50 protein-coding genes (1 of these 50 running past the window's edge) are annotated in these 57,671 nt (G+C 45.2%); 20 read left to right on the top strand and 30 right to left on the bottom strand.

Features of this window, described 5'->3' with window-relative positions:
- Together JGK14_RS01615 and JGK14_RS01610 are read right to left on the bottom strand one after the other, a co-directional pair.
- Positions 1-627, bottom strand: partial view of an EAL domain-containing protein gene (locus JGK14_RS01615; protein ID WP_293230268.1) — the 5' portion only. Its footprint begins 2,028 nt before the window's first position; the window shows 627 of its 2,655 coding nt (coding positions 1-627); the start codon lies at positions 625-627; the stop codon falls past the left edge of the window.
- Positions 628-1,074: 447 nt separating this feature from the next.
- Positions 1,075-1,452 (bottom strand): DUF2267 domain-containing protein, encoded by a 378-nt coding sequence (locus tag JGK14_RS01610; RefSeq protein ID WP_293176286.1) that lies wholly within the window; start codon positions 1,450-1,452, stop codon positions 1,075-1,077.
- A 596-nt stretch (positions 1,453-2,048) separates the two neighbouring features.
- Between JGK14_RS01610 and JGK14_RS01605 the strand changes: the two genes are divergently transcribed.
- Positions 2,049-2,504, top strand: a complete 456-nt coding sequence (locus tag JGK14_RS01605) for a response regulator (RefSeq protein WP_293216208.1) — start codon at positions 2,049-2,051, stop codon at positions 2,502-2,504.
- On the opposite strand, the gene JGK14_RS01600 is transcribed toward JGK14_RS01605, so the two are convergent.
- From JGK14_RS01600 to JGK14_RS01585, 4 genes are all read right to left on the bottom strand, one after another.
- Positions 2,473-2,889, bottom strand: a complete 417-nt coding sequence (locus JGK14_RS01600; protein ID WP_293176290.1) for a DUF2294 domain-containing protein — start codon at positions 2,887-2,889, stop codon at positions 2,473-2,475. The genes JGK14_RS01605 and JGK14_RS01600 overlap by 32 nt on opposite strands.
- 214 nt (positions 2,890-3,103) lie before the next feature.
- On the bottom strand, positions 3,104-3,490 hold the full coding sequence (locus JGK14_RS01595; protein WP_293176292.1) for a BON domain-containing protein: 387 nt from the start codon (positions 3,488-3,490) through the stop codon (positions 3,104-3,106).
- 236 nt (positions 3,491-3,726) lie between these two features.
- Positions 3,727-4,173, bottom strand: coding sequence for an alpha amylase C-terminal domain-containing protein (locus JGK14_RS01590; RefSeq protein ID WP_293176294.1), 447 nt, complete (start codon positions 4,171-4,173; stop codon positions 3,727-3,729).
- Positions 4,155-4,442 (bottom strand): glycogen-binding domain-containing protein, encoded by a 288-nt coding sequence (locus tag JGK14_RS01585; protein ID WP_293176296.1) that lies wholly within the window; start codon positions 4,440-4,442, stop codon positions 4,155-4,157. The genes JGK14_RS01590 and JGK14_RS01585 overlap by 19 nt, the downstream gene beginning before the upstream one ends.
- Before the next feature lie 771 nt (positions 4,443-5,213).
- Between JGK14_RS01585 and JGK14_RS01580 the strand changes: the two genes are divergently transcribed.
- Positions 5,214-5,462, top strand: coding sequence for a hypothetical protein (locus tag JGK14_RS01580; protein WP_293176298.1), 249 nt, complete (start codon positions 5,214-5,216; stop codon positions 5,460-5,462).
- Positions 5,463-5,849: 387 nt separating this feature from the next.
- On the opposite strand, the gene JGK14_RS01575 is transcribed toward JGK14_RS01580, so the two are convergent.
- Together JGK14_RS01575 and JGK14_RS01570 are read right to left on the bottom strand one after the other, a co-directional pair.
- Positions 5,850-6,674, bottom strand: a complete 825-nt coding sequence (locus JGK14_RS01575; RefSeq protein WP_293176300.1) for a cyanophycinase — start codon at positions 6,672-6,674, stop codon at positions 5,850-5,852.
- 355 nt (positions 6,675-7,029) lie between these two features.
- Entirely contained in the window at positions 7,030-7,227 is a 198-nt protein-coding gene (locus JGK14_RS01570; RefSeq protein WP_293149664.1) for a hypothetical protein, read from the bottom strand.
- A 480-nt stretch (positions 7,228-7,707) separates the two neighbouring features.
- On the opposite strand from JGK14_RS01570, the gene JGK14_RS01565 reads away from it, so the two are divergent.
- The 6 genes from JGK14_RS01565 (at position 7,708) to coaBC (ending at position 16,517) form a co-directional block, all read left to right on the top strand.
- Positions 7,708-8,970 carry an RNA-guided endonuclease InsQ/TnpB family protein gene (locus tag JGK14_RS01565; protein ID WP_293210493.1) on the top strand — a complete coding sequence of 421 codons (1,263 nt, stop codon included), beginning with the start codon at positions 7,708-7,710 and terminating at the stop codon, positions 8,968-8,970.
- A gap of 315 nt (positions 8,971-9,285) precedes the next feature.
- Positions 9,286-11,196 carry an ATP-binding protein gene (locus JGK14_RS01560; RefSeq protein WP_325314702.1) on the top strand — a complete coding sequence of 637 codons (1,911 nt, stop codon included), beginning with the start codon at positions 9,286-9,288 and terminating at the stop codon, positions 11,194-11,196.
- 402 nt (positions 11,197-11,598) lie between these two features.
- Complete coding sequence (locus JGK14_RS01555; protein WP_293191632.1) at positions 11,599-13,683, top strand: CHASE domain-containing protein; 2,085 nt, start codon at positions 11,599-11,601, stop codon at positions 13,681-13,683.
- A 354-nt stretch (positions 13,684-14,037) separates the two neighbouring features.
- Positions 14,038-14,664, top strand: coding sequence for an alpha/beta hydrolase (locus JGK14_RS01550; protein WP_293176306.1), 627 nt, complete (start codon positions 14,038-14,040; stop codon positions 14,662-14,664).
- Positions 14,665-14,709: 45 nt separating this feature from the next.
- On the top strand, positions 14,710-14,922 hold the full coding sequence (isiD, locus tag JGK14_RS01545) for a protein IsiD (protein ID WP_106150386.1): 213 nt from the start codon (positions 14,710-14,712) through the stop codon (positions 14,920-14,922).
- 392 nt (positions 14,923-15,314) lie between these two features.
- The gene (gene coaBC / locus JGK14_RS01540; RefSeq protein ID WP_325314701.1) at positions 15,315-16,517 is read left to right on the top strand and encodes a bifunctional phosphopantothenoylcysteine decarboxylase/phosphopantothenate--cysteine ligase CoaBC; all 1,203 of its coding nucleotides are present in this window, start codon (positions 15,315-15,317) and stop codon (positions 16,515-16,517) included.
- Positions 16,518-16,643: 126 nt separating this feature from the next.
- Here coaBC and JGK14_RS01535 read toward each other — a convergent pair whose 3' ends face one another.
- Together JGK14_RS01535 and JGK14_RS01530 are read right to left on the bottom strand one after the other, a co-directional pair.
- Positions 16,644-17,030 (bottom strand): helix-turn-helix domain-containing transcriptional regulator, encoded by a 387-nt coding sequence (locus JGK14_RS01535; protein ID WP_293196319.1) that lies wholly within the window; start codon positions 17,028-17,030, stop codon positions 16,644-16,646.
- Positions 17,002-17,346: a type II toxin-antitoxin system RelE/ParE family toxin gene (locus JGK14_RS01530; protein WP_293176310.1), complete on the bottom strand. Its 345-nt coding sequence runs from the start codon at positions 17,344-17,346 to the stop codon at positions 17,002-17,004. The genes JGK14_RS01535 and JGK14_RS01530 overlap by 29 nt, the downstream gene beginning before the upstream one ends.
- 146 nt (positions 17,347-17,492) lie before the next feature.
- On the opposite strand from JGK14_RS01530, the gene JGK14_RS01525 reads away from it, so the two are divergent.
- Positions 17,493-17,963, top strand: a complete 471-nt coding sequence (locus JGK14_RS01525) for a hypothetical protein (RefSeq protein WP_293210501.1) — start codon at positions 17,493-17,495, stop codon at positions 17,961-17,963.
- A gap of 559 nt (positions 17,964-18,522) precedes the next feature.
- Here JGK14_RS01525 and JGK14_RS01520 read toward each other — a convergent pair.
- The 5 genes from JGK14_RS01520 to JGK14_RS01500 form a co-directional block, all read right to left on the bottom strand.
- Positions 18,523-20,211, bottom strand: coding sequence for a DUF262 domain-containing protein (locus JGK14_RS01520; protein ID WP_325314700.1), 1,689 nt, complete (start codon positions 20,209-20,211; stop codon positions 18,523-18,525).
- A 159-nt stretch (positions 20,212-20,370) separates the two neighbouring features.
- Positions 20,371-21,441 (bottom strand): aromatic ring-hydroxylating dioxygenase subunit alpha, encoded by a 1,071-nt coding sequence (locus JGK14_RS01515; protein WP_293223909.1) that lies wholly within the window; start codon positions 21,439-21,441, stop codon positions 20,371-20,373.
- Positions 21,441-22,127, bottom strand: coding sequence for a class I SAM-dependent methyltransferase (locus JGK14_RS01510; protein WP_293176318.1), 687 nt, complete (start codon positions 22,125-22,127; stop codon positions 21,441-21,443). Before JGK14_RS01510 ends, JGK14_RS01515 begins: the two co-directional genes overlap by 1 nt.
- 93 nt (positions 22,128-22,220) lie before the next feature.
- Complete coding sequence (locus JGK14_RS01505; protein ID WP_293176320.1) at positions 22,221-23,381, bottom strand: low temperature requirement protein A; 1,161 nt, start codon at positions 23,379-23,381, stop codon at positions 22,221-22,223.
- A 225-nt stretch (positions 23,382-23,606) separates the two neighbouring features.
- Positions 23,607-25,559: an FAD-dependent oxidoreductase gene (locus tag JGK14_RS01500; protein ID WP_293176322.1), complete on the bottom strand. Its 1,953-nt coding sequence runs from the start codon at positions 25,557-25,559 to the stop codon at positions 23,607-23,609.
- A 374-nt stretch (positions 25,560-25,933) separates the two neighbouring features.
- Here JGK14_RS01500 and JGK14_RS01495 point away from each other — a divergent pair, with 374 nt between their 5' ends.
- Positions 25,934-27,616, top strand: a complete 1,683-nt coding sequence (locus JGK14_RS01495) for a N,N-dimethylformamidase beta subunit family domain-containing protein (protein ID WP_293312286.1) — start codon at positions 25,934-25,936, stop codon at positions 27,614-27,616.
- 393 nt (positions 27,617-28,009) lie between these two features.
- Here the strand turns inward: JGK14_RS01495 and JGK14_RS01490 are convergent, their stop codons facing one another.
- On the bottom strand, positions 28,010-28,579 hold the full coding sequence (locus tag JGK14_RS01490; protein WP_293191620.1) for a MarR family winged helix-turn-helix transcriptional regulator: 570 nt from the start codon (positions 28,577-28,579) through the stop codon (positions 28,010-28,012).
- A gap of 823 nt (positions 28,580-29,402) precedes the next feature.
- Here JGK14_RS01490 and JGK14_RS01485 point away from each other — a divergent pair.
- On the top strand, positions 29,403-29,534 hold the full coding sequence (locus JGK14_RS01485) for a hypothetical protein (protein ID WP_325314699.1): 132 nt from the start codon (positions 29,403-29,405) through the stop codon (positions 29,532-29,534).
- 203 nt (positions 29,535-29,737) lie between these two features.
- Here the strand turns inward: JGK14_RS01485 and JGK14_RS01480 are convergent, their stop codons facing one another.
- The 5 genes from JGK14_RS01480 to JGK14_RS01460 form a co-directional block, all read right to left on the bottom strand.
- A complete protein-coding gene (locus tag JGK14_RS01480) occupies positions 29,738-29,995 on the bottom strand; it encodes a hypothetical protein (RefSeq protein ID WP_325314698.1) in 258 nt (85 codons plus the stop codon).
- Positions 29,996-30,026: 31 nt separating this feature from the next.
- Complete coding sequence (locus JGK14_RS01475; RefSeq protein WP_293185799.1) at positions 30,027-30,356, bottom strand: hypothetical protein; 330 nt, start codon at positions 30,354-30,356, stop codon at positions 30,027-30,029.
- Positions 30,357-30,458: 102 nt separating this feature from the next.
- Positions 30,459-32,921: a CHASE2 domain-containing protein gene (locus JGK14_RS01470; protein WP_325314697.1), complete on the bottom strand. Its 2,463-nt coding sequence runs from the start codon at positions 32,919-32,921 to the stop codon at positions 30,459-30,461.
- 29 nt (positions 32,922-32,950) lie between these two features.
- Positions 32,951-33,880 (bottom strand): DUF1822 family protein, encoded by a 930-nt coding sequence (locus JGK14_RS01465; RefSeq protein WP_325314696.1) that lies wholly within the window; start codon positions 33,878-33,880, stop codon positions 32,951-32,953.
- 31 nt (positions 33,881-33,911) lie between these two features.
- Positions 33,912-34,556: a hypothetical protein gene (locus JGK14_RS01460; protein WP_325314695.1), complete on the bottom strand. Its 645-nt coding sequence runs from the start codon at positions 34,554-34,556 to the stop codon at positions 33,912-33,914.
- 230 nt (positions 34,557-34,786) lie between these two features.
- On the opposite strand from JGK14_RS01460, the gene JGK14_RS01455 reads away from it, so the two are divergent.
- Positions 34,787-35,008 carry a hypothetical protein gene (locus JGK14_RS01455; RefSeq protein ID WP_325314694.1) on the top strand — a complete coding sequence of 74 codons (222 nt, stop codon included), beginning with the start codon at positions 34,787-34,789 and terminating at the stop codon, positions 35,006-35,008.
- Between the two features lie 56 nt (positions 35,009-35,064).
- Positions 35,065-36,486, top strand: coding sequence for a CHAT domain-containing protein (locus JGK14_RS01450; protein WP_325314693.1), 1,422 nt, complete (start codon positions 35,065-35,067; stop codon positions 36,484-36,486).
- 509 nt (positions 36,487-36,995) lie between these two features.
- Here the strand turns inward: JGK14_RS01450 and JGK14_RS01445 are convergent.
- Positions 36,996-37,253 carry a hypothetical protein gene (locus tag JGK14_RS01445; protein ID WP_293324594.1) on the bottom strand — a complete coding sequence of 86 codons (258 nt, stop codon included), beginning with the start codon at positions 37,251-37,253 and terminating at the stop codon, positions 36,996-36,998.
- A gap of 660 nt (positions 37,254-37,913) precedes the next feature.
- On the opposite strand from JGK14_RS01445, the gene JGK14_RS01440 reads away from it, so the two are divergent.
- The gene (locus JGK14_RS01440; protein ID WP_325314692.1) at positions 37,914-39,995 is read left to right on the top strand and encodes a hypothetical protein; all 2,082 of its coding nucleotides are present in this window, start codon (positions 37,914-37,916) and stop codon (positions 39,993-39,995) included.
- A 304-nt stretch (positions 39,996-40,299) separates the two neighbouring features.
- Here the strand turns inward: JGK14_RS01440 and JGK14_RS01435 are convergent, their stop codons facing one another.
- Together JGK14_RS01435 and JGK14_RS01430 are read right to left on the bottom strand one after the other, a co-directional pair.
- Positions 40,300-41,247, bottom strand: a complete 948-nt coding sequence (locus JGK14_RS01435; protein WP_293185812.1) for a hypothetical protein — start codon at positions 41,245-41,247, stop codon at positions 40,300-40,302.
- Between the two features lie 5 nt (positions 41,248-41,252).
- Entirely contained in the window at positions 41,253-42,875 is a 1,623-nt protein-coding gene (locus JGK14_RS01430; protein WP_293185814.1) for a glycosyltransferase family 39 protein, read from the bottom strand.
- Between the two features lie 443 nt (positions 42,876-43,318).
- Between JGK14_RS01430 and JGK14_RS01425 the strand changes: the two genes are divergently transcribed.
- Both JGK14_RS01425 and JGK14_RS01420 read left to right on the top strand, forming a co-directional pair.
- The gene (locus JGK14_RS01425) at positions 43,319-43,447 is read left to right on the top strand and encodes a hypothetical protein (protein ID WP_293203401.1); all 129 of its coding nucleotides are present in this window, start codon (positions 43,319-43,321) and stop codon (positions 43,445-43,447) included.
- Positions 43,448-43,970: 523 nt separating this feature from the next.
- On the top strand, positions 43,971-45,983 hold the full coding sequence (locus JGK14_RS01420) for an iron uptake porin (protein WP_293312280.1): 2,013 nt from the start codon (positions 43,971-43,973) through the stop codon (positions 45,981-45,983).
- A 136-nt stretch (positions 45,984-46,119) separates the two neighbouring features.
- Here the strand turns inward: JGK14_RS01420 and JGK14_RS01415 are convergent, their stop codons facing one another.
- The 4 genes from JGK14_RS01415 to JGK14_RS01400 form a co-directional block, all read right to left on the bottom strand.
- Positions 46,120-46,308, bottom strand: coding sequence for a hypothetical protein (locus tag JGK14_RS01415; RefSeq protein ID WP_293190611.1), 189 nt, complete (start codon positions 46,306-46,308; stop codon positions 46,120-46,122).
- 15 nt (positions 46,309-46,323) lie between these two features.
- Positions 46,324-47,559, bottom strand: a complete 1,236-nt coding sequence (locus tag JGK14_RS01410; protein WP_442921415.1) for an FIST signal transduction protein — start codon at positions 47,557-47,559, stop codon at positions 46,324-46,326.
- 71 nt (positions 47,560-47,630) lie between these two features.
- On the bottom strand, positions 47,631-48,905 hold the full coding sequence (locus JGK14_RS01405) for an RNA-guided endonuclease InsQ/TnpB family protein (RefSeq protein WP_293183007.1): 1,275 nt from the start codon (positions 48,903-48,905) through the stop codon (positions 47,631-47,633).
- Complete coding sequence (locus tag JGK14_RS01400) at positions 48,896-49,495, bottom strand: IS607 family transposase (RefSeq protein ID WP_325314691.1); 600 nt, start codon at positions 49,493-49,495, stop codon at positions 48,896-48,898. The genes JGK14_RS01405 and JGK14_RS01400 overlap by 10 nt, the downstream gene beginning before the upstream one ends.
- 500 nt (positions 49,496-49,995) lie before the next feature.
- Between JGK14_RS01400 and JGK14_RS01395 the strand changes: the two genes are divergently transcribed.
- From JGK14_RS01395 to JGK14_RS01385, 3 genes are all read left to right on the top strand, one after another.
- On the top strand, positions 49,996-50,232 hold the full coding sequence (locus JGK14_RS01395; protein WP_293151347.1) for a Calvin cycle protein CP12: 237 nt from the start codon (positions 49,996-49,998) through the stop codon (positions 50,230-50,232).
- 311 nt (positions 50,233-50,543) lie between these two features.
- Entirely contained in the window at positions 50,544-51,164 is a 621-nt protein-coding gene (locus tag JGK14_RS01390) for a DUF3177 family protein (RefSeq protein ID WP_293183011.1), read from the top strand.
- A gap of 125 nt (positions 51,165-51,289) precedes the next feature.
- Complete coding sequence (locus JGK14_RS01385; protein ID WP_325314706.1) at positions 51,290-52,744, top strand: hypothetical protein; 1,455 nt, start codon at positions 51,290-51,292, stop codon at positions 52,742-52,744.
- Here the strand turns inward: JGK14_RS01385 and JGK14_RS01380 are convergent.
- Both JGK14_RS01380 and JGK14_RS01375 read right to left on the bottom strand, forming a co-directional pair.
- On the bottom strand, positions 52,677-56,138 hold the full coding sequence (locus JGK14_RS01380; protein WP_325314690.1) for a response regulator: 3,462 nt from the start codon (positions 56,136-56,138) through the stop codon (positions 52,677-52,679). The genes JGK14_RS01385 and JGK14_RS01380 overlap by 68 nt on opposite strands.
- A 63-nt stretch (positions 56,139-56,201) precedes the next feature.
- Complete coding sequence (locus JGK14_RS01375; RefSeq protein ID WP_293183017.1) at positions 56,202-56,330, bottom strand: hypothetical protein; 129 nt, start codon at positions 56,328-56,330, stop codon at positions 56,202-56,204.
- Between the two features lie 621 nt (positions 56,331-56,951).
- On the opposite strand from JGK14_RS01375, the gene JGK14_RS01370 reads away from it, so the two are divergent.
- The gene (locus tag JGK14_RS01370; RefSeq protein WP_293151338.1) at positions 56,952-57,158 is read left to right on the top strand and encodes a hypothetical protein; all 207 of its coding nucleotides are present in this window, start codon (positions 56,952-56,954) and stop codon (positions 57,156-57,158) included.
- The last annotated feature ends 513 nt before the right edge of the window (positions 57,159-57,671 follow it).

Below are 57,671 nucleotides of genomic sequence, written 5' to 3'. Positions count from 1 at the left end.
TTGCTGTCGGGCTTGAGTGAGGAGAAAAGATTGGGCGATCGCAATTGAAAGCTGATCCACAAGCAACTGTACCATGTTCAATTCTCGATCGCTAAACCGTTTGGGTTGACTGTGGTGACAGGCCAGCAGCCCCCAAAGTTGATTTTGATGTACGATCGGCACCGTCAGAGAAGAACGCACCCCCATAGCCTCCAGATATTCTGCGTGACAGGGGTCTACAGGACAATAGCGAATATCTTCAACCGCTAAAGTTTGGCCGGTTTCGGGACAATCTAAGCGATTAATTATTTTATGCTGCAATCCCACATCTACAATCACTCGCTGCCGCGCTTTGACAAACATTTCGCGCGCACTAGGCGGAATGTCCCCCGCAGGAAAGCGCAAACCCAGCAGAGATGGCACATTTTCGCCGTTGATGGCCTCGGCAATCACCTCGCCGCTACCGTCTGCATCAAAGCGATAAACTTTTACCCGATCGCTTCCTAAAAAGCTGCGGATTTCTCGCGCCGTTGTCGTCAAAATCTCTTGCAGTTCTAAAGAGTTGCGGATGCGATTGGTAATTCGATTGAGTAAAATCTCTTGTTTTAAATTCGCTCTTGACGTTTGTCTAACTCTTCTGCGGGCCATCCCTTTTAATCTCCAGGGCAATTGACAGCATTTTTGCGAGCCACCTTGTTAACTCGTCCTGAACTATAGACTACAACACTTTCGCTCAGTCTGTGGGATTTACGCAACCAGAGAGCCAGAAACCCAGTTTTTAGGAATATTTTGGGTTTTTCTACAAATTTTGGGTACTAAGGAATGAAAATTAAATAACTTACAGTTTTTATTGTTCTTGTGGGATGGGCGTCCCGCCCGTCCTTTCTAGACGGGCGGGACGCCCATCCCACAAATATGTGTAAATTATTTAATTTGCGATCCTAACTGGGTTTCTCAACAGACTTTGATGCGGACTAAAGTCCGAACGATCAAACCAATCTAGAAAGCGGGTCGATCGCACAAGCTTCTGACTGAGAGTGCAGAATGCTGGAAGAGTAAACCGGTTGCTCAGTATTTATACTGGGAAATATCCCGTTAAGCCGACTCCCAAATTTCCCGAATTCTCTCCGGCAAAAAGCTCGCTATTTCCTGAATTCGCTCCTGGGACAACTCATCCTTCGTTGCCGAAAATACACCCGCGATCGCAGTTTCCGATTTTACTCCCGAAGGAAGTGAGCCTTCTAGTTCGACCCTCCGTACAAACAAATTGGAATCGATGCCCAAAGGTGCAGGCCCGCGCAAAGGCTCACGCACCCGGCTTAGCAATCGTACCAGCGGATTCGTATCTTTCCAGAGGTCAGCTATTTCTGTTTGGAGGGTTTTGTCGTCCGTAGGTAAAACTTCTTTGTGCAGTTCGGCTTCCACGCGATCGCTGGCTTCTGTTGTCATCAAATCGCGCGGGCGGGCTTTCAACCAATTCTTTCTGGTAAGTTAAGTCGTCTCTGATTGCAATTGTCATCAACATCTCCTAGGTTAATATCTGGTAAACAGTCAGTAAAAAATGATATTTTTACGGGTTTAATTAGCGATAATTACTACTTAAAAACATTGAAATCTAAACCGGAGAAATAAGTATCTCTCAGCAGGTGGAAGTTGTTAAATTTATGTGCCTCATCTAATCTTTCTTTAGGTAGATACACGGAGGATATCAGTAGTGTAATGTTGAGGGAATTCTCAAAAACTGCGGCCACTCTTCAAAGCAAAAATTAAGCTAGGATAGTTTATTAGCAAGCTTTTTCCTAGTAATCGCCTCTTGTTGTCAAAGCTGACGCAACCTTAGGGCGTAAGTTGGCAATTTGCCCGGGGATCGGTAAAATTATGGAGATACTGTGGGAGCGATCGACTGGTGCAGTCTTTGCCAGAACTCGCAGCCATATTGTACAATCTGGTTAGACCGAAGACTGGCCATCTGAGAGCTACAAATACGAGCCAATCTGTTTCAAGTGCCCGAGCGCCACTTGAAGAATGCCTCGGGTACAACTTTTACGATCGTTTTTCGATCTGGATTTATGAACTACCCTACGTGGAATCAGCATTTGGAATCTTCTTTAAATATGGGTCACCTGGCGGTTGACAAGCGTCCTCTCGTATTGGCTGTAGACGACAATCACGATAACTTAGAGCTGCTGACGCAAATACTCGATTTATTCGGCTGCGAGTGCGTAGGAGCCATGGACGGGTACAGTGCTCTTTTGACAGCAGTCTCGCGCTCTCCCGACTTAATCGTACTCGATATTTGTCTGCCCGATATAGACGGTATAGAATTAGTAAAGCGGATCAGAGAAAACCCGGATCTCAGACATATTCCGATCGTGGCCGTCACAGCACTAGCAAAAACAGAAGACCGGGATCGGATTCTCGAAGCAGGCTGCGTTGCATATCTTTCTAAACCTTTCAACATCAAGGATTTAGAACTAATTATCCGCCACCACCTCAACCATCAGCCACTTCTGGTTGAGTTTTAGACTTAGAAGTAGCATCGCGAACTTGAGGTGCAGACTCCAAAATTGCGATCGTTCCGGCGCGACCGGTCTCCAAAGTGGCATCGCTGAGGAGATCGATCACTCCCACACCCAAAACTTCTTTGATTAAGTCTTTCAGTGGCAATTCCAGAACTGACTCTAATTGCGATCGCACCTGGGAAGCCAAATCTTGCTGACCGTTCTGAGCCAGCAGTTTTTCTGGTTGAGTAATCGCATTTTCGATTACAATGATTAATTTGTTATCCAAAAGATTGCAGAGCGCCTGACTCGTTTGGTGTCCGAGTACAGATCGGTACAAAGCTTGAATCCCTTGCCCAAGACTCCGTTCTAATGTGCCGCGAGTAGGTACTAAATTTTCCCCGGTCATATTTTTTATGTACAGCAAGATCGCTCAAAAAAATACTTAATCGTTAACAGTTAACTTGTTAACCGTTAACTGTTCCCAACAACCGTCGCCCTAGCCAACGGGAGCATCTCAGTTTTGCAAAAAGCATTTTTTTTATTATAGTGCTGTCCCCGCTCGCGTATTCTACAACTCGCGAGCGGGGACAGCACTATAAATGCCAAACTGAGATGCTCCCCTAGCCAACAGTAACTTGATTGGTTTCCACCCCAGTTGCACCATTAATGCTTTTAGCAATTGTCACCAACTTGGTTACAATTTCCTGACTGGGAACTGTACCTTTGAGAACCACCGTAGTACCGTGTTGAGCAACATAAACAGTCTCAATGTCCGCCACATCAGGATTTGCATCGAAAGCCTGAGCCACCCGTTTAGCTAAACCGCTTTGATCGTATTCTCCATTCAATCCCATGCGTTCCGGCGGGATTGTTTTAGTCGCAGCCGCAGCAGGTTGAGTTTGAACTTGAGCTTGAGATGGAGCTACAGGTGCTTGGTAAGCAGGAGCTTCCACATTTTCTTGATTTTCCAGTTTTTCTAAACCAAACAGTCTTTTTAGCCAGCCCATAGAAGTTACCCTCTCACAATATTTTTGTTAATTGACATTTGGCACGGCGCCGTACAATTCTTATGCTCAATACCAGGAATTGCGATCGCCATTCAGGACGCATACACCGAGTTGTTATGGCCATCAGGCTCGGTATAAAAACCCGGTCGATCGAGTTGTATGTGCCAGTCATAAATACAATTTAATCTTCTACAACTTCACCAAACCTCTGCCTGGGGACATAAATTTTTCTCATCTCAAAGAAATACATGAGCCGACCATTCCGGCAAATCAAACTTAAAGTCTTCTTCCCCAACTCCTACAATTTTGTTGTACATCCACTCGTGCCAATTTCCGGTATCGGGAAAGTTAGGAATACAGTAATCAGATAGATAAGTGTCCGAAAAATTGGCCACCACTACTATTCGCGAACCATCATCGTTCCAGCGATAGTAAGCGAGCACTTTAGCTTCGGCATTTTGGTGGATAAATTCAATGTTTTCGGTGTAAAGTGCCGGAACATTTGTCCGCAATCGAATCAGGTGTTTGTAGTATTCCAACAAATCATGATTCTGCTGATTGTTCAACAAAGACCATTGCAATTTATTCGGCTGGTTGGGGGTTTGGCGAGTGGATTGTCCGAACTCTTCGCCCATCCACAGCATCGGTATTCCTACTGCTGTGACTAGCAAAACTGCTGCCAATTTAGCGCGTTTAAAATATGAGCAGTGCTGTCAATCTCAGTAGCGTAGGGGTCATTAACTTTTACCCATTCGTCGGTTTCAAAACAAGGACTCTGCGACTGCACTCGGAACTTATATTGATAAATACCGCCTGCGAGCTGAATTTTAGTGTGGAAATAACCTCTATCATCTTTTTCTAAGGGAATTTCTTCCCATTTAGAAAAAGAGCCGAGCACTGTAGCTGCTTTGTTGTTGGGAGCGAAGAGTTTGAATTCAATTGCAGCGGCCATGAATACCTTTTACGCAGAACTTATAACTGTGATTAGTATTCATTTTTACAATTTTGCCAATCTGTCGCCATCGTTCTTAAGAGTTAAATCGTAACTCGAATGTTGTCACGAGTTCCGCGCGCACCCTACAGGGTGGTTTTATTGTCATCATAAAAATTAGGTACGTAGTTGGGCTTGGGCCCTCTTTATCTATACGTCTCAAGAGGGCCCAAGCCCAACTACGTACCTTTATCTCTCCGAACCCCTGAATGAAATCAAAATTGTAGCTAAAGTAACTAAAACTTATCGATCGCTGTTTATGAAAATTAATTTAACTTTTGATAACTAGATAAATCGCCTTCAGATATTAATATTTGTAACTAAAGGAACATTTTTTAGCTGACAGAGCTAATACCGTAGAAAGATGTCATTTTAGGCGGAAACAGCGAGGATGAGCTTGTAGTTATCAAGTAAGGGAAACCAGAAAGATAAATACTTTATTCAACTGGATTCTCGGGCGATCGCCTTTAAGTCAAGTTTGAGCGGATCAGAGCAATGATTATTTTTGCTTATACCTTGGTAGCACTTGTTTTTTAGTCAAAGACTGGGAAACTGTGCAGAACCAAAATCAGCTTAAACGACTGCTGCTACCTCAGTAATTGGTAATCGGTGAAAATTTCATCCGTCCCTGTTACCTGTTAGATCTTCCGAGCAGCGGCTAAGATGGCTCTAAAAGTTTAATTTGGGATGTTGACGAATTACCGTTACTGTAAAAACTCTGGAGTGTTAAAAATGCTAAAACAAATGTGTTGGTTGCCCAGATTGGGAGGCAATGGAGAAAAGATATTGCACCTGCGTACCGAAGCTCGTCAAGCGTGGCGGCCTTATACAGCTTTTCCGCAGTTCGCGGTTTCGGACTACATGGAGCCAGGGGGTTCTAAGGGATGGGCAACTTTTCAGAGGCTGATAACTCAAGGGTGGAATTTAGTATCGACTGAAGATGGGCAGCAGTCGTTTTTTGACGAACAAAAAAGTGCTTAAAAAAGCAGAAACGGCAGCAATAAAAGAAGAGGTAAAATCCTCTTCTTTTTATTAGTGTCTTGGACGAAGTATCAGGTTTTTTTAACCCTGAGATCGTGTCCGGTGGATTACCATCACAAAAATGTTCGTAGTGCGGACTTCAGTCCGTAAAAAGCTGCGGACTGAAGTCCGCACTACGAACAAAAAGGTTTGTAGTGCGGACTTCAGTCCGCTCTCATGCAGCTTCTATAACCACTAAACTAAGAGGGCCCAAGCCCAACAACGTACCTCATAGGAGAGCTCGATCCGCTATACTTCGTTCAAGCACTAAGGTGCGATCGATCGCACCCTAGATAATTTTGAGATTTTTGGACAGTTGCAGGTAAGTTGCCCGATCGCCCTTTCTGACTATGCTACCGTTGCTACCCTATCGAGCATCGGCTGGCGAGTTTTCAAATTAAACCGGTATCCGTGGGGGAGGATGTGCAACTTGGCCCCGCAAATCGCCAAAGCCTCATCCTTCAACAGTCCATCCATATTGTCGTGGAGTTTTTCCGACTCGTCGATGACAGTTACAGCCCCTTCGCCAATGACTTCAACCACGTCACCGCTGACTAAAATAGCTGTATTTTCGTCAATCCCAAATCCCAAGACTGCTGGTTGCAACAAGAGTGCAGCAACTAAGCGTCCCAGACGGCCTCGCTGGGCGAAATGCTGGTCGATGACAATTCCCGGCAGGAAACCCATTCCCGGGCCCATTGCTACCACGTCAACGCGAGGATTTGTCTCGGAGTCTCCTTCAATAATCATCATGTCTGGCATCATCGCCGCGCCTGCACTGGTGCCGCCAATAATCGCCCCTTCGGAGTAGCGTTTGTGCATAGCTGCGTCGAGTTTGGTATCTTTCAAGCAGCTAATAATCCGCGCTTGCTCCCCGCCGGTAAAGAATATGCCAGTCGCTTGTTCGATCGCTTCTAAATAATCTGGATTGTCAGCATCTTCGGCTTTCTGGGTGTCAACCACTCGCACATCTTCAGCGCCCAGCCTCTCAAACACTCTGATGTAATTATCTCCGACTTCTCCTGGGAGGCTGGTAGCAGCCGTCATCACTACAATGCGGGCTTTAGTGCCTCCAGCACACCGCAAGAATTCCCGCAGAATTTTGCAATCCCCGTCTTTGTCTTCGGCGCCGCCAATAATTAGCAACTTTCCCTGATTTTCGCTGCCAGCCATACGATCTGCACTCTTAATGGATTATATTTCACTAAAACATAACATTTTTGTTTCCTAACACTGCCAAAAGGTAGAGATTGATACAGAATAAACATCTGATTTTGATAGGTGTTGGAAGCACGCAACTCAAGCATTCCGGTTATTTCGCTCGAATGCGGGGCTGTAACGCGATTTTTTATAAAAAACTAACCCCTCCTCAGGCCATGGAGGAGGGGTCAAAAAATGAGTTTACATTACAGTCTTGGACGCGCGACGGGGTATCAACCCGATTTCTGACTGGAGACTTCACCCATAAACCTCTTATTTTTCGTATCAACCGGGTCGATCGGCGCTTCTAGATTAGTTCGATCGCGAATTAGTGCGATCGCTCGATCAAATTGCTCAATACTGTACGCGCTCGTTCCAAAGGCAGGTGTCGGGGTTTGCCGTTCCAGACAATCTGATATTCGTTGCTATGTTGACCGTCACCGTACCCAGAAATCAGCTTCAAGTGAAATGCTTCCTCAGCTAATTGATGAACTTGATCCCTGAGAGCAGTTTGTGCGATTTTCATAATTCTCTGCCTCTTAAATCCTTTTTCACAGTCATAGCCAATTTTAATTGGCCGTGTACCTCTCAAAAGTTATAGCTTTTTTTCATTAGTGATTAATAATTTAGTCATTAGTAATTTAGTCATTAGTGATTAGTATTCGTAATGGCGAATTGGTAATTGGGAATTGGTAATTGGGCAATTCTCCCCCTCTCCCTCTCTCCCCCTCTCCCCCTCTCCCATTCTCTCCCTCTCTCTGCAATATAGTGGCGATCGCACCCCATGAGGTATGCCAGATTCTGCGAATGTCAGGATTTGTAAACGGTGGCGTCTGTACCTCCAAAAACCCGATCGAGTCTATAGTGCGTATGCTGAGAACCCCGGTCTTTCCCGCAGGGTATGAAAGCTAGAGGCAGGCTTAAGCCAGCAGCGTCAAAATGTTTTGAGTTCAGCCCGGAATAATCCTACAAAATGGTGTAGTATTTTGTAGGAGGTAATTGAACAATGCTGACATTAACTTACGAGTACAAGGCAATACCCACGGATGAGCAAATCCAACTGATTGAGCGCACTTTAGATGTGTGTAGAAAGGTGTGGAACTTTGCTTTGCGTGAGCGCAAAGACTGGTACAACTCGCGTAAGTGCCCAATTAATGCTTGTTCAATTACCTCTGAGTACATGATTCCAGCGGATGCGCCATACCCAAACTACTACGTACAAGCCAATGCGCTAACTCAAGCAAAGACCGTTTTTCCTGAGTTAGCAACAGTCAACGCTCAGGTCTTGCAGCAGGTTTTAAGGAAACTTGAAACCGCGTTTGTAGATATGAAGCGCAAGGGAATGGGGTTCCCCAGGTTCAAGAAGCGTGATGCAATGCGATCATTTGTATATCCACAAATGGGCAAAAGTCAATTCTTGAAGGGTAATCAAATCAAGCTGCCTCAATTGGGGTGGATGGGGTATATCAAGTCTCGCGAAATTCCTGACGGGTTTGTAGTTAAGCAAGCTCGAATTGTTCGTAAGGCTTCTGGATACTTTCTTATGCTGACACTCGAAAGCGCTGTTAGCGTCCCTGACACTGTGCCCACAGGATACCCTGTTGGAATTGATTTAGGGCTGGACAAATTTGCTGCAACTTCTGAAGGCGCGCTGATAGAGCGCCCAAAGTTTCTAAATTCACTGCAACGCGAGTTGACATTACTGCAACGCAGACTGAAGCATAAAAAACTGGGCTCTGGCAATCGACGCCAGCTCAATCAGAAAATTGCACGACTTCATCAACACATTGCCGATACCCGCAAAGATTGGCACTTTAAGCTAGCTCACAAACTTTGTGACGGCGCGGGGATGTTGTTTGTAGAGGATATTGACTTTCGGGCATGGGCTAAAGGGATGCTCGGTAAGCATACTTTAGACGCTGGGTTTGGTCAATTTGTATCCATCTTGGAATGGGTATGCTGGAAGCGCGGCGTTTACTTTGGCAAGGTAAATAAAGACTTTACCTCCCAAGTGTGCCCACAGTGCGACACCCATACTGGCAAAAAAGAATTGAAGGACAGGATTCATTCTTGTCCCGAATGCGGCTACATAACTCATAGAGATGTTGCAGCCGCGCAAGTGATCCGCAATCGTGGGATCTCTGGGGTGGGACGCATCCTGGACGAAATTGCCTGTGGAGATGGTCTGACGGGGACTGGCAACAGTCTAGTTAAGAATCAGAGAAGCAGGAAGAAGAGTGGAGAAGCGCAGCTTAAGCCCGCTTCGTAACATCCTTTAAGAATCCCCGTGCATTCATGCCGGGGAGTACGTCAAATGCGCGATCGATTACCGATTACCGGAAATACCTCATCTGTCTGAGACTCTACAATAGAGCTCTTGCTCCCGTCAAATTCACCCCCCGCAAGTCCCCCCTTAACAAGGGGGGAAACAAGAATAATCTTGCTCCCGGACCTGATTCAAGGTTCGGGTTGGGATGGGGTGCTTTGTATTTTTGCAAGAGTTCTAATATCTATGCCCGCAGGTAGTATCCAATGCGCCGACAAGAGAGCTAGTGTGACAAGTTAGCTCAAAGGAGGTCAAAAAATGCTTCAAGAAAAAAATACCGAGACAACCCGCGTCAATGCTAGAAAAACCGATGTTTTTGATATTTTCAACTTCAAACATTACATCGGGCCAAACCCTTATTTAGAAACAGCGGCTTTAGTTTTCGATTTTGCGGTGACGGAGGCGATCGCACCACAGCCGATCGCACATTATCATGAAATTATTGGCGATCGCTACCCGCAACTACTAGGCGAAACCTTCACGAACCACGCCCAACTGTTCGGCCGCACCGCCTCAGAAGTAGCAAAACTCGACATGGGTTTGCACTTCCAACACTGGAACGTCAAACCATTTTCTCACTTTAGCAGAATCAGCATAGAAGCAATTCACGCCCGCAGCGCCAGAGCCGTAGTTTACGCTGTTTGGGATTGGTTTGAAGCCATCAATCAAAATCAAGATTTCCCCCTAGAAGCACAAATTGGCGCGCTGCAAAATATGTTCCGCCAGTCTGTTTACGGAGGCCCGACAGTTTATTCATTAATGCGATCGGCATCCCAAAAAGGCATTCCCACATTTTATTTGTGGGATGAAGGATTGATGCAATACGGTTACGGTAAAAAACTGGTGCGTGGCTCTGCCACAACTTTTGATTCCGACAGCCATTTAGACTCGGATTTTACCACGCGCAAAGACGATTGTAAAGCTTTTCTTGCTACCTTAGGATTTCCAGTTCCCAAAGGCGATATCGTCTCCACAGAAAACGGAGCTCTGGGAGTTGCGAGAGAAATTGGCTACCCAGTTGCTATCAAACCAGTAGTCGGTCATAAAGGAATTGGCGTCACCGCAGATATCCGAGATGCAGAAGAATTGCAGGCGGCTTTTAAAAGAGCAGTCAACGCAATTCCCGAAACATGGCCCGTGCGAGTTATTGTGGAAAATAGCATCAAAGGAGCGGATTTTAGGCTGCTGTGCGTTGACGGCAAGTTTGTTTCTGCAACTGAACGTCGGCCCGCTTGGGTAACAGGGGACGGCGACTCAACTATTCGGGAATTGATCCGCCGCGAAAACCGCAAACCAGAACGCTTGGACACGCCAACTTCGGCGATGAGCAAAATTCAGTCCGACGAAGCGATGGAAATGTACCTGGAACAACAAGGGCTGTCATTGGATAGTGTCGTAGAGCGCGATCGCACTGTATCTCTTCGCAAAGTAGCCAATCTTTCCGCAGGCGGCGTCAGCATCGATGCTACCCGCACCATTCACCCGGATAACATTGTTTTAGCTCAAGATATCGCCCTGCATTTTCGGTTAACTTGTTTGGGGATTGATGTTGTCACAGAAACTCTCGCCAAATCTTGGAAAACCGGGAATTTTGGGATTATCGAAATCAATGCCGCGCCGGGAATTTTTATGCACCTCAACCCGGCTGTCGGAGAAGGGGTTGATGTGCCTTCACATATTATTGATACTTTCTTTGATTCTGGAAAGTCAGCCAGAATTCCGATTATTACGTTCAACCGAATTTCGGTACACGAACTGCAAGAAACAATTGACCACATTCTGTTGCAACATCCTGATTGGACAATCGGTGCTGTTTGTCGCACTGGACTTTTTGTCAACCGTTCTGAAAAGGTTTTGCATAAAAATTACAATCTTAATGTGCAAACTTTGCTGCGAAATCCTAAACTCGATTTGTTGATTGCTGAATATCCCGAAAATGTTTTGGAAGCTGAGGGAATGTTTTATCAGGGCAGTAATATGGTGGTGCTGGATAATCCGGGGGAAACAGAGATGATTTTGCTCAGAGAAAGCACTGATGATGATACTGTGGTGGTGCGGGAAGGCAATAGTATTTCTATCCGCCGCCAAGGTTTGATCGAACAGTACAGTCTGGAGGATGGGGAACCGTTTACTCGGGTGTATTTGAAGGAAATTGGGACTATTTTGTAAGGTGCAAATTGCCACTTGAGTAAGGTGTGGGTTGCATACAATTAAATCAACACAAAGGTGCGAATTATTACTCGCACAAAGTAATAAGCGCACCTTCGTGTTGACGGTTAAGTGCAAATTGCTATTTAGGCAAGGTGTGTAGCGCCCACTCAAATTTAACAATCAAGTGCGAATTGCTACTTGTGTAAGGTGCATTCGGCGCACTATACTGAGGTAAAGTAATTGTTATATTGTCGTTACCAAACTAATATTTTCGTAGAAACCGAACTTTATGAAGATAAATTCATATTTGTGCGATCTTAAGTTTTGACACAATCTTGTTTCTGCGCTGTCGATCGTGTTATCAAGGAAATTCAGAACTATTTAAACGAATCGCACTCCGGTGCCAAAAACTCTGGAAATATGAATGTTGCGAGCAATTGGTTTAATTCACTGACGAAAAATTTACAGTCGTATCGCCGCTACATTCCAGCAGCGTTGACTCTTTGCACGGGTGCCGGCTTGTCATTGATAGCGGCTGCCGTTGTCTGGAATTGGGAAAATCAGCGGATGGCAGCAGAATTTCATCAGCAAGCCGATCGCCTGAATGCGACTTTACAGCAAAGCATCAACAAAAACTTAGATTTTCTGTACTCAATTCAAGCATTCTACAGCGCATCTGCTGAAGTTAGCAGACAAGATTTGAGGGAATTCGTTCAACCGGCACTGTCCCGAAATGCTGCCGTCTTTTCTGTAAACTGGGTTTTGCGCGTCCCGGCTGCGGACAAAGCAGCTTACGAACAGACAATTCGAGCCGAAGGTTTTCGGGCATTTCAAATCTACGAGCGAGATGCTGACAAAAAGCCTGTACCAGTAAAAGCGCGATCGGAATATTTTCCTGTCACGTACAGAGAAGCCCTGGAAGCAGATACAAAATCACTGGGTTTCGATCTGGCTTCCAATCCCGAACGCAAAGCAGCTTTAGAGAAGTCGGTGAATACCGGGAAAATAGCTGCTTCGGGGAAGATTAAATTAATTAAGAACGATAGACCTGGAGTGCAACTATTTCTGCCAGTACCTGGCCGCGCAAGTTCTCCAGATAACTCGGCAAACAGCCGCGAAAACCTCAGGGGAGTGATTTCAGGTGTGTTTCAGATTACCAATATGGTCAATTTTTATTTAGAATCACTGAATTTAGACCACATAAATTTTTATCTCTATGACAACTCCGCCACAGAAAAAGAACGGTTTTTGATGCGCTACGACTCGCAAACCAAGCAGTTTATAGATAATCCACAACTAGAACATCCAGAGTTAACTAATCTCCGGCAACCTATCTGTGAAAATAAGAGTGCTTGCACTCGCACATTCAACGTAGCAGACCGCCAGTGGATGCTGCTAGTTTTGCCGGGAAAGGGGTACGATAGTCTGAGCGCCCATGAGGGTTCGCTGGCAATTGGCGCGATCGGGCTTTTGATGAGTGGCAGCTTGACGGCTTACCTGTTGATGTCTCTAGGACGTACAGCCAAAGTAGAACACCAAGTGCGCGATCGTACAATTCAACTAAAAGAGCGCACCGCTGAACTAGAAACGGCACTGACAAATTTACAGTCAGCGCAATTAAAACTAATCCAAACTGAAAAAATGTCCAGCTTGGGGCAGTTGGTGGCTGGAGTCGCTCACGAAATTAACAATCCTGTCTGCTTTATTTCTGGCAACCTGAGCCATACAGGCGAATATACTCAAAACTTGCTGGAACTTGTGAAAATATACCAGCAGCAATATCCCAACCCAACGCCAGAAGTACAAGGAAAACTACAAGAGATCGATTTGGAATTCATTAGTGAAGACTTGCCTAAACTCCTAAAATCGATGAATGTAGGAGCCGAACGCATCCGCCAGATTGTGCTTTCTCTGCGAAATTTTTCGCGTTTGGATGAAGCTGAAATGAAGTCGGTCGATCTTCACGAAGGCCTTGACAGTACCTTGATGATTTTGGACGGTAGGCTAAAAGCTAACGGTGATTTTCCCGGCATTAAAATTATCAAAGAATACGGCAAATTGCCCTTGGTGGAGTGCTGGGCAGGACAATTAAATCAGGTATTCATGAATATTTTAAGCAATGCGATTGATGTTTTGTATGACGGCGAAAAAAATAAACATTTAATCGCAAAATCTTCCTCAGAGTCGCCTTTTTTACCTACCATTGTGATTCGCACTGAACTTTTAAGTTATAATTGTGCGTGCGTGCGGATCGCGGACAATGGAGCGGGCATGACGGAGAAGGTAAAACAACGTTTGTTTGAGCCATTTTTTACTACCAAACCTGTAGGCAAAGGTACCGGATTGGGATTGTCGATTAGCTATCAAATAGTGGAAAAACATCAAGGTTCGCTCAGGTGCGTATCGGCTCCGGGAGAGGGAACTGAATTCTGGATTGAGGTACCCGTGCGGCAACAGCCCGAGCAATCAGTTGCTAATATTTCATCAGCGGTACGCGTCAGTTGACAGTTGACAGTTGACAGTTGACAGTTGACAGTTATATGGCGGTGCCAAGAGTGCGGGCCCTCTTAGGAATGAGAATTAAATAACTTACAATTTTTATTGTTATTGTGGGATGGGCGGGAGAACCCGTTCTTTCTAGACGGGCGGGACGCCCATCCCACAAATATGTATAAATTATTTAATTTGCGATCCTTAATTGACAGTTGACAGTTTAAACAATACCGATGCAACCGGAAACGATATTAGCAAGCACATCCTAATTTACATTTAAATATTACCGAAAACAAATATCTGGGATTTTACGCGCCGCGACAATTTATCATTGTAGTAAGGTCTGATTACCAATTACTAATTACGATGTCTTTACAATTTATTAGCATTCCGCCAACCACCGATCGCAAACCAGTCGCTTTAATTGTCGCTTTGCACGGATGGGGTGCTAATGCTCGGGATTTGACTGCGTTAGCACCGGCTTTCAATTTGCCGGATTATCAGTTTGTGTTTCCCGATGCTCCGTTTCCCCATCCCCAGGTAATGGGTGGCAAAATGTGGTATGACTTGGCAAACAAAGATGCTGAGGGATTGGTAGAAAGCAGGGAATTGCTGAAGGAATTATTGCTGTCTTTGGAAAGCAGCACGGGCGTGCCTTTGTCTCGGACGATTTTAGGAGGCTTTTCTCAAGGCGGGGCGATGACTCTGGATGTGGGTTTGACTTTGCCCGTAGCTGGTTTAATTTGTCTGAGCGGTTATTTGCACTCGTCGATTTCGCCCGTTGCTGGGAGTGCTTTGCCGCCTGTTTCGATCGTGCACGGTACTCAAGATAATATTGTGCCCGTTAGTGCTGCGGTGCGATCGCGCGAGAGTTTGACTGCTTGGGGAGCACCCGTGCAGTATCGAGAATTTAACATGGGACACGAGATTCTGCCGGAAGTTGTAGATGTAATGCGAAGTTTTGTTGTAGAAACTGTGTCTAAATCTGATTAAAGGCTTAGGATATAGTATGGCGGAAGTCTCGGGCAGGGTCAAAAAATGAAAACTTTAACCAAAGCATCGCGCGATATTGCTGTACTTACTTCTCAGGACGTGGCAGAATTGGCTGTCCGTTTGGAGGTTGACGATTATACAGATCCTTTTGAGGGATTGAATGATTGGCATTTGTTGCGATCGCTTGCCTTTCAGCGGCCGGAGATGGTTGAACCCTATCTCCACCTTCTGGATATGGAAGCCTACGACGAAGCATAGGCTTAAAAATCTAGCTCAAAATTTCGACGGGATTGAGGAAGAAGTTAGCAGCATATTTTGTTGCGGATTGAACAGATGAGTTATGGATTTTTGTCTGTTTTCATCTCAACTTCTTTCTTGATTCTTTTTTATTGAAATATGAAACAAGGTTGGTAGTGAGGACTTTAGTCCTTCATGGATGCGGACTAAAGTCCTCACTACCAACCAATCTTATATCCAAATAATATTATAAGTAAGTCGTTTTTTATCTAAAGGGAGCATCTCATTTTTGAAAAAAGCATTTTTCATTATAGTGCGAGCGTCCCCGCTCGCGAGCAGTATAATACTCGCGAGCGGGGACGCTCGCACTATATGCAAAACTGAGATGCTCCCTATCTAAAATATAAAATCCTATGGTGAAAGGTAGACGAATTTTAATCGGCGTTAGTGGCGGGATTGCCGCTTACAAAGTTTGTGAAGTAGTTTCAACTTTAGCAAAAGCAGGAGCTGAAGTTAAAGCAATTCTTACGGATGCGGCCGGGGAGTTTGTCGCGCCTTTGACTTTTGCTACTCTTTCCCGCCATCCTGCTTTTACAGACAAGGATTTTTGGCAAGCAAATCACGGCCGCCCGCTGCACATTCAACTCGGAGAATGGGCGGAAGTTTTTGCGATCGCTCCCCTGACTGCTAATACTTTGGCTAAGCTGGCGGGGGGTTTTGCTGATAATTTGTTGACTAATACTGTCTTAGCTTCTACTTGCCCAATTTTGCTGGCGCCGGCGATGAATACTGATATGTGGGAACAGCCTGCGGTGCAGCGGAATTGGCGGGAAGTGTTGACTTATCGGCGCTATCATGCGGCGAATCCGGGGGCGGGAATGCTGGCGTGCGATCGCGCGGGTGTTGGCCGGATGGCTGAACCTAATGAGATTTTGCCTCATATTGAGTCGCTGTTGTATACCAAGGGCGATCGAGATTTAGCGGGCAAGCGGGTGTTAATCAGTGCGGGAGGAACCCGAGAACACCTCGATCCGGTGCGGTTTATCGGCAATCCTTCCACGGGCAAAATGGGCATAGCTTTGGCGCAAGCTGCACTGCATCGCGGCGCGGCTGTGACGCTGGTACACAGCATAACTGGCGAATTGCCTCTGTCTGGTGTGCGGGCGATCGCAGTTACCAGCGCCCAAGAAATGCGACAGGCGATGCTAGAATGCTTTCACGATGCCGATTTGACGGTGATGGCGGCGGCGGTGGCGGATGTCAAACCAGTCGATCGCAGTAATCAGAAATTGCCAAAGCGATCGCTCCCCAATTCTTTACCGTTAGCGCCTGTAGCCGATATTGTGGCAGAGTTGGGGAACTTGAAGCAGCCGCACCAAAAGCTCATCGGCTTTGCAGCACAAACTGGGGATATTGTCAAGCCAGCGTTGGAGAAATTGCGGGCTAAGAAGCTGGATGTAATTGCCGCAAACCCGATCGATAAAATAGGTGCAGGTTTCGGCAGCAATACCAATCAAGCAATATTAATTAATACCGCCGGGAAGCAAGTAGAAATTGCACCTTGCAGCAAGCTAGAAATGGCTCACCGACTGTTAGATTTTGCGATAGAGCGGTGATATGATTCTCGGTGAATTAACGACCATATTTGTAGGGGCGGGTTCACAAAAAATCTTTGATTCACATTCACAATATCTATAAACCCGCCCTGACCGATGCACAGAATGCGATCGACTTCCAACTCGTTATAGATTAGCAGGTTCCGGGCATAATTCTGATTCCACAAAAGTTGTTGATTCCGACTCGGCCGGCAACTCAATATTTGCGATCTTAATTTCTAGTTTAAATCCTAAAGCTTCAAGCAATTCTACCAAACTGTAAATTTCCGAACCGCCGCTTTCAGTCAGCATCTTGTCGAGTTTTTCGTGATGTTCTTTTGCCGACTCCGAAAGAGCATTCATCCTGATTCTAGCCTCAATCACCTTTCTGATAGCATTTCTCAAAAGTGCGGGTTCAGGGTCTTTTTCTTCCAAAATAGCCCAGATATAGGCAGCAGCTTCTTCCGGCTCTTTGAGAGATTCAATTAGGTACTCGCGGTAGCTATCACTTGTCGGTGCTTTCACGTCTTTCATAATCTTCCCAGTATACTATAGCTTGTCGAATGTCTTGTTCTTGAGTGCTTTTATCTCCGGCTACTAGGATGACGACAATTGTCAACCCAACTTGTCCGAAGTAGACGCGGTAGCCCGGCCCATAATTAATTCTGAGTTCAAAAACTCCTTCTTTTACTGACTTGACATCTCCGAGATTACCTTGCTCAACTCGGTCAAGCCTAGATTTGATTCTAACTCTAACATTCCGATCGCGGAGGGCATCAAGCCACTCGGTAAATGGTGCCCTACCCTCTGCTGTAGTGTAACGTCGAATTTCCCTGGGTTGTACTTCCACAATTTTATCTTAATTCTTGGCTAATTTCTATAATAAGCGCGATCGCCCTCAAATTTAAAAAGCAAATCATACTTAAGACAGAGGCATTCGATCGCCTTTCAGGTAAACCTTGTGCAGGAAACTTTGATTAAAACAGGGAATTGTGAATGAACTTTAAATCGATCGCAAAAACCAATCTACTACTCAGCAGCCTAATCGTGAGTCTCGGATTCCAAACACTTCCAGCCGCAGCCGCAGTCACCGACGCGCAAGTTTCCGCCCTCGTAGAAGCGCTGCGACAAGCCGCCCCGCCGCAAACCGCAAATGACGGAATGTACAGTCAGTGGCAAGTTTTACCGAATAATATTTCCCGCTGGGCAAAATTCTGTACCAAACAAGATTTAACACCGCAACAATTTGAAGCCGACGCCACAAAAGCCAAAACAATTGTTACCTGTATCGTCGGCGATTTGCTGCGCGACGAATACAAAGCTAGCAGCAACAATGAATTAACCGCTATCCGCCGCGCCGCTTGCTGGTGGATGACAGGAGAATCCGCAGCTTGCAAAAGTGGCGCCACTGCTACTTATGCGGACAAAGTTGTCAGCGTTTACCAGCAGCAGCGGCCGAAAAAGTAAGGTTTGTGCTGCGGGATTTAGATTTTTTTGACCGCAGATAGGGGCAGATAAACGCAGATGAATTGCGATTTTTTAGCAGAGGTGTAACCAATCCTATCGAGCCATCGGATGTAGGTTTTGGGCTGTGTAGCCTTCGGGCAAGTTAGAAATATGGGTTGCCTTCTGCTAAGAAGCAAGCTATAATCAGTAATGTACGACCGAACTGTTCGATAGAGCAGTGTAGGCCGCGCCAATTTTTTTCATGTTTCGTTCGCAAGAACAAGAAGAGAACCCAACAACAGGGTTCTATTTTAATTTATGGATGAGTAACTTTTCCTTTGATTTTAGCTTTCAATCTTGAAGCAATGGGTGCATCTCAATGCAAGCGAATATATGCGTAGGGGCGAAGCATGACCGCAGAAAATAGGAGATGATAACTAATAACTTATATGCGGTCATGCTTCGCCCTCTTCCTTGCGCCAGATGCACCCGAAGCAATTTCTGGTTTGATTGTTAATTTTAGCTCTGGCTTTTGTGCTGATGGATAGATAATAGCAATTTGATATCCAATTCAATTATCCTATAAGCGCCAAAGATTCTTGAGAACATTAATCTGCTCTTTCTGTCGTCGAGCGATTACTTCTGGCGTCCATTCCTGTTCCCGCAGCACTTGGGTAGTAAGTGCAAAGGGTGAAACACCTGTTTTAGTGGTGAAATACTTCTGTTTTTTTACATCAAAATCATAATTTTGTGCCAGAGTGTTTTTCGCACAAGATAGTAAAACTAAGTTGCCAAGACGATGTACATATTGAGCGTGCTCTTGCTGATTAGCAAACCACTTCATCCACTCACTATTAGCACCTGGATTTTGGGGAAGTACGTGCTCGACAGTAATATTGGAGAAGTTGTAAGATGCTTCACCTTCTGACAGAGCAGCATCTAAGCGCACCAAAACATAACGACGAATTTTTTGCATTAGGTAAAGGTCACTATCGAGGACTCTAAGGATATTGTTTGACTCTTCAGGAGTAAACTGGAGCGGTGAATAGGAATTGAATAAATCTTCCTCTTGCTCAATAGCAGTAAGCAATCTGCTGTAACGTTCTATGCGCTCATTGATATTGGCGCGGACAATCATTAAACCTGCGGCAAGGCGGTCTAAATCTCTAAAGAAACGCAGCAAATTATCGGGGTTATTACGGTTACGGTTGCGAGATAGGTAGAGAATGGCAGGTGGTACCCAGTCAAAATTATCAATTTTGTTTAACCATTTAAATAGTTGATTAATTTCCTGTGCACGCGCCTCGCTTTCATAGGTTAAGTTGTAAATGTCCGAAAAAGCCTTAGCATAAGGAGCTAAAATTTCATCAATGAATTGCTGAGGCCCAGCCGCAGGATTGATGTTTTCTTGAAACTCTTTAAGGATACTCTTGCTAAGTTTTTTCTTTTCCTTAATCATGCGAATATGAGAAAACAAATCTTTGAATAACTCGCGTCCCAGATTCTCCTCGGTATCTTCCCACTTTTTAGTATATTTTTCTTGTTGACTTTCGGGTATTTTTCCGATAATGTCAGCTTTCAAGATATCAGTTACAGAAAGATCTAATCCCCTATTGTTCAACACAGAGAATATCCGATATGCAGAGTCAAAGTCAGGCGTAGAAACCACTACTAAGAAGCACTGAGTAATGATGAACTGGGCAAGGCGTATACAGCAATGTTCGCCTATTGCATGGAAACGTTGCAAGAATAAATGTGCATTTTCTTTAATCAGCTTCTGACTATCCATCAGCTCAACACTGTTCAACTCTTTGAGCTTGTTAATACCACCTTCATTTTGAATATATTCCTTGAAAAAGTCTGCATCTCGCTCGCGCAAAGTCAAACGGTAACGATTAGGAGTACCCGCAATCAAGCTGCCTCTTTGGTATAGAAAAGTGGTCAAGTCATTGGCGTGTTCTGTTGGCAATGATGCCCTGAGAGCAGCTAGTAGTATGGTGAGAGTCGTTAGACGTTGCTGACCATCTACAATTTCAGCGGCTGGCTGCTCCGATTTAATCAAAACTATGCTGCCTAGAAAGTAGGGGTTGAGTTCATCAATCGTCTCGTTACCATCTCCCAAGAATGTTAGCAGGTCTTCCAGCAGTTCCCCAGCTTCCTCCTTTGTCCAAGCATAGGGACGCTGGTAGAGGGGAATGGTGAACATAAAGTCATCGCTAAAGATTTTTTTAATCGGATGTTGTTCACCCTTGATGCTGACACGGTTCATGCTTGGTTCCTGTGTTAGGTATGGTTGGTAATTGCTTCCCGAAAGTCAATTTTCCCTGTTGCTAGAATACCATGCTCAAGCTTGGAAAGGCGAACTCTCAACTTAGCCTGTGCAGGCTGGTTCCATTCGTCGCGCCGCAGATGTCAATCTGCGGCTGAATCACTCTTTTTCCGCCTGACTTCTCATCAACTTTTGCACGCTACCCAACGCCCGATTTAATTCGTAACTCTTTCTTTCCGAATTCTGCAAAAAAGCCTGCTGTTCTTCCTCAATCATTAACACATCCTGCCGCACCAAACCATCTAATAACTTTTGAGCGGCACCGAAACAGCTATCTTTGATAAACTTGCGAAACCACACAGGCAATTTGTGCAGCCGCCAAAACGCATTTAATGAGGTAAAATGAACTAAATAAGCGCGAGTTGCTGTCTCGCTTACCGGGCAAACCAAGCAGTAAATCTTAAAGTCGCTTCCCAATGTTGAAACCCAGTGCGGGTAAACATAACTCACGTCAAGCGGTTCCGGGTGCAGTCGGCGCAGAGACTTAAAAAATAACTGGGAAATTGACCAAATTTTATCTATTTTGTAATAACTTTGTGCTTGATAGCGAGCTGTTACTTGATGCTCGTCTTCTGCTAAACTATCTAATACCGGATTTGCCCAAGCTTGCCAATCATCGTGCAAGTGTCCGTGGTACATATCCATCAAATTTTCAATTAAAAATGAATAGTGTGCCTGACAGTCGATGACTGAGACTGTGGCAATATAATTGAGATGTTCCCACTCGGGCAAATCCAATAAATCTATTTTTTCGGCTTGGGTTTTGTCGCCGGGAAACAGCCAGATAAAACCGTTTTGCTCCTTGACTGGATAGGAGCGAATTTTGCAGTTAGGTAGCTTTTGGTTTTCTGCTAAATAATCGACTTCGGCGCATTCTCCGCTTGCATTTAATCGCCATCCGTGGTACGCGCATTCGATTAAATCGCCTTTAACTTTGCCGTGGCTGAGTTTAACTTGTCGGTGCGGGCACCTGTCTTCTAAGGCGTTGATTTTGCCTGTACTGTCGCGGAAAAGTGCGATCGCCCGATGCCACAATATCACAGCTAGGGGCTGACTCTGTACCTCTGTGCTGCGGGCGACTGCATACCATTGCTCCAAATTAATGCCCAACTCGCGGATGTGAGTTTTTTCTCCCCTTGCAGATATCGATTCGATCGCATTATTTTGCATTACAAATTTTCCCAAATTACGCCCATAGAACAACCCAATCTTACAAAATAACAGCCGGGAAAGCAACGGCCGTAAATTCTTTTAAATCTCCCTTCTGACAAATACCTGTCGCTCGCTAAATGCTTCAACCAGCTTGGCGACAATCTAAATTTCAACAATCTTGAAGCATCGCGAAATCCGTATTTAGAACAATCGGGAATAAAATCTCTAATTGCACCTATAATGTAGCCGAGGGTGGCTGGTGTTTCGACTTCTGAGACATTATCTAAAAAGACAATTTTACCCTGCCGATTTAACAAGTTCTTAATGCCTGAGAGGGCGACGGGTAGGTTGGGTAGGTGGTGAAAAGTGGTGGCACTAACTATTAAATCAAATTGGCGATCGAGCGCTAATTGACTGGCATCCATTTGGATGTATTCGATATTGGGGGCTGAGCGTTTTTGACTAGCAATAGCCAGCATTTTTGCTGATAAATCTACCGCCACTACACGCTCGTAATACTTAGCTAATTCCCAAGCCAGAATGCCAGAACCGCAGCCAATATCTAATGCTGTACCTTTGTTGGAAGACAGATTTTTAGTAAAAAAATCGTTCTGGCTTTCCAAGGTGGCAGCGAAATCGTATTCTGTTGCAAAATCATCAAACGTTACAGATTTATTGGGAATTTTCCAGTTACTCTTCAGCATCTATTCTTGCTTTATACTCATTCAACATTTTACCCGCAGATGCACCCAAAGCCACGCGGATGTTTTTTTGTTCCCAAGCTCTGACTTTTCTCCTCAGCGAAACCACACCCACAAACCGTAACTCATCTGAATTGCTAGTAATATTACCAACAAACTCAGGAGAGCGATCGCTCCTAATCCTCCGAAAAGACCTACAATTAGTGTCACAACCGCCGCAGCTAACTTTAAGGCAGGACTCCATATCGGGTGAGCGGGTTCGTCCTCATCTCGGCGCAAAGTGGTTTCTAGTAGAGCAATCACAGCTAAAGAAATCGCTAAAGAACCACAAATTAAGCACCGCACGTTCAAAGGCAGCACTGTTGCTTTCGAGGCAATTACATTGTTGATTCCTGCCGCCGTTGCCGTCACCGACATTACCAGCGGCATATGCAAATATCCCCAAGCAAATACCCAACCAGTTGCAGGTTTTGGAGGCCTGCGAGCGACAAAATCAAAGTATATCCACCATATACCGAAAATCAGCGTCATTCCCAGAATTCCAGTGATGGCATGGGCGAATTCAAAGTGTTCTTTGGCGGCTAATCCTTGAACTACGCTGACTACGGCTTCCCCCAAAACGATAATCATAAATAGTCCGTATCTTTCGGGAAGTCTGGAACTGCTAAATTGGGGGAGTTTTGATTGGTGTCTGAGGGTAAATATCGGGGTATTGATATCTACAAATAAGCCAATTACCCACAAGATAAAACGTGTTGGGGGAGGTGCGAAAACGGATAAGATAAAAAAGGCGATCGAAATACTAGAACCAATGACAAACCGTTTCGCAGTTGGGCGGAAACTCGGTTCGTGGTAACCAGCACGCCACCAGAGAACAGTTACGATCGATCGCGCAAATACGTAAGATAAGGCAAAACCCACAGAGGTTTCTCCTAAACCGTGGTGGGAAAATACCGCCAATCCCGCTACAGCCAAAATTAGGAGAAACGTAAACAATCGATTTTCAATTCCTTCTGTCTCAAACCGCTCATTATAGTAAGTTGCACCGATCCAAACCCACCACGCGGGCAAGAATAGCAAGATGTATTTACCCGCGCCTACCCAAGAAACATCGATCGCCAAATTGTGCGATAATTCGGCAATAATAACTACGAATACCAGGTCAAAAAAGAGTTCCAGCCAGCTAACTTTTCGGTGCAATTGCTGTTCTTCGTCGGTGCGGATTTGCGGTTTTTGCCACCAGATTCTTTTAGCCATAAACCAATGTTTTGTGTGCTAATTTAACTCGAAATAAAATAAAAAGGTTCGTAGTGAGGACTTTAGTCCTTCTTCTCCTGAGGACTAAAGTCCTCACTACGAACCAGTTTTTTTTAAGGTTCGTAGTTAGGACTTTAGTCCTTCTTCTCCTGAGGACTAAAGTCCTCACTACGAACCAGTTTTTATTCGTGCGGACACGATTGAAAATCCGCCCCGCTGCAAACCTTAGATTTTCAGCACGCCTTCGGGATTCACCGTCAAGAGCGATCGCCTCTGCAAACCCTCCTGGTATAAAATAGCATTAGCTGCCAACAAACCGCTGCTCACCGCCCTTTCCATTAAACCGCAAGGAAAAGGCATTTTTACCCAATCTCCGGCAAACAACAGATTGGGAACAGCGCAGCAAGTCTCCGGCCTTTCCGCATAACTACCGGGCGGATAGCCCGAGAAATTCTTTTGATTTACCAACTCCCGGTGCAGCAGAGTTGCTGCTTTTAATTCCGGTACAATTTCATACAATTCTTGCTCAAAAGTAGCCAGCAAAACTTCCTGGTTGGGGAATTCCTTCTCCTTGTAACAATAAGCGTGCAGTTCCACTACGCTACCGCCAGTTTTCTGATGCCACTCGATGAACTGATCCTGGATTTTGTGGTAAAGTGTGATGCTGTCAGTCAGTTTGTAGCCGGAAAGCGAACTAAAATTGCTGTGTTCCCAGGCAAAATCGCGATCGAACCAAAAACGCCCAACCGCAAACGGATCGGCTATTTTCAATTCCTCAATTCGGCTCTGCACCTGCGGATTCACCTCACCGCTGGCCAAACTAAACAAATGCTGCATCCCCGGAACATCCGCCGCAAATACATAATAATCAGCCTTCAATGTTTCCCCTGCATTCTGCGGTTGCGACTTATTAGGAGCGGTGGCTAACTGTATCTCATCGGATTTTTTATCAACTACTTTAAATCGAGGCAAATCCCGTTGAGCAGGCCCGCTCACAACTCGCCCATCAGCATCAAAAACTGCCCCATGACAAGGACAGTGAAATTGACCGTCATTTTGTTTCTGAACCGTGCAGCCTTGGTGAGTACAGCTCAGAGAAATTGCCTCTTTTCCTCCGGGTGCGGCGGCAAACACGCTGTCGCCAGCGCCGAAATATTCCGTAGAGTTGCTGTCAGTTAACAGCGCGTTTCGCTTTACCCAAAAAGGTACTTTACTCTGCACGTCTCCAGACTGATAAGTCAAAGAATCAATCTGACCGTTTTCCCAGTGAATTCCGCTAACTGCGACATCTGTCAATACTTTGCCACCTTTACTTTCAATGGATCTGGCAATCGGCTGCACCAAACTCGTGCCCATATCTTGCCGCGTGCCGTTGAATGCCAAACCTTCGGGATTTCCGAAAAAGTAAAAGTGGAAGAATTGCATTAATTCTCCCACGCTCAATTCGTCGGGAGCGTTGAGACTGGACTTGGCAAAAGGCAGAAAATACAAGTCGTAAAGTCCGCGCGGGAATTCACCTTTTACCCAGTCAGCAACTGATATATTGTCAAGGCGAGCGAAACTTTTTTGAGTTTGAAAACCGCCGATTTCCCGAAAGACTTGCCAGTGAGCGGGTTTTGTCAGATTGATTCCCCACTTGAGCCTATTCGGAGAAGATATCCCCAAATCAACGATATTCCAGGGGAAAGCTGAATGGTTGGGACGGAAAACTTCTGGTTGGTATTTGCCGTCTCGAAATACAACGGCGTAGGATTCTAAAGATACAAAGTTATCGGTAATTTCTAGTTCTTTGACCACACTTTTGAGGTTGTAGTATTGCGGAAAAAAACCGTGAAAACCGTGTTCCATCATAAAGGTTTCGTTGCCGACTTGTATCGGCCAACTAGCAATTTTACCGCCGAGTTGGGGCGATTTGTCCAACAGCGTCACGGCGAAACCCCGCTGACTCAGTTCGTAAGCACAGGCGAGCCCTGCTAATCCTGCGCCGACAACTGCAACGGTTTTGGGTTTATTCAGCATTCGCGGCAAGTCAAGAGTATCTTGCACAAAAACGGCGGGTTCGGGCTTGGACAATCGAGAGTAGCCCAGCAGCCCGCCTGCGGCACCGACTCCGAGGAATTTGAGGGCGGTTCGTCGAGAAACTGGTGGAGATAGCGGTGGATTGGTTGATTCACTCATAAAGCTGGTTCACACAAATAAATCATCCGATTTTAGATTTCAGATTTTAGATTTTAGAGGCGATTCGCGGATGCTTCCGGGGACTTGTACCTAAAAACATCTCAAATCGGCTTTTCTATCTAAAACTGTTCGGTGATGGGACATACGCCATAAGGCATACATCATAAGACCTAATACATTATATGTGAAGAAAAATTCAGACAAATCACTCAGTCGGAGTAGGACGATCGCGCGTTGGCGAAGCCCTCGAAGAGGATCGCAAATTAATCTATCTCAGGTATGATGTTTCCAGGGCTATTGTAAAGTATTGTTACGCCCGATACACCCAAACCCAACCGTACAATCTATCACCTAAAATTCATAGACTTAAACCAGTGACAGTTAAACTATTGTCGAAATTGCGCCGCCGAGAGTTTCTGAAAGCTTTCTCACTTGGCTTAGCCGCCCCTTTTTTGTCTAACAGCGCAGCACATTCTCAAGACTATTCAAATATCGCAAAAAGTGCTATCGGCACCAATCTCACAGCCCGAGAAAACCAAAAACCCGGAACCCCAGACTGGGAGTTAGAAAATCCTGCTACGAAGCGAGAAATCGAAGGTTACGCCTCTCTGACCAGCGTCAATCTCGGCGGCGAAATTAAGTTATTTGTCAACACTAAAGAACCGAATTATAGCATAGAAATATTCCGCACCGGATGGTATAATGGACTCGGTGGCCGCCGGATGAATGACCCAATTGTGCGGAAGGGAATCAGACAGCCTCCGCCGAGAGAAGATGAAGCATCGGGACTGATAGAATGCGATTGGAAAGACCCGTATATTTTGCAAATTAGCGATCGCCCTTCCGACTGGACGAGCGGCATTTATTTAGCTAAACTCACTGCCAGTATCAGCGGGAAACAAAGTTATATTATCTTTATAGTGCGGGATGACGATCGCAAATCCGACATTTTATTTCAATCCAGCGTTACCACTTTCCAAGCGTACAACAATTGGGGTCACAAATCCCTTTACCGCTGGAACAGCATGGCAAAACAAGCTTACAAGGTTTCGTTTAATCGGCCCTACGCCATGAGTCCCAACCGCAAAGCAGCTTACGGCGTAGGTGCGGGGGAATTTCTGACAAATTTTCAGCCAAAAAGGAGAACTTCGAGCGCTGGTTGGGAATACAATATGGTCAGGTGGCTGGAAAAAGAAGGCTACGATGTTACCTATGCCACCAACATTGACACGCATTTTAACTCCCGGTTGCTGTTGTCTCACAAAGCATTTTTGTCCGTCGGTCACGACGAATACTGGTCGCGAGATATGCGAGAAAATATAGAAGCTGCTAGAGATGAAGGCGTCAGCATCGGATTTTTTGGTTCCAATATTTGCTATTGGCAGATCCGCCTAGAACCCAGCCGAATTACTAGGGAAGTAAACCGAACTGTGGTTGCTTATAAAGAAATGGCAGATTTAGACCCTATGGGTGGATTGCAAAAAGAATTAGGCGCCGTTAATTCGATAGTAAAAATAGCTAATACTGGGGAATTAAGCTATGGAACAGAGCAACTAGAAAGCACTCAAATAGCAACAAGTTACAATAAATCGCCAGCACTTAATTCTTTAGTAACAACTCGCTGGCGAGACCACTCTATCGGAAGTCCAGAAGATGCTTTGATAGGTGTTATGTACGAGACATTTCAAGTTAATTCTGATATTGTGATTGATAAAAATGCCCCGGATTGGCTGCTGGAAAAAACTCAGTTAAAACAGGGCGACAAGTTACCGGGACTGTTGGGTTATGAAGTCGATCGAATGTTTGGCAATGCTCCGAAAAATATAGTTCGGGTCGGGCATTCTCCATACCCTCACGGCGGCGGGACTCGCTATGCTGATATGACGGTTTATACAGCAGATTCGGGGGCGAAAGTATTCGCGACTGGTTCGATGCAGTGGGCGTGGGGATTAGACGATTACAATGCGCCGCAGTTGCGATCGCCTGTTTTAAATGCCGGAGCTCAGCAGATAACGCGAAACGTTTTAGCAAAGCTGTTAAATTCAGCCAAAAAGTAAATTATGTAATAACTATCCTCTATCTCCATAAGCGGCAAGGTAAAGGGAAGCAGAGCCTCCGAATCTGCATTACTAGGCTCTTCCTGGTAACGAGCAACGAGCAAACATTGCTTAAGTTATTAAATTGTTATTCCTAATCAAGGTACGTAGTTGGGCTTAAGCCCTCTTTAGGCCTATGGATAAAGAGGGCCCAAGCCCAACTACGTACCTAATTTTTGTGATGACTATAAAACCATCCTGCTTCTTAACGGGGATGCGAGGGGGATATCCAAGTATAAGGAGTGTTAAATGAACCGTATTGGGCTATAGGTCAAAAAAAGCTGTAGGGTGCGGACTACGTACCCTACAACCTATATGTCACAGATTAAACAGTAAATAGATGTATATGAGGTTTTACCGATCGTTAGATTTGCCGTCAAACACCTCTCTGAGTAACGTCAATCCTGCTAAAACGCTCTCCATCTGCTCCTCAGACAAATCCTCGAACATTGGCGAAATATTGCTACAGGTGAGCGCTTGAATTTCTTCGAGCCTCGCACGACCAGTTTCTGTCAGTTTCAGCACCACCGCTCGCCGTTCCTGAGGATGTTCTTTGCGGTCTACAAATTTTTCCTGAACCAAGCGCTCGCAAATTGCAGAAGCAGTCGGTCGAGTTACCCCCAAATAATCTGCTAACTTGGATAAAGAAGAACCTGGATAGCGGTAAAGAAACATAAGACTGCGAAACTGAGATATCGATAAAAAGGGTTCTCCTTGATTTCGCATTTGGGCTCGAATCGACCCCACAATCAGCGGAATGATTTCCACTACTGCCGCAGCGCAGCTATCGGGGGTTATTCCTGTAGAGGATTGTTCCAAATTCATCTTTCTTCCCCCTGAAAAATCTCCACCATTGCTGTACTCAGCAAGGTGGCGTGAGCAAAAGGGATGCTCGGTTGGTGCAGCATACAAATCAAATTTCATGTTTGAGTAAAAAAACCTTGGCGTCAACAGAGGCTTTCTGTGAAGCTCCTGCACTTGCTCGGAGGGTGCTTCAGTGACTTATTTAGGTTTTTAGTTTACTTTTCCCAGGGGGGTGTAAGTAAGTATAGGCGACTCGGGCATTTAATTATGGACGGATCGCTAATTTGCTTTATAGACAGTACAGGTATTCGCTCTGCACCGCAATTGCAGTAATACTAACTGTTAGCTATTCTAACAGTTTAGAATTAATTTGTTTGGCTAAATTTGTCAATTTATATGAAAATCGTGTGTAAATTTGGAAATTCAATCTGTTTATCAATCCCTGACTTGAATTTACTGCAATTAACTGCCACACGCGGCTATTTTCATTGAGGGAGCTGGAAATGTTGTTTTTAATTTGGCATTGATTCTGTTTGGGTTGTCGATAGCTAACATTGGCGATCGACCGCATAGTGTAAAATTATTTATCTAATTAAGTATTATTACATATAAATTAGGAAAAGTGAGTTATATATATCACAGTTAGTTGCTCGATCGGAAAAAGTGCCATAAATTTTGGAGTTTTTAACTGCCGATGGCTCGCGGGCGACACGCCCGTGCCACAATTAACAAAGATGAGTATAAAAAAAACTGAGAAATTTGGTTTGATTGGTAGCCTTAACACTATTTTCGTAATCCGTACAAGTACCTATCAGATCGAAAATTGTTGGTGCGATCGCAAATCAAGTCAACAGCAAAGGAATGAGAATTAAATAACTTATTGATGGTTCTTGTGGGATGGGCGTCCCGCCCGTCCCACTTTCAAGAGTGTAAATTATTTACTTTGCGATCCAAAACTGAAATATACCGCCGCCAACTTGTCGCCACCCAAAATATCGACTTAGCCGAACTCTACCACGAGGCTTGCCATACTTTGCTCCCAGTGATAGCGCTAGTTAAATTTGATGAAACTTAATTTACAACCTAAAGACATAGGACATAAAAAGCAATTATTGAAAAATTTACGGTGAGAGTTCGATCTCAATCCCGAATTTCCGCTGCTTCAGGTTCAACTGTATTGATTGTTAGATTTATTTTTGGGTTGGAGTCTTTAAAAATATGCCACAGGATTTGATCGAGGGTGTTGAAATCAAGGCGGGATTTGCGATCGCAGGGGAATCAATTGCCGCTATTTCTCAAAATAAGCTGCCGTTGTAATTGCTCAACTAGAGCGTCGGTACAAATGTTGGGCTTGAATCCTTTGGAAGGTGGAGTGCTGGAATTTTGAAGAGTTTTTTTGGGAGATGGCTCTGGCTCGGGTTTTGGTTCGTAGGTGTCTAATATTGCGCTGAGTTTTTGGATTTTCTTCCATAGCTCTACTATCAAGGCTTCTTTTGCCTCGCTCGATAGTTGTTTTAAGTCGGGGAGTTTTTCCATTCCTTTATCTAATGTCTATCTTGTCTTCTTGTTAAAGGGGTTGAGCAATTACCTTATTGGTTCTTTTGCATGATTTAGAAGGGTCGAGTCCACCAGGTTTGGTATTAGAATCGGGAGGTGTGTTAGGTGTTTTTGATACTTTCGATCCGGCCCCGGGTTTCGTGTTTTTGTCTGGTGGTGTGATTGGTGTTTTTATATCCGGCTTTCTCTGGGGTTTGGCGTTTTGTGCGATCGCAATTCGATGATTTTTGACCAAATTATTTTCTACTACAGTAGCTGGATGTGCCGGATTTGCCAGCGCTGACGCAGAATCGATCGCCAAAATTAAACCCAAAACTAACTGCAATTGCATTTTACACATAAAAGCTCTCTTCTCTCCCAGTCCCTCTGAGTTCGGAATTTGCTTGTATAAACGCGGTTTCAACCGCCGAGATTTCTCCGAAATTTCAGCCGCCGAGGCTAATTAAGATCGATCGTACACAAACAAGATACCACCCGTCGCAACTAAAGCCACAACCGCCGGAACCAAAGGCATCCAGCCACCGAAAGTCAAAATTACCAAAGAACCTTGGTACAGCACACAGATCATAGCACCGCTAGCGATCGCCAACACCAAGAGCGATCGACCCCGCCAAACCAACAGCCCGCCCGTCACAGCCACCAACCACACAAAAACAGCATCTCCCCACTGTATCCCTTGCGATTGTGGTAAAAGCCACATTAGCGGCCTTTTATCAATTACAGCGCTGAGGATTTGACTCACCATGTGAGCGTGAATCCAAACTCCCGACATTTTACCGTAAGGAGTATCAGAATCCTCCCTCGAAACCTCCGAAGTGTGACCAATTAGGACAATTTTACCCTTGACTAAATCAGAGTTTATTTTCCCTTCCAATACTTCTTGAAGCGTCACTTTAAAAGCTGGCTTGGGGTTGGCGCGGTAGTTGAGCAAGACTTGACTTACTAGCGCCTTTAAATCTTGATAACCTCCTGTACGAGTAGCCAATCTTTTGAATGTAACATCAGCGATTCGCCACTCTTGATTGTTACTTATCTGTGATTTTATTCCTTGATTTTCCAAAAAACGCAAAGCTAACAGAAAGCTGAAGCTAGTGGGAATTTTACACTTGTTAGTAAAACTAGAAAGATTTGGTTTATAGGAAAGAGATTGACGGCGAATACTGCTACCTTTTTCATGGCGCAATTCATCCGGAGTCAAATCGCTAAAACCAAGTTGATTGGTTAATTTAGCCTTAGACAATTCTGGCGGCGGATCGTAATTTATATCATTGGAACCATAACTGCATACAGTAATAATATTAGGATTGCTATCAAATAGGGAAATTAAATTTTTTCTTCCTGGCTCCCTTGCCACATTTCGGTGCATATTCAAACCAATTGCTATAGGTTTAAACTGCTGCAATTTGTCCATCGCCTTTGCTAAAGTAGCATCCGTTTGGGGATAGCCGTACTTCTCGGCATCCTTGTTTGTCACTTCCACAACCAGCAACCGATTGTCGATTAATTCCGGTTCGCGCTGGCTCATTAGTCGATCGAGCATTGACAGTTCCAGCGCCTCCATAACCCCCAGAGAGCGCGTTCCCATCACAGCCAGGGTACAGCCCGCACTCGCCAAAATCACCGACTTCAAACGCGAAAAAACATTAACCGGCGGTCTTTTCCCAGACGTGGGAAGCAAAGTCAAATCCTGGGCCACAGCAGGCGAATCCGGCGCCAGCAAAAAATCGTTCCAAACCGCAGGCTTCGCTGCCGGATGCTGCCAAATTACAGGCAACCAACTAGCACAAGGAAAATCCTTTTCCCAAGTCTCCAACCGCCGCCGTGCTTCCCCCGCTGCTGCATACAAAGACTTGCCATCCACAAACTCTTTAAGAAAACACTTTAAAAATTCTTGAGCCACAAAATCCGGCACAAACTCCCGCATTAAAATCATTTGCGGAATCATCTGAAAATCATCTAAATTTCTAGCCAAACCCAACCCATCGCAACAGTTAAAAATTGCAAGTTGCAAACCATTTTTTACCGCTTTCCTCAAGCCGCACCACAACTCATTAATTGTCAAAAAATCAGTTTGATTGATATATATTTTGCCAATATCGTCCTCAGTTTCCCCGTGGCCTGCAAAAAATATAATATCCCAAGATTGCTCCCAAAGTTCGTCGTTAATTTCGTCCTGTTTCGGTTCCACTAGAAACCTCACCTCAGCATTGGGAGACAAATTCTCCAAAATTTTCCTATCTTGCGTGATATCAATCCCAGCGCTGTTTCCCAGAATTGCTAAAATCCTTACCTTAGACTTGCGGATAGGTTGTCCAGGATTTTCCAGTGTTACATAGTTTAATTTACTCAGCGAAGGTTCGGCTTTCGGAAATCTTTCAAACAAATCCCACTGATTCCAAGGCAGTTTGTGCAAGTGTTTGTCATTTGTGCAAATCAGCACCCTTGCCTCTTCATCTGGATTTAAATTGTCCCCAATTATTCTATCTACCCTAGCAAATTCAGGAGACTTGAGCCAATCATTCAGCATCAACACAAGTTTTTTCCCAGACTCTTTGCAATCATTCACAGGACTTCTTGCATTAATCTTTTTCGGTTTTATCCGACGAAAAGACAATCCTTTAGCCACCGTCGATTTCACAGCAGTATTTTTTTTGGCATCTTTGTGCAAAAAAGGGTAAATTAAATGCACTAAATTTTCCTGGTGATGCCGGGAATTTGTTCCCATAGCTCGATATTTTTCCCGCCAATGTTCTTCTTCAAAAGCTGCTATTTGCGGGTTGGCTGGCAATGTTTTACTTTCCGTAAAGTCCGTAGAGGGAAATTGATTATTTTTCCCAATTTTTATGGTGCAGCGAAAACCTTCTTCGCAATCTCCGTCTAATTTCAAAACAATTAACTTATCCACAATTCACACCCCCTCTTGATAAGTGACAATTAGATCAAAAAATTTTCAGTCACGCTGAAATCGCCCAAAGCCAACTTGACACTAAAATGCTCTCCCGGTTCTCCGCTTAACTCAAAGAGCAAATTTTCTGTTTTATTTGCCCTAGCTTGCATCAGAGGTTCACCTTCATCATCCAGCACCATCAACTGCAAATCGTTGGGCAAGTTAGTTTGACCGTTTGTGGGATAAACCTCTACCGAAATATCGATATCTGGTTCATCGGTTGTCATCAATTCCACAAATAAAGCTACTTGCTCTTTTCCCCACTCTAAGTTGAGTAATTTGCCTCGCTTGACTGGTACGCGTACATCTGCTGAAGCACTTTTTTCGACTACTTGGGGACTTCGGAAAGCAAACTGCAATTCTGGTTTTGACTCGAACAGTGTTTGGGCTGTGTGCCAACCGCTATCGACAATATTGTGCAACCACTGACTGAGATTTACAGGCTTGAGCTCGTCTAAGTATTCTAGCAGGTTGTCGATCGACTCCAACTCGCTAAGTGGAACTTTTTCTCGATCGCCATTTTTGACAAATCCCAGCAACTTCACCTCTTCGAGAGATTGGCCGATCTCTACAGCAACATAACCGATTCTGTCCGATCGCACTTCTGCCGGAATCGAGACACCTTCTTCACCAGGGCTTACCCAACGGCATTCCAGCTTGCCAATACCTTTGACATCCAAATCCGCAATATCCATGAATTTCTGGATCGCAGGATTCCAAATATTGCTGGCAGCCAAATCCGTATCTATTTCCATACACTGAAAGTACAAATCGACTGCGTGCACAGCCAAAGCATTGAGATAAACCTGTTTGGCTTTCCCCCGGTCACTTTGTTGCTGTGCAAGGGTTTGAGCGCTGCGGTAGGCTGCTGGGGCGATCGGTATTGTCAAAACTAAATCAACTTCTGTGTTATTCATGATCCATCTCTGCTTTTGGGTTTTGAATGTCCTACAAGTATTCTCGGAATCTGGGCGTGAATTTCTCCAAAGACCTCTGGTAAAAACTGCTCAAACTTGAAATACTTACTCCTAACTCTTCGGAGATTTGCTGCAAGCTTGCATCTTCTATCACTCTCTTGACCAGCAACAATTTAAAGTTGACGTGGGCGTGCTTTCTCATCACTTCCTTTTGAAAAATATCGCCCGGATCTTCTTCAATCATCTCAATTAGACCTGCTGCGATTGGACAAGATTCATGTTCGATCTGCTGATTTTCCATTTGATTGAAAACGGGTTCCATATCTCCGTAGTATACAGTTGGTAAATCTTTCCTACCTATAACTTTAGGGGTGGTTTCTTGAAAACATTTAACTATCAAGAAATTTACCCACTGGCTGACCTCTTTTTCAGGTCGGTAGTTGTGAATTTCCCGGGAAATGCGAAACATCAGTTCCTGTTTGGCTTCCAGCAAAATTTCCTGATAAATTGCGTAGGAAAAATTCTTATTCTGCGGACAGTTAATGATTTTATATTTTTCAATTTCCATCACTAATCTGGTCACAGCTTTCTGTCGCCCTAAAGTTTTAGGCTGGTGATTTTTGGCAGCTATGGCTAGCTGTTTGAGCCGATCGTCAATTTCGTCCTTAGTAGGCATCTCTTGTTCCAAGGTTACTCAGAAAAATAGTCTCCAACCAGCTATGCAGGCCGCCGGGTTGAGCGAATGCTCCCAGAGCGACTGGTGCGCCCGCTGTCGGAGCTGCCATATCCCCTGCAATGCCTTCTATTTGCCTATCTGTCGGGATCTGCGATTTTTATGCAAAACTTCTGCATAATTTACAAAACTTTACATAATTCGCGAATTTCTGGGCCCAGGGGCGGTCGTTGGTGCGCCAGGAATCAGGCGGTGCGGGCTGTTCACCCGATCGCAAATGTTTGGGGTTTGTGTGGAATGCTATAATCGCGATCGCCAGCAGAGTTAATTATTTACAGGAAGCGCGATCGGCAACCGAGCAGGACGATCGCACTCCGAACCAACGGTTTTTACGATCCAGAGTGGTGCAGCAGTCAAATAAGCCGTTATTATTGTTTCAAAAAATTCGATTTTAACCATCATTCCCAATTCTTTAATCGCAAATCGAAAATGGTCTAACCGCCCCAAAACCATGCACTACCAATCCCAGCAGCACCGTCAAAAACACGCAACTCAGAAAAAAATCAAAAGAGCTATTTTTTACTGTTTGACAGCCATACTTTTCTGCTGGAGCACCGCGAACCTCGCTACCATTGCCCAAAAGCCAGAACCAGGCGGACTTAACGGGCAAGAAATGAGACAAGTTCTCGATCGCGGAAACCTCACCGAAGCCGTCACCAGAATCGAAAAAGACTGGGAAGAAGACTATCAAACATACTTTGAACAAGACTTTGCCGCCCGCGAAAAAACCGCCCAATCAATATCAAAAACTCTTTCCCGCCTAGCAGTTCAAACTAAGAAAAAACCAGCTTTAATTTACGCCATCCCGCGCACAGACCAACTAGAACTAATCTTAATATTGCCCGATCGCCCGCCAATTAACCGCAGCGTCCCCTCAGCCCAAAAAGACAAACTGGTGCCAGTCGTCCAAGCATTTACCAGCGAAATCACCAAAGTAGCACAAATTAATACTACCAGCTATCTAGAATCAGCTCAACAACTTTATCAATGGATAATTGCACCGCTAGAAGCAGACTTGAAAATAGCAAAAATTGACACCTTGCTGTTCTGCGTCGGCGAAGGTTTGCGAACGGTACCCCTAGCAGCAATGCACGACGGAAAGCAATTTTTGATCGAAAAATACAGTATGTCGCGGATTCCGGCATTCAAGCTGATAGACATCAATTACGCCGATATCAGAAACTCCCACGTCCTAGCAATGGGAGCAGAAAATTTCTCAGAAACCGCGAACAAACAACCGCTACCGGCTGTTCCGTTAGAATTAAGTGCGATCGCCCGACAGTGGCCAGGTCAATCCTTTATCAACGAAGATTTTACCATCGTTAACTTGCAATCGCAGCGACTGCAACAAAGATACGGCATCATCCACCTGGCGACTCACGCGGAATTCCGCCCCGGAAGCCCAGATAACTCCTACATTCAATTTTGGGATAACCAACTCAGATTATCTCAAATGAGAGATTTGAAATGGAACAATCCGCCACTGGAACTGTTAGTATTGAGCGCCTGTAGAACTGCCTCGGGAGACAAAGAAGCAGAACTCGGATTTGGCGGCTTAGCGTTGCAATCGGGAGCAAAATCTGCCCTCGCCAGTTTGTGGTATGTGTCAGATGCGGGGACTCTGGCGCTGATGACAGAGTTTTACCAGCAGTTAAAAATCAGCAAACCTCAAGATCCTCCAATCATTAAAGCTGAAGCTCTCAGGCAAGCACAAATTGCTGCGATTAAAGGTAAAGTCACCATAGAAAATGGGCAACTGCGAAGTTCTAGGGGGGAAACTCCGTTGCCGCCGTCTATCCCCAAACTTGACAGCAAAAATTTATCGCATCCTTATTATTGGGCCGCTTTTAGTACGATCGGCAGTCCTTGGTAATTGTCGGGGAGAAACAGGTAAGATGCCTGTTCCACTATGGGGGAGAAACAGTTATAGCGGATCTAGCTCTCATATGAGGTACGTTGTTGGGCTTGAACCCTCTTAGTTGAAGGGTTATGTAAGCTGTCAGTCATACCTCATCTTTTTGAGAAAGGCTATAAATCAATACGGTTTACTTAAGATAGTCATTGCGTAATTGTGGGGAGAAACAGGCAAGATGCCTGTTCCACTATTGGGAAGAAACAGGCAAGATGCCTGTTCCACAATTGAGGGAGAAACAGGCAAGATGTCTGTTACACAATTGGGTTTATTTAAAATATTGTGGGGTGGGCTTCTAGCCCGCACAAAAAGTTAAATCTTTTGGGCCGCAATTGAGGGATAAACAGGCAAGATGCCTGTGCCACAATTGGGGGATAAACAGGCAAGATGCCTGTTTCACAATTGGGTTTATTTAAAATATTGTGGGGTGGGCTTCTAGCCCGCACAAAAAGATGAAGCCCGCCCAATTTCTAGACTTTGCCCGATCGCTTAATCAGTACACTAATCACTTGTCCTGGTTTTGGCCCTCGCTGCGGAGGACTCCAATCGCCGACGGCTGCAAATCCCAGCCGGTACAACGTGTGGATGGTTTCTAAAACGGCTTTGTGGGAACCGAAAACGGTTATCTGCAAGACTTCCTGTTCCGATTCAAAGTCGTCATTTGGACGATCCTCTTCGAGGGCTTCGCTAACGGACGAGTTATCGTCAGGCAAAAATTCCTGTGACATAATATGGTCTCCTAGTTTTTGGTTTTTCTGGTGAGGAAAACCCAAAAACCCAGCCGCCCCGCATACTAACAAAAGGCAGGGCGGCGACAGAGAATGTTATCCTCGATCAGCCTCCATACTGCTCATCCCAGTTTGGCGGTTAGCTGTCCTTAGCTGTTACAGCAGCTTTGGACAGTGCAACTAGATTTTCGGGCGACGCTGGCTGCTTCCTCTTCGAGCAAAGCAACCTTAATTTCACAGCGTAGCGGCTTGTGGGGCCGCCGTCAATGAATTTTAGATTTTAGATTTTAGATTTTAGATTTTAGATTGAAGAATGGCTCTGTTTGGTAAGTCGATCGCTCTTGGATGGCGATAATTGTACGGAACGATATAGCAACCGCCACTACCGATATTGAGATAAATATATAGAATAGAATCGATATATGCTAGGACTCTTTAGCATAAACAGTTTGATGCTCGTACTATGTAACTGTCAGCGGTCAACTGTCAGCGGTCAACTGTCAACTGTCAACTGTCAACTGTCAACTGTCCATCGAGCCTCTTGACCGAAACAGATGATAGGCTATAAAACATAAAGTAATTCAATATCTGTAGCTGTCGCTCAACCAACCACCACCAACCTGTGACAAATCAAGCGGGAGCCTTCAAGGGGAAACAAAAATGAAAAAATTAGAATTTTTACTACAGAAAGAGGGCGATCGCGCCTGGTTGCCCCTAGAAACCCCCGACGTGGAAATTCTAGAAGGCAAATATCGCGTCGTGGCGCGCATTCAGCACCCCAACACCGACATCGAAATTCGCATCATCCATACATCCTTCGACGAAACGGCCCCCCAGCGGAAAGTCCAAAGCAGATCGGCCCGCACCAACCCCGAAGGATTAGTCGTGATTATTCCCTACACTCGTCTCAAACCGGGAATGTGGGAACTCTCCTGCTTACCAGATCCCAAATCAGAACCAGCAAAATCTTGGCAGTATGGCGTGCAATTAGAAGTATTGCCCGCAGAATCGGAAACTTCCGAACCCCTACCCGCGATCGACTCCTCCGAAGCCGCCGCTTTCCCCTCAGCTTCACAAAACGCAGCAGCAGTCGATCGGACACCAACCCAAATCCCAGCCCCACCTCCACCTCCACCGCAGCCGACCAAAATCTACCAATTCCCCCTTCCCCAAACGCCTCAGCCGCCGAACCCCCCAGTCAAACTCGAACTTGAACTCGTACTCGATCGAGAAACCTTCATCACCCAACTCGGCCGCCCCTTAATCATTTCCGGCAAAATCGACATTCCCCAACCACCTCAAAAAACCAGAAGAACACCACCTCCCATCCCCGAATCGCAACTTCAAGAACTCCAAAAACTCATCGGTTCAGCACAACTGCAAATTTACCTGCGAGACCCCCAAACCTCACAAATACTCGCCCAAATCGAGCAGCCGATGCCAGAACAAGCTCCTCCCTGCATCTTTGCCTGCGTTACCTACATCCCACCCGACTGCAAAAGTCGCCTAATTTTAGGAGAAGCAATTCTTAGCAGCGGCGATGTAACTTTAGCCACCAAACTATTTACAATTACAGCCGGTTTAGAACACCTGCTAGAAGCAATTAAAGACGATTTCATCGAAGAAAAACATCAAGCCGAACCCTCTCCAACAGCAGTCAGACCACCTCGGAAAGAAGTACATCCATCCTTCCTCCGGGTAGCACAAAAAAGCTTAGATCTGCCATCTCCCGCAGAAGTCGCTATCAATGAATCTTTAAGCAATGAATCCCTACCCCCTCAACTAAATTCCCGCCAGACTCCAAGTGCGGGCGGCCTAGAATTGCCGGCATTCGGTAACAAACTGCCCGACAGCAGCCGATCGCAATTGCTCTCAGAAATCACCAATTCGTCTAGAACATCCGCCGGGGCGATCGACCAACCAACCAAACCCTCAGACATCGCAACTACCCCAGAAAAGGCCGAAGTTCGGGCGATCGACCAAAAACCCCAAAACACTCCCGAACCAGAAACACCAGCCCCAGAACCTACGCCACCCCCCTCACAAAAGGCATTTCAAACCTTAAACGTCCAAAATAGATTTTGGTCGCGACTGAGTTCCCTAGCCAGCACCGGCGAATCCCCCGAATGGCTGAAAGCAACCAGCCTGTCGCCAACTCCAAAAGCCACCCCCAATACCAGCGAAGCCATAACAGTCGTCGAAGAAAGCAGCCCAACTAAAGTGCAACCAGCAATCAGGGAAACCATTTCCCAACCGCAACCTACTGGCCCGGAAGCGAGAGAATTTGTGGTGTTTGACGAGCCCCCGCAGCCGAAACAAGTTGCTCAAAAAACCACCAAAGTAGAAGCAGAAGCAACTCCACCAACTCCCTACGTTTTGTCAGAAGACGAGTCAGTACCGATGCCCATCCTGGAATTGCCGCGCGCCCAAATCCTTGCAGGCCAGGCTGTAATAGTGAAAGTGCAACTACCGGAATTAATGCCGCGGATTTATGTAAAAGTTTGGGTATTCGATCGGCAAACCTACCTAATTCTCGACGGGCCGCGCTGGATTACCGAATTTACAGCTACCGGGTTGGGAAATATGCGAGCTAGTATCGAGTTAGAGATTCCCTACGGCTGCATGGAAATTGAATTTGAGGCGATCGCCGTCGAAATGCAAACTCAGCGGGAAAGTCACAAAGTCAGCGTTCACCGCCAAGTTTTACCGCCAGCCGCGCCCACTTTGCCTCTGGAAGGTTAAATTGTCGATCGCTCGCTCGATGAATAATATTCACATTTAATAACCACAATCAAATTGGTTCGTAGTGAGGACTTTAGTCCTTCTTTCCCTCGGACTAAAGTCCTCACTACAAACTAATTAGATTATCGGTAATAGACCTCTTGCAAAAATCGGAAAACACCCTGAAATTATCTGCGTTAATCTGTGTTTATCTGTCTGAAATCTGCGGTTGAAGGATCGATCGAAGACTTATGCAAGAGGTCTAATCTACCGGACATAATATAAGGACTAAAGTCCTTACTACAAACTTAATTGTGGTATTTTTTCAAGTCGATCGCACTAACTGCCGAAACTTCTTCTTAAACTTATTCTTATACACATAGATCGATCGCTGAAAATCCTCAACTTGCAGCGACATCTCCGCAGCCAAACCCGTGCGATTCCAAGCATCCTCCTGACACTTGCGGCGGCAAAAATTCATCGGTTCCGAGTAAACCTTAGATGTCGATAAAGTCGGCTTCGGCCCGCACCAGTGAATCACAGTCGCCGACTCGCGATCGCCCGCAGGCCCGTTTTCTGCCACCGGAAACCGCTTTCTCAGCAAATCCTGGTCAAAATCCGGCACCAACAACTGCATATCCACATTCTGCACCCGCAGTCGATTTTCCCCGGCCGCCCGGAAAATCATAAAGTTCAAAAACCCCATTTCTCCGTACTTAAATATCCCCGGATTAGCCTCCGTAAAATCTAAAATTTCTATGTATTCTTCCAAGCTAAAAATACCGCGTTTAGCAAAAAAAGTACCCGTGCAGAAATAGTTCGATCGCGATTCCGACCACCGAAACTTCGGGAAATGCTTTTCAACGCCCGGAATATCAAAGAAAAATTCCGAAACATCTGCATCCGAGTAATCGTAACAAGGCTTATCTATCGTAAAATCAAATTCTTTAAAATTAGCCAATTTCAGAACATCGCCCCAGACGATCGTATCGGCATCCAAAACCATAAAATTCGACCAAGGGCTTTCCCAGAAAGCAATCATTTTAGTTTTACCCCACCCAAAACTTCTTTTCCTGAGAACCTCTTGGGAAACGTTTGTGCGATCGATAACTCGCACCCCGTAAGACTTTTCCAAAGCACTCACAGAAAACGTACCATCAATCAACAAACAAATCGGTACATCTCCCAGGAAATATCGAATGCTAGCACAGCAACCCTTAGCAAACAGATAATCCTGGTCGCAGCAGGCAATAATAATACCAAAATCTTCCATAACTCTCACTCTTTTTCTAACTTGCCAACCCACAACATTTGGATTGTTTGTTTTTTCGGCACATCTATTTTCGAGTTGTGCATTTTTGCCAGCTTAGCACTAAAATTCTGCGTTCGCCCGTAAACAAAAACATCGCTAAAACCGCTGGGAATTTTGGGTATCGCGGGTGGGTCTAGCAACTGAGCTTGACGGCGCCCTTCCTGGTCAAGCAACACCAATTGCCACATCACTTTCGGCTCTAACAAATGACTCATTGACAGTATATTTCCCAGAGTGACTTCCGAGATATCACTGACAACCAGCGGCTTAGGAGCGCGATCGATCCTCCGAGCAATTACGGGATTTTCCCGGCCCAATTCCTTAGTCCACCAAGTCTCGGCTTGAGAACTAACAATATTCGACAGCACAGAGCCCGTTAGCAGTACAACTGTCAGAACTTTCCACATCTGCCGTTTCCAGCTTGGCACGCCCAGCGCGCTAATTTTAGTCGCTAACAGGTAAGCAACAGATATTTGCATCGCCAAATAAGTCGGAAATAGATAGCGAGGTTTAGTCGATCGGATTCCTCCCAATATAACATCTGGTAGCATCACTGCCACTGCTGTCACCGCCATCAACACCAGCAAAAACAGCCAAACCTGTTTCTTTGTCTCACAACACAGAAAATAAACCGCATAACTTACGATTGCCAATAAAATCAAAGTCGCTGCCATCAACCCAATCAAATTTATTGATGTAGCCTGAGAATTTAGCCCAAAATCCCAAAAAACACGACCGATATTCCCGCTCCAATTATTAATCAAAGATAGCAAATTACTGTCTCCATTCGCCCAAAGAGTCGCCTCTTTTGCTGCCTTTTTGTTTATTACTAGAATCACCATCCAAGGCAGAAAAGCTACCAAAGACAAGCCAATTGCCATCACGTAATTAACTACCTTGCGATTCAACCTATAACCTTGCATTCCCCATACATAAATTCCGTGTCCCAAAGCGACTAACAGGCTAAACAAGTGTGTGTAAAATCCCAGAATAGTTGCTACTGCATAAATACTCCAACTTAGCTTAGTTTGAAGCCGCATTGCTCTCAGCAGAGACGCACAAGAAACTAAAATCAGCACCGGCCACAAGCTGTAGGGACGAGCTTCTTGAGCGTAAAGCACGTGCAAGGGAGAAACTGCTAGCAATCCCACGGCTATCCACGCCACTTCTGGTGCTGGAAACAATTCTCGGCACAGCCAGTACAGAGCGGGAAATGCTAACAAACTCACCCAAACTGAGAAACTTCTCGTCGATAAAGGAGAATCACCGAATAGTTTTCCCCAATACTTGACTGCCAGAAAATATAGAGGCGGCAGTTGAGGTTCTTCAATGGCAATACCTTTAACTGTATCGCCAAAATTTTTTGCGGGATTGGAGCGCTGATATTTCATCAAATCTTGTGCGCCGACTAACTGAACGCTGCTTATTTCATGCAGCACTTCTGTTTGCGTGTATCCCGAAATCCGCAGGGAAGTAAATACTTCATCATACCAATAAAACTTTGTGTCGATGTTGGTGAATCGAAAAAACAATCCTAATATCAATAAGATAACTACTAAGAAGCCCAGTTTGCTTTTAATCAAAGTCATAGATGGAAGGTGGCAAAAAAGATAGATGCTGCGCCTCAATGTAACATACCAGAGCGAGGTTAAGTGCATTGCCACATCTACAGGTTCTTCGATCGCCCTCTAATAATTTGTGGCATTTATTTATTGTGTTAGTAGCGAATGAGGAATGTCCTGGAGGCACTCCTTGCTCTCATACACCGTTTTTTTAACTGCGAGCGATCGCATCAAAGCAAGTATTTTCGTCCATTTGACCGGGTTGATCCGTCCAGGAATGGTGAAGGCTCAATAGCTCCTTGTTCGGTAGCATAAATCACATACAAAAGGTGATTTGAAAGACATCGGCTGTGCCAAAAAAATAACTGGCTGTAAAACTCCTTCGCAGCGAGGGAACAAAACTTTAATTTTAGGTCACAGACATTCAGTCTGCTGCCACTGTCAAACTACAAAAAAATTGTGTTAAAATAGTGGCAAATTCAAGTCGCCGAACGGGGCATCTCAAAAATGCCGATCGCGCTGGCAAGTCTCGACTGGTGGGCGCATCAGAACACCCAAATTGGTCAAGACTGGAATTTTGCCCCCACGGGTGCATCTAGCAGCGTTTAACCTTCCGTTCCCCACTGCTGGCGGAAAAATAACCCCGTCCGGGCCGCGAGGTTTAAAGTTAGGTTAAAAAGCTTGACATAATAGGATCGAAAGCTGTATAAGGAATGCGACAAGCAGCCCTAATCCTACCTATAAGTGTGTGTTAACTCAGACATAAGCAAGGACTATCAGTATTTGTCAGTTTGAGGCGATTGTGGTCTAACCCATACCACTGGTTGTCGATCGCCCTGTCGGAGAAAGCAACTCCAGCAAGTCTGGCGATCGACAGATGAAATTAGCAACTGATGGTATAATCAAGCGTAGTGTAATGTGGGCTTGACCTAAATTGGGGTCTGGGCTGTAAAAAGGGCCAGCCTTCTACGTTCAAGCAGGAACTAGACACGCCTACTGTGCATCAACAGTTATGGATAGGTTCTATTTTTTTGGCAGTTATTGTCAACAGGCAAGGAACCACAAAAAGTATCAGTTGGGAATTGCCGATCGAGTTGAATAGAGTGTGAAGGTGTGAGGAAAATGAACAGAACTTTTTGGAATTTACTTCTAGTATCCCCGGCAATTCTGGGGCTATCATCAGTCGTCAGTACCGCTGCGATCGCTACTGAAGCGACCGCAACCGCTGAAGCCAACCAGGTAGCAACAGCACAGCCATCTGAGTCAAAAATTGTAGAACCAGTTGCAGCAACCCCTGCTGCCCCAGAAAAGCTGGCTTTAAACAGCATCGCTCCGGCGGCAGAAACCCCGATCGCCAACTCCGCAGACGCCGAAAAACTGGCAGCAATCGCACCAGAAACCAGCGCCACAGAACTGCAAACAGCAGCGATCGACATCAATACAGCAGCACCCATCGCCCCCGCCACCACAGCGGCAGCGATCGCTCCCCTACCTGCTGTCACCACAGCCCAACCATTGCCCCAAGCCTCAGACTTGGCAGTGGAAAGCACCCCGACAGCAACCGCCAAAACTGAAGTGCCAGCAATTGCTAGCACCCCAGCCGCCAAGGTAGAAATTGCTCAGACAGCACCCGCAGGCATGGGCGGCCCGATCGTCCCAGCAGCACCCCAAGCCCTCCCCGCCGAACCATCTGGAGCCATGTCCCAAGTGACATCGGTCTCTCAGCTCTCCGACGTGCGGCCGACAGATTGGGCATTCCAAGCCCTGCAATCGCTAGTCGAACGCTACGGTTGTATCGTAGGCTATCCCGACGGCACCTACCGCGGCAACCGCGCCCTGACTCGCTACGAATTTGCAGCCGGCGTCAACGCTTGCTTAGACCAAGTAACCAAGCAAATTAGCTCGGCAACATCGACCTTCGTCACCAAAGACGACTTAGCCATCCTGCAACGCCTGCAAGAAGAATTTGCAGCCGAACTCGCTACCCTGCGCGGACGAGTAGACGGTCTGGAAGCTCGCACCGCAGAACTCGAAGCCAACCAGTTCTCCACCACAACCAAACTGGCAGGAGAAGCCATTTTTCTCGCCAGCGACAGCTTCGGAGATGGTATCGGCCTGCGCGACGACAAAACTTCCACCACCCTCGGCTACCGGGTGCGGTTGAACTTCAACACCAGCTTCACCGGCAAAGACTTGCTCAGAACCCGCTTGCAAGCTAGAAACGTCGCCAACTACGGTGCAGCCACTGCCACTGGTACAAACATGGCTCGCGTCGCCCTCACCGGCGAAGACGGCAGCCAATTCTCCCTCGATCAATTGTGGTATCGCTTCCCAGCAGGCAACGCTACAGTCTGGTTCGGGCCGAAAGGACTGAGGCTCGATGACGTTGCCGAACTGACTACTCCCTTAGAAAGTCCTAGTAGCGGCGCTATCTCCGCGTTTGGACGTTACAACCCAGCAGTGTTCCGCGGCCCCGAAGGAGCAGGTGCTGCTATCAAATACAACTTTGGCGCCGTGAGAGCCACAGTCGCCTATCTTGCCTCCGACGGCGATGCTCCCAACCCAGCTAATGGCCGGGGCGTTTTCGACGGTTCTTTCAGCGCTTTGGGTCAGCTCAACTTCTCCCTAAGCAAATTTATTGACATTGGTGCAACTTACAACCGGAAATACAATCGGGGTGGCGATGTTGCGATCATGGGCGGCACAGGCAGTGCCTTGGCTAACCGTCCCTTCGGTCAAATATCGACTGCATCAGATAACTTTGGGGTACAACTTAACCTCAAACCCAGCCCGCGCTTCCAGTTGGGTGGTTGGTACGGTTACACCAAGGCTCACCAAGAACGTGGCGCAGATCGAGACGCTACTATTCAGAATGGTGCTCTTTTCTTGGCCCTGCCAGATTTTGGCAAGCCTGGAAACCTCCTCGGTTTTATTGCCGGTGTACCGCCAAAAGTTACTGAGAGCGATGTCAGAAGAGATCGCGACACCTCTTATCACTTAGAGGGTTTCTATCGCTTCCAAGTTAATGACTTTATTTCGGTGACACCCGGCGTTTACGTGATTCTGAATCCGGAACACAACAAACAGAATGATGATATCTGGGTAGGAGTCCTGCGGACAACCTTTAGTTTCTAAGGTTCCCTAATATCTAGTTACAAGTAAAAGCGGCAGGCGACTGCCGCTTTTTCTTTTTGGTCAAAAGCAACGGAGGAGACGGCAGTGCCGTGTCCCTACCGAAAATAATATTGTAGGGAAACGGCACTGCCGTCTCCTAATTTTGGCTACTAATAATTCCGATGCCACCGGATTTGATATCAATTTCGATGCCATCGGAATGACAAGCGAGGAGACGGCAGTGCCGTTTCCCTACCGAAAATAATATTGTAGGGAAACGGCACTGCCGTCTCCTAATTTTGGCTAATAATTCCGATGCCACCGGATTTGAGATGATATCAACCATCAACAGTCAACAAAATTAGGAATTTTGGCGGCAAATCCCGAATACCGAGGTGTAACCGTGCAGAAATGTGCTGCCCCCGACAGGGCCGATTTCGCCGTTGCAGAAAAAGCCGCTCAAGGGGATGTTTTTGAGGTATCTGCCGAACAGTCGCGAGTCAAAGTTCGATTGACCGTAAAGCCCTTCCCCGCGCCCCAGACAGGAGAACATCAAGGCGCCGGCACTGGATGTACCCCTGTCCTCGGCCGATCGCTGATGCCGATCGAGCAGCATTTCTAGATCTTCTGCGGAGGTGCGGGCGTCCCGCAGGTGAAATTGGATGCGCTGTCCGGGACGGACTCGATCGCCGATCGCAATTGCCCCCACTTTCGGATCTACACCCAACAAATTGCGGATTAAAAAATCCCCAGGCTCTAATGTCATCTTGAATTCATCGCTGACTAAGCCGACAAATAACGAGTGCTGCGCTAATTCTCTGTCTGCTTCGCTCAAAGTTTGAACTAACTCTCGCAGGGCGTCTAAGGGCGATCGCTCGATGCCCCTGCTGCCCATATCGTCGGTTTGTTCTTCGAGTTTCAGCAAAATATTGCGCTCTCCTTCCGTCACCCGATAAGGATGCCCGATCGGTCTACAGCCTTGCGCGACGATCGTTTCCAGAACTATATTCCCGCTCAAAGCCACTCCCACCGTCCCTTCTCGGTACAACTGATAGTCGCAAAACAGCGCCGCACCTCTGCCCGCACCGTCCCCGCCGGCCAGTCCTCCTACCTTCGGCGCGCCCGGATAGGCATAATCGAGTCCTTGGAGCAAATCGTTAATTTGTGAGGAAAATGGGTCTGCCAAGATGATAAACTGCGGTTCTTCCTGGGCAGGCACACCCAAGACATTCACCCAAGTATCCGGGGGGCTGTCCAAGTCCGGCAGTTCTTCTGCACCGACGTGAAAAGTTCTGACGTTTACTCCAGGTAAGCGGGCTAAACTCAGGCTGACTGCGGGAGAACCCTCTACTTCTTCGGTGAGCCCGCCCCGGTTCGTGCCGATGACTCCTCCCCCGCCGCAGCCCAAAATCGCGGGCACGGGCAGCAATTCTCGCAGTAAAGGCATCAGCCGAGAATACTCGCTAGCAAAGGCAGATGAGATAAAGATCAGGGCTAAATCTGCCGGGCCTTGTAATTCGCGATCGGCTTGTTCTACAACTTCTTTCAGGGCTGATTCTAAAGACGGACGGGTTGATAAAGCACTGACCCATTGCATTTGGTTTTCGTACATAAGGCAAACTTCTCTATAAAAACTATTTCTATAGCTTGTAAAAGTATAGTCATTTATTACATGACACAGGAGGCATGAAGTCCCTCCCCCTTCTTTCTTACTTCGAGCGGATTGACCCGCCTCGGCTGAGCTACGCAGATCCCTATCCCATTGCTAAAAGCATTTGGGATTGCTTTTCTCATGATATTGTAAGACCCATTAACATCGGCATTAATTAATTGACCGCTCGATGTTTTGTACAATCCTCTCTTAATTCGTTTGCCACTAAACTTGACATCCTGGGCGCTATTCTGACCGTAAACAGAAATCGGGTCTAAAGAAATAAAACTGGAGACAGAAGTATATGATTCTTCCTGTAACATCACTCTTATCCCAACTAATGCAGCCTTATATTCCAACATCTCAATCAATCGATCATGAGGAATTGTGACGAAGTTCTGATTAGTTTTTTTCCCCAAATTTATCTCGTTTTTCCATTGTACATTTTTGCCAATTACCAGAGTCCCAATCTTGAGTTCTCTTAAAAGATTGATAATGTCACGACTGGCATGGTGCAAGTAATTATCGATTTTCTGGTTTCGACAACGAGTCAAGCGCTGAATTCTACGCGATGTTTGGCGCAGACCTTTCAATCGAGACTGTATATGTGCCTTACGTTTGTTGTAGAATTGATTAATTGATTTCAGTGGTCGCCCGTTAATCAGTAAAGGGACAAACCCCGGCTGATTTGAAGTTAGCGCTCCTAAATTATTCAATCCTAAATCTATACTAGCTACTGATTCTTTCTGATTTGCATCACTGGTGGACTCCGGCTCATCGTGAATTACCTCAATCGCATAAGAATCACACTTGGAAACTAACCTAACTTGACATATTTTCTCTGGTTTTACCTGAGTTTTAATTGAGATATCAGTCCCTGAAATTTTGATAATTCCTTTCGGTAATTGCTTACTACTAATCGCCTGAATTGTGTATACAACAAGGTTTCGCCCTTTGACTTTATCTTTATACTTAGGTAGTTTTGGGCATCCCGTGAATTTTGTGGGCTGCATTTTATAAGCTTTAACGGTTGCAAAAAAACCTTGCCAATTCTTGTCCAATATCATCAAGATTTGTTGGCTTACTTTCGCTGGCAATGCTTTGTATGCTGGATGAGATTTCATCAACTGAGCCATTTTGTTGTAGTTGAGATACCCCCATCCGTATACAAAGTTTTGGCGGATAACGTAGTTGGCAGCATTGTAGAGATTTTTTGATTTAAAGGCTAACCGATCGATAGTGGCGAAACGATGTTCTGTGGATTTAATGATATGTCTCTCTGCTAATTGGATTCAGACTCTCCATTTTTTAACTCGGCAATGATTCTCTCCGTTTTTCGTGCTCCCAGGCGTTGTCCGTAAAGTCGAGCAGCAAAACTTGTGACAACAGCCACTAAGTCTTGCATTAATTCATCTCGCCCATTGTCGGCTAAATTGACAATTTCTAGCTTAACTCCTGATCTTAGTAGAAGTATGTCTAGATAATGTGTGCCAAATCTAGCTAGACGGTCTTTATGTTCAATTAAAAGAATATTGTAGTCATCTTGTTGGAGTAAAGCTTCTAGTTGTTTTCTGTTGTCATTTAATCCGCTGCCAATTTCTTTGACATTTCTGACGATTTGATAACCGTTGGCTATCGCATATTCGGTTAATCGAAGTGATTGGCGGTTGAGATTTTCCTTGTTTTCAGAAGACGAGACTCGGCTGTAAATTGCAACTCGATTTTGTTTCAACTCCGAACGTGGTTTTTGTGGCGAATAGTCAACTATAATTAAACCGCTTTCTGTTTGCCGTGCCGGATGTGGTAGCTTGCCAGTCTTCCACCACCGCCAAGCTGTTGTATAACTGATGCCTATTGCTTTTGCGTAATCGGGTAGTTTCATTTTGCCCTCCTGACTATATGGTACTACTATTGCTTACTGTTGCTTATAGTTTTAATAAAGTTTTACAATACTTAGGCTAACCGGAACAGGCCACTGACGGGACGGTTTTATGGGGCGATCGATTCCCCTCGCAGTCCGCGATCGTGTTAACATAAGTTAACATGAGTCTCGACTCAATCTGTTTAGTGTTAAAAGCCGTGTTCAGCAAAATCTTAAAAGATAAAGCTCAATACAGTTTGACACACCAACTTCGTGTAATGTTTTCATAAAAAGTCAGGTCAGCTCAACCTGCATTCATGCCTGTGGACTAGAACCCGCCGACGGGATCTGGGCAAAGCAGGAAGTAAAGACGGCGGCCGCGATCGCAGTTAGGGATGGTTTCTATCTGGGCTGCCACAGCAGCACATCTCAAGCTAGTATTAGTTGAGATCGCCAGACAGAAACGGCAAGTCAAACACAAGCTAACATCCAAAAAGAAAACCTTTCATACCAACAAGTTTATGACAACAACACCCGCAGGCAACATCGAAGAAAAAATTGAAGAAGAACTAGAAAGCGCTCGTACCGTCTGTGACTTGAAGGGCGCCACTTCCGGGGAATGTGCAGCAGCGTGGGACGCAGTTGAAGAACTGCAAGCTGAAGCTTCCCACCAAAAGCAAGTCAAACCTAAGAATTCTTTTGAAAAGTATTGCGATGACAATCCTGACGCTGCTGAGTGCCGCATCTACGACGAATAAACGAGCAACTTAGTTTTCTCCCTTCGATCCCGCGCCGAAATTAACTTTTGGCGCGGGATTTTTTGATCGGTTTATGAAGCAACTAAGGAATGAGAATTAAATAACTTACAATTTTTTTTATTGTTCTTGTGGGATGGGCGTCCCGCCCGTCCTTTCTGGACGGGCGGGACGCCCATCCCACAAATATGTGTAAATTATTTAATTCACGATCCTAAGAAGACCTAAAAAGACCGCCGTCTTATCTCATCCCTGCTTTTTGAGCGCTTTTGTAGTAAAATCTGTCAGAAATAAGTAAGTATATTTTCCCAAAGATGTTTAGTCTTTTATTGGCAGCCACCGGGCCTTGGTTTCAACCACTTGTGTGGATGGATTACCGGTTGTCGGTGTTATTAACCATTTCGATCCCGCTGGTAGTGCTGATTTGGGCTGTTTTTGCTTCATCTGACGCGATCGCCCGTTTGTTGATGATTTATTGGCGGGTGGCGAGTTTGTTGGCAATTACACTTTACCTGATGATGGCTGCACTGCCTGTAAGCTTTGTGTCGTCGGTGATGGGGAGGGCATTGATTCCTGCTTGTCTGTGGTTTTGGGAAGATTTAAACGACGAAATTGCCGATCGACCGCAGTCGTCTTTAAAGCTGGCTTTTACAGCTTGGCGGTGGGCGATTACTGTTTACAGCGGTTTGGGCGCTCTAGCTCAAATTCCCTTCTTAACCTGTGCCTTTAAATCTCAAATACAAGTAATTGACGAACCTTTTTGCAGCGTTTGGTTTGACCCGCCTTGGCTGTACAAACAGATGTTTCATGCTAAAGCAAGCCCTCAATTTTTGGGATTTTTGGGTTTGACAGGTTTAGCAATTTATGTGGTTTACTTATCATACTTTGTCCTAATTAGATTGGGAAAACAAGGCAGATCTGCTACAGGGAATTAAGTTGATTTCAAGGAAGTATTTGCTTCCTAAATTCCTGTTAATCTCTTCAAAAAAACTCAGAAATAAAAAACGGGGCAAATTTACGGAAAAATAAAAACAATAAGAGGATGGTAGAAGTGGGTGTAATGTTAGTGGAAAAGACTGTGATTGATAGCAAAGAAGCATACTTACAATGCTTAGAAAAGCTGATTTGGGCGATCGCTCGCCTCAACGCAGAAGTCGAACCAACCGAACTAGCTCGGATTGCCGAACTTATAGTTCAGCCGATGACCGGGCCCTGGCGGTTTTTCCATACTCCCGAACATATTTTTGAGGTCGGGGGAAATCAAGATGCGATCGAGGTTTTGGCAGCTTTATTTCACGATATCGTCTACGTACAAGTCGATCACAGCATTAACTTTAACGTCAGCTACTACATCACTCCTGTTACCAAAGAGGTTAACAAACAGCTACGGATTCGGGAGCAATCTGAACTCCCTGCTGATGCTACCTTAGAAATGGTAATGCTCATATTCGGTTTTGTACCCGGAGAAGTGCTCAATCCCTTCGTCGGACAAAACGAATTTCTCAGCGCTTTAGTTGCAGCAAAATCTCTCGAACCATTTCTCAAGCCCGAGCAATTGCTTCAAATTGTCGCCTGCATAGAAGAAACAATTCCGTTTCGCTCCGCCGAGTGGGGAGTCACCGCAACTCGGCGCCTTTATGACCGCTTGCAAGCAATAACTAGCCTGTTTCACCTCAGTTTAACTGATGAGCAAATACGGGAAACAGTGAAAAAAGCTGTGCGAATTGCCAACCGGGATGTAATTAGTTTTGCTCACGAAAGTTCAGCCCATTTTTTGGCAAATACCTGGAATTTATTACCGGAAACTAATCACAATATCACCAGCTACGGTTTTTATACAGTTCGCGACTACCGAGTTGCTTTGCTGAAGATGGAGGGTTTTCTGACTTATCTCAAGCCCGAGGTGATTTTTCGGCAGTTTGAGGGATTCCCAGACGATCGCACATATCAACGCTGGGAAACTACTGCTAGGTACAATCTCGAAATTGCCCAGCTTTATCTGGGGTGCAAACTGGCTGCTATCGCCCTGCTGGAAGCTTTTTCTTCAGGTTTGGGACTCGATGTTTCTCTGGCCATGATGATGGGAGAACTGCCAGATAGAGCCGATAAAGGCATCCGTCTGGAAAGCTTTTTTCCTGAAATAGAGAAACCTCACCAACCTCAAACTCCTTTAGAAACAGAAGTATTCAATTTATTAGAAAATGGGCGGGCGAAAAGCAGTTCTAATACCGATTTGGAAAACTCCCCCCTAGCAACGTTTATGGTCAAAATTGTGGGATTTGACGAAATGCGCTATCAGTGCGATCGGGCTAAGCAATTTTTTAGGGCCAATCTGGAAGCCGATGACTTTATTACCGACTTTAACCCCATCGTTACAGAAATTGTCGTTGACTCAATTCTTAAGTTGTTTGAAACCCGCAAATCTACTATCTACCGATACTACGATATCACTTCTGAGTTAAAGTCCAAACCCCAGACCAATTTTCCGGTACGCCTCTCTCAATCAAATGATTGACTCGCTCCAAATACAGTGCAGCCGTTTTATCGTCAGGATTAACGGCTAAAACTTGATAAAAACAGATTTTAGCAGCCTTAAATTCGTGAGAGCGATAATGTTCTAAACCCCGTTCAAAATCAGTCTGAGTTTGTAACTTCATTTCCCTGAGCAACTCTGTTTCCCCATCGAGGACTTCATAGATAGAAATTGGCTGCTGTTTTCCCTTGACAATTACTCTATCTAAAAAACGGATTTGATACTGTTCGCGATCCGTCAAATTATCCAAAACTTTCTCGGAAATTATCAAAGATACTCCATATAACTTAGTGAGACTTTCCAGACGAGAGGCTAAATTGACATTATCCGAAAAAGCATCTCCCTGCATTCTCTCCGCTTCCCCAACTATACCCACCATCATGTGACCAAAATGCACTCCTACGCCGACTTGAATCGGTGGATATCCGCTGTGTATGCGATCGGCATTATATTCGTACACTTGTTGCAGTTTAGCGATTCCACCTTTGACAGCATCGTCAGCACCGTTGGGAAAAACAGCCATCATCCCATCTCCTAAATACTTGACAATAAAGCCGTGATGTTCTCTAATTTTTGGACTTACTTCTCGCAGGTAATCATTAACAAAGTCAAAGTTTTGCTGCGGAGTCATCGTTTCGGAAAGGGCAGTAAACGAGCGAATATCGCTAAACATGACTGCCATTTGTTTGCTGACATGATTCCCTAATTGGATATCCACAATGCTTTCTTTTTTCAAAAAGTCTAAGAAAGCATCGGGGAAAAATCGCCCGTAGGCGCTATTAGTTTGCGATAAATTGATGTGAGACTTAATTCTGGTTAACAGTTCGTCTTTCGAGAAGGGTTTAGTTAGATAGTCATTTGCTCCGAATTGAAATCCTGCTATTAAGTCTGATACTTGATTTTTGGCAGTTAGCATCACTACGGGCAACTCGTGAGATGGGTATTTCTCTCTGAGTTTAGCGCAGACTTCATAACCAGACATTCTGGGCATCATGATGTCGAGAATGATTAAGTCAAAATGCACCCCGCTTTCCAAGAGTGATAAGGCTTGTTCGCCGTTTAGTGCCTGAATGACACTGTAATTTTGTAGAGAAAGGTGATTGTTTAAAACTTGCAGGTTAATCGGATCGTCATCAACTATCAAAAGTTTAAATTTTTCGACTTCTAATAGCGCAGTGGCTTGCTTTACTGGATTCGGAGCGGGTTTAGGCACATTCCAATTGGAGGATAGATAAGTTTTATTTCTGTTGTTTTCTGATTCTGAATCCTGAATTGGCGATGCTAGCTGCCGATTTATTCCTGCTTCGCTAGGATGAATGGTTTCGGGAGAAAGAGGTAGGGTAAATGTGAAACGCGAACCGATGCCGATTTGGGATTCTGCGTATATTTTGCCGCCGTGGAGTTCGACAAATTGTTTGGAGAGTGTCAAACCTAAGCCTGTGCCTCCGTATTGCCTGACTGTGGAACCGTCGCCTTGTTCAAATGGTTCAAAAATGCGATCGAGATTCGCGACAGAAATTCCGATTCCTGTGTCGGAAACCGTGACAGCTATTTTAAAATCTGGGTTTGATGCTGGGAGATTTGACGGGGACACTCCCAGAGATGTTTTGCCGTCGGTATCTACAATTGCTGCTGATATTTTTACCGTGCCGGATTCCGTAAATTTAATCGCATTTCCAATTAAATTGTAGAAGATTTGTTGCAGGCGGTTTTCGTCGGCTAAAACTAATGGCAAATCTGAATCGATGGCATTAATTAATTCTAAATCTTTGCCAGCCGTTAAATGTTGACAAACGGTGAGAATCACTTCGACAATTGACCTCAATCCTACACTCTGAAGCTGCAATTCTAGTTTCTGATTTTTGAGTTGGGCAAAGTCAAGAATGTTGTCAACAAGTTCGTTGAGTCGCCTGCCACTGCTGGCAATCATTGAGAGGTTTTGTTGTTGAATTTCTGATAACGTTCCGGTGGCGCCGTCAATCATTGATTCGGCAATGCCGATCATTCCGTTAAGGGGAGTTCGGAATTCGTGGGAAGTGTTGGCTAAGAATTCGTCTTTGAGTTTGTCGAGTTGCTGCAATTCTTGATTCTGAGTTTCTAGGGTATTGAAGGATATTTGCAGTTGAGATGCCATGCTGGTAAAGGATTTGGCTAGCTGCCCTACTTCGTCGGTGCGATCGAGATCCAGCTCAACTTTGTGCTCCCATTCTCCTCCCGCAAGGTTTTTGGCTGCTGCGTTTAATCGCAGAATTGGCTTTGTGAGCGATCGCGCTGTCAAAGTTCCAATAATTATTGATAGAAATAGGGCAGCGATACAAAGTAAAATAGTGCTGCGGGTGTTGCTATTGATTTCATCCATGAAATCGTTTGCTGGAATTACTACCACCACCAACCAATCCAGTCCTACCTGGTCTTTATAGGACAGAATATGTACAAAATTAGATTGATTGTTAAGTTTAAATTGTAGCTTTTGTGGTGGTTCAACTAAGCTCAAGTTGAAACTACTAATTATGTGTTTTGCTGCCGATGCAGTTAAGGGATTTGTGCTATCAATTGCTGGCAAGCGTTGCAATTTGCCACTGGCGTCAGTAATGTACGGTTTTTCCTCCGTCGAACTGCCAACTATTGCGCCCGATCGCTCCATAATAAATACCTGACCCGATCGACTAATTTTGATTTTTCTAAGAAAATCGCTAATTTGACCCAAAAGAATATCGACTGCCATGATGCCACGAAAGTCGCCCTTCTTATCATAAAATGGCTGAGCCACAGTGATTCCCAAATCGCCTTGAAAAAATGTATAAATCGCAGTCCATATCGGTGATTCGGCTGCGGTTGCACCAATGTACCAAGGGCGAGTTCGCAAGTCATAAGTTGGTTCAAAACGCAACAGCTTCGTTCGATCGCCGAAAGCATCTAGCTCATAAAAAGAACGTCGGGGAAAGTTTTCTGTAATTCTGGTAACTAATTGACCAGATTCCTCTCGACTAACTCCAATAAACTGACCTTCTTTCGTCCCTAAATAGATTTGACGCACCGATGAAAATATTTTTACCTGCTGCCAAAAGGAGCGTTCAGTTTCTAGAAAATCTTCAGGTCTCAGTTTCCCAAGTTGAGCTGCACCTGCGTTGAGTTGGACAATATTATAAGGTTTTTCTAAGTAATGCGCGAGGTGTTCTTGAATGCGCCCACTGATTTCGCCCTGCAAGTTGTCTGCAAGTTTTTGAATTGCTTGTTGTCCATTTTTGAACGACAAATATCCAACTATACTGACTACGGCGAAAGTTTGCACGACGAATGGCAATGTCAACGCTAAACCGAGGGGCATAGTACCAGATATTTTTGCGATCGATCTACTAATTATTTTCACTAACATAATAAATAGTCTAACTTCTCAGAGATCCAGCCCAAATCCGCAGATTGTTGCATTTGAGCATAATTAGTAATTAGTTTCAGCTAATTGGCGATCGCGAATTCCGCGCAAATTAGCAATACTGGCTGCGTGATGTAATAAAAAGCACCGAGTCAAACATACGCAAATTCCCCAATTTAACGCATTGTACCTCATGATATAAATCTCCGCTACACAATTATTCCCTGCTACTTTACATAATTAAGTGCGGCCTCATAGAATGTCTAATTAAGTCAACCCTCAACCCTCAACTCTCAACATCCATCTGTTACATCCATTAAAATATATTAGCCAACTTCCTTTCTTGTGTCACTCATCTAAGCTACCTCAAACAAGCGTCACTAGAAAAAGCGACTGTTAAACCGCTTTTCCCCACAGCTACAACTGGGGAATAGCAAGTCTAGCAACTCGCAAACAACCAAGGTCAAATCAAAAAACCATCCAAAGCACAAACGCAATTCACATTAAATGACGTTGGGGCTGTTATTGTTACTTACTACCTGAAACTATGCCGTTATCCAAAATGAAAATATCCGCTAACTTCAGCGATGGTTGAATGCCAGCGGAGCTTGTTGGGCAATTACTGATAGAGCATTCAGCGGGCTTATTTCCCGCACCAATACTAGAAGTTTGTGACAACGGCAGATGAGCGAGGGAACACTCGACTATTGATAGCAGCGCATCTAAACTTTATCGCATCAAATCGCCAAATTATATTTGTTTTGCAACATAAATATTAATTTTGGCAGTCAACTATCGTTCGCAATTGAATTAATCATGTATAAATCTGATAACTTTTGTTACCGCCTAATTGTTGGCAGTTTAGCAGGCTCGATTATGATTTCACTTACTTTTGGCATGACACTCTCTGTCATGGGCAAGGAAATCCCTCCGCTTTTTGTTGTGATTGGCAGTAATGCGATCGGCGCCATCTCCGGTCTGCTAGCTCCTTCACCTTCAGAAAAAGAAGCAGAAAAAAAATAGGTTGTTTGTGCAGCAAGTCTATTCAACCTTACTGACTAGGTAAGTAGTTGCGCTTCAGCGCGCTCTTTATAAGACAATACAGTTGACTTAAGAAAAATCTGACTTGCCCAAAATGGCTATATTGCCAGAAAATCGTCAGATTAAATTCATCAAAAGCATTAAGTAAACCGTATTGAAATACAATCCACTCCATCAAGAGAAGAGTTTTGAACCACAGAGGGCGCAGAGGGCGCAGAGGGCGCAGAGTATTGCGAGGGTTTTGGATGTCGTAAAAAAACCTTTTATCCCTCCCCTCTCTGTGTTCTCTGTGTTCTCTGTGGTAAAATATTCTTAATATCTACTTCACCTCTTTATAATCCAAAAATCGTCAGATGAAATTCATCAAAAGCGTTAAGTAAACCGTATTGCTTTATAACTGTAGTTTAGACTAACCAAAGATGAGAACGGTGGCAAAAGAAGAACTAGAGCCACCGCGCTAGGAGAGAATGAGGGTGAAAAAGAAAACCTATCCAC

This window comes from Microcoleus sp. PH2017_28_MFU_U_A, assembly GCF_020738035.1.
Taxonomy (GTDB): domain Bacteria; phylum Cyanobacteriota; class Cyanobacteriia; order Cyanobacteriales; family Microcoleaceae; genus Microcoleus.
The sequence above is the reverse complement of the archived record's forward strand: the minus strand, read 5'-3'. Positions and strand labels throughout refer to the sequence as shown.

Bases quoted from the DNA above. Each gene is read 5' to 3' on its own strand.
- isiD (WP_106150386.1), top strand. From the start codon at position 14,710: ATGAAAACTTTAACCAAAGCATCGCGCGATATTGCTGTACTTACTTCT.
- JGK14_RS01385 (WP_325314706.1), top strand. From the start codon at position 51,290: ATGTTAGTGGAAAAGACTGTGATTGATAGCAAAGAAGCATACTTACAA.
- JGK14_RS01375 (WP_293183017.1), bottom strand. From the start codon at position 56,330: ATGAGGTACAATGCGTTAAATTGGGGAATTTGCGTATGTTTGACTCGG.
- JGK14_RS01380 (WP_325314690.1), bottom strand. From the start codon at position 56,138: ATGTTAGTGAAAATAATTAGTAGATCGATCGCAAAAATATCTGGTACT.
- JGK14_RS01520 (WP_325314700.1), bottom strand. From the start codon at position 20,211: ATGAACCGTGTCAGCATCAAGGGTGAACAACATCCGATTAAAAAAATC.
- JGK14_RS01450 (WP_325314693.1), top strand. From the start codon at position 35,065: ATGCACTACCAATCCCAGCAGCACCGTCAAAAACACGCAACTCAGAAA.
- JGK14_RS01480 (WP_325314698.1), bottom strand. From the start codon at position 29,995: ATGGAAAAACTCCCCGACTTAAAACAACTATCGAGCGAGGCAAAAGAA.
- JGK14_RS01605 (WP_293216208.1), top strand. From the start codon at position 2,049: ATGAACTACCCTACGTGGAATCAGCATTTGGAATCTTCTTTAAATATG.
- JGK14_RS01510 (WP_293176318.1), bottom strand. From the start codon at position 22,127: ATGCTGAAGAGTAACTGGAAAATTCCCAATAAATCTGTAACGTTTGAT.
- JGK14_RS01415 (WP_293190611.1), bottom strand. From the start codon at position 46,308: ATGGTTGATATCATCTCAAATCCGGTGGCATCGGAATTATTAGCCAAA.
- JGK14_RS01390 (WP_293183011.1), top strand. From the start codon at position 50,544: ATGTTTAGTCTTTTATTGGCAGCCACCGGGCCTTGGTTTCAACCACTT.
- JGK14_RS01560 (WP_325314702.1), top strand. From the start codon at position 9,286: ATGCTTCAAGAAAAAAATACCGAGACAACCCGCGTCAATGCTAGAAAA.
- JGK14_RS01475 (WP_293185799.1), bottom strand. From the start codon at position 30,356: ATGTGTAAAATGCAATTGCAGTTAGTTTTGGGTTTAATTTTGGCGATC.
- JGK14_RS01445 (WP_293324594.1), bottom strand. From the start codon at position 37,253: ATGTCACAGGAATTTTTGCCTGACGATAACTCGTCCGTTAGCGAAGCC.
- JGK14_RS01575 (WP_293176300.1), bottom strand. From the start codon at position 6,674: ATGGCTGGCAGCGAAAATCAGGGAAAGTTGCTAATTATTGGCGGCGCC.
- JGK14_RS01460 (WP_325314695.1), bottom strand. From the start codon at position 34,556: ATGCCTACTAAGGACGAAATTGACGATCGGCTCAAACAGCTAGCCATA.
- JGK14_RS01370 (WP_293151338.1), top strand. From the start codon at position 56,952: ATGTATAAATCTGATAACTTTTGTTACCGCCTAATTGTTGGCAGTTTA.
- JGK14_RS01430 (WP_293185814.1), bottom strand. From the start codon at position 42,875: ATGACTTTGATTAAAAGCAAACTGGGCTTCTTAGTAGTTATCTTATTG.
- JGK14_RS01400 (WP_325314691.1), bottom strand. From the start codon at position 49,495: ATGAAACTACCCGATTACGCAAAAGCAATAGGCATCAGTTATACAACA.
- JGK14_RS01565 (WP_293210493.1), top strand. From the start codon at position 7,708: ATGCTGACATTAACTTACGAGTACAAGGCAATACCCACGGATGAGCAA.
- JGK14_RS01595 (WP_293176292.1), bottom strand. From the start codon at position 3,490: ATGGGCTGGCTAAAAAGACTGTTTGGTTTAGAAAAACTGGAAAATCAA.
- JGK14_RS01570 (WP_293149664.1), bottom strand. From the start codon at position 7,227: ATGAAAATCGCACAAACTGCTCTCAGGGATCAAGTTCATCAATTAGCT.
- JGK14_RS01395 (WP_293151347.1), top strand. From the start codon at position 49,996: ATGACAACAACACCCGCAGGCAACATCGAAGAAAAAATTGAAGAAGAA.
- JGK14_RS01555 (WP_293191632.1), top strand. From the start codon at position 11,599: ATGAATGTTGCGAGCAATTGGTTTAATTCACTGACGAAAAATTTACAG.
- JGK14_RS01600 (WP_293176290.1), bottom strand. From the start codon at position 2,889: ATGACCGGGGAAAATTTAGTACCTACTCGCGGCACATTAGAACGGAGT.
- JGK14_RS01440 (WP_325314692.1), top strand. From the start codon at position 37,914: ATGAAAAAATTAGAATTTTTACTACAGAAAGAGGGCGATCGCGCCTGG.
- JGK14_RS01525 (WP_293210501.1), top strand. From the start codon at position 17,493: ATGAACTTTAAATCGATCGCAAAAACCAATCTACTACTCAGCAGCCTA.
- JGK14_RS01420 (WP_293312280.1), top strand. From the start codon at position 43,971: ATGAACAGAACTTTTTGGAATTTACTTCTAGTATCCCCGGCAATTCTG.
- coaBC (WP_325314701.1), top strand. From the start codon at position 15,315: ATGGTGAAAGGTAGACGAATTTTAATCGGCGTTAGTGGCGGGATTGCC.
- JGK14_RS01515 (WP_293223909.1), bottom strand. From the start codon at position 21,441: ATGCAAAATAATGCGATCGAATCGATATCTGCAAGGGGAGAAAAAACT.
- JGK14_RS01535 (WP_293196319.1), bottom strand. From the start codon at position 17,030: ATGAAAGACGTGAAAGCACCGACAAGTGATAGCTACCGCGAGTACCTA.
- JGK14_RS01550 (WP_293176306.1), top strand. From the start codon at position 14,038: ATGTCTTTACAATTTATTAGCATTCCGCCAACCACCGATCGCAAACCA.
- JGK14_RS01500 (WP_293176322.1), bottom strand. From the start codon at position 25,559: ATGAGTGAATCAACCAATCCACCGCTATCTCCACCAGTTTCTCGACGA.
- JGK14_RS01490 (WP_293191620.1), bottom strand. From the start codon at position 28,579: ATGAAATTTGATTTGTATGCTGCACCAACCGAGCATCCCTTTTGCTCA.
- JGK14_RS01410 (WP_442921415.1), bottom strand. From the start codon at position 47,559: ATGCAATGGGTCAGTGCTTTATCAACCCGTCCGTCTTTAGAATCAGCC.
- JGK14_RS01435 (WP_293185812.1), bottom strand. From the start codon at position 41,247: ATGGAAGATTTTGGTATTATTATTGCCTGCTGCGACCAGGATTATCTG.
- JGK14_RS01585 (WP_293176296.1), bottom strand. From the start codon at position 4,442: ATGGCCGCTGCAATTGAATTCAAACTCTTCGCTCCCAACAACAAAGCA.
- JGK14_RS01505 (WP_293176320.1), bottom strand. From the start codon at position 23,381: ATGGCTAAAAGAATCTGGTGGCAAAAACCGCAAATCCGCACCGACGAA.
- JGK14_RS01465 (WP_325314696.1), bottom strand. From the start codon at position 33,880: ATGAATAACACAGAAGTTGATTTAGTTTTGACAATACCGATCGCCCCA.
- JGK14_RS01580 (WP_293176298.1), top strand. From the start codon at position 5,214: ATGCTAAAACAAATGTGTTGGTTGCCCAGATTGGGAGGCAATGGAGAA.